Source organism: Providencia sp. PROV268 (assembly GCF_028477805.1).
GTDB lineage: Bacteria > Pseudomonadota > Gammaproteobacteria > Enterobacterales > Enterobacteriaceae > Providencia > Providencia stuartii.
This window is the reverse complement of sequence record NZ_JAMPLW010000019.1, coordinates 115,343-156,860: the sequence shown is the minus strand read 5'-3', so window position 1 is coordinate 156,860 and position 41,518 is coordinate 115,343. Positions and strand designations below refer to the sequence as shown.

33 protein-coding genes and 5 tRNA genes (1 of these 38 only partly in view) are annotated in these 41,518 nt (G+C 42.6%); 11 read left to right on the top strand and 27 right to left on the bottom strand.

Annotated elements, in window-relative coordinates; translation table 11 throughout:
- Nucleotides 1-48: 48 nt before the first annotated feature.
- The 3 genes from PR699_RS14995 to PR699_RS14985 form a co-directional block, all read right to left on the bottom strand.
- Nucleotides 49-124, bottom strand: a tRNA-Val gene (locus PR699_RS14995).
- 34 nt (nucleotides 125-158) lie between these two features.
- A tRNA-Val gene (locus PR699_RS14990) sits at nucleotides 159-234 on the bottom strand.
- A 37-nt stretch (nucleotides 235-271) separates the two neighbouring features.
- A tRNA-Val gene (locus PR699_RS14985) sits at nucleotides 272-347 on the bottom strand.
- A 444-nt stretch (nucleotides 348-791) separates the two neighbouring features.
- Here PR699_RS14985 and gltX point away from each other — a divergent pair.
- The 3 genes from gltX to PR699_RS14970 all read left to right on the top strand — a co-directional run bounded on the left by gltX (nucleotide 792) and on the right by PR699_RS14970 (nucleotide 2,607).
- Complete coding sequence (gene gltX, locus PR699_RS14980; RefSeq protein ID WP_004921297.1) at nucleotides 792-2,213, top strand: glutamate--tRNA ligase; 1,422 nt, start codon at nucleotides 792-794, stop codon at nucleotides 2,211-2,213.
- A gap of 204 nt (nucleotides 2,214-2,417) precedes the next feature.
- Nucleotides 2,418-2,493 (top strand) — tRNA-Ala (locus PR699_RS14975).
- 38 nt (nucleotides 2,494-2,531) lie between these two features.
- Nucleotides 2,532-2,607, top strand: a tRNA-Ala gene (locus tag PR699_RS14970).
- 203 nt (nucleotides 2,608-2,810) lie between these two features.
- On the opposite strand, the gene PR699_RS14965 is transcribed toward PR699_RS14970, so the two are convergent.
- Nucleotides 2,811-3,563 carry an SDR family NAD(P)-dependent oxidoreductase gene (locus tag PR699_RS14965; RefSeq protein WP_014656307.1) on the bottom strand — a complete coding sequence of 251 codons (753 nt, stop codon included), beginning with the start codon at nucleotides 3,561-3,563 and terminating at the stop codon, nucleotides 2,811-2,813.
- Nucleotides 3,564-3,695: 132 nt separating this feature from the next.
- Here PR699_RS14965 and PR699_RS14960 point away from each other — a divergent pair, with 132 nt between their 5' ends.
- Nucleotides 3,696-4,112: a MarR family winged helix-turn-helix transcriptional regulator gene (locus PR699_RS14960; protein ID WP_004921302.1), complete on the top strand. Its 417-nt coding sequence runs from the start codon at nucleotides 3,696-3,698 to the stop codon at nucleotides 4,110-4,112.
- A gap of 10 nt (nucleotides 4,113-4,122) precedes the next feature.
- Here the strand turns inward: PR699_RS14960 and PR699_RS14955 are convergent, their stop codons facing one another.
- The 4 genes from PR699_RS14955 to zipA all read right to left on the bottom strand — a co-directional run bounded on the left by PR699_RS14955 (nucleotide 4,123) and on the right by zipA (nucleotide 8,911).
- Nucleotides 4,123-4,338, bottom strand: a complete 216-nt coding sequence (locus PR699_RS14955; protein ID WP_004921304.1) for a DUF3820 family protein — start codon at nucleotides 4,336-4,338, stop codon at nucleotides 4,123-4,125.
- Nucleotides 4,339-4,408: 70 nt separating this feature from the next.
- A complete protein-coding gene (locus tag PR699_RS14950; protein WP_014656308.1) occupies nucleotides 4,409-5,593 on the bottom strand; it encodes a NupC/NupG family nucleoside CNT transporter in 1,185 nt (394 codons plus the stop codon).
- 231 nt (nucleotides 5,594-5,824) lie between these two features.
- Nucleotides 5,825-7,840 (bottom strand): NAD-dependent DNA ligase LigA, encoded by a 2,016-nt coding sequence (gene ligA / locus PR699_RS14945; RefSeq protein ID WP_004921309.1) that lies wholly within the window; start codon nucleotides 7,838-7,840, stop codon nucleotides 5,825-5,827.
- Nucleotides 7,841-7,897: 57 nt separating this feature from the next.
- On the bottom strand, nucleotides 7,898-8,911 hold the full coding sequence (gene zipA, locus PR699_RS14940; protein WP_151207855.1) for a cell division protein ZipA: 1,014 nt from the start codon (nucleotides 8,909-8,911) through the stop codon (nucleotides 7,898-7,900).
- A 348-nt stretch (nucleotides 8,912-9,259) separates the two neighbouring features.
- Here zipA and cysZ point away from each other — a divergent pair, with 348 nt between their 5' ends.
- The 5 genes from cysZ (at nucleotide 9,260) to crr (ending at nucleotide 14,296) form a co-directional block, all read left to right on the top strand.
- Nucleotides 9,260-10,024 (top strand): sulfate transporter CysZ, encoded by a 765-nt coding sequence (gene cysZ, locus PR699_RS14935; RefSeq protein ID WP_004921313.1) that lies wholly within the window; start codon nucleotides 9,260-9,262, stop codon nucleotides 10,022-10,024.
- Nucleotides 10,025-10,301: 277 nt separating this feature from the next.
- On the top strand, nucleotides 10,302-11,255 hold the full coding sequence (gene cysK, locus PR699_RS14930) for a cysteine synthase A (protein ID WP_004921315.1): 954 nt from the start codon (nucleotides 10,302-10,304) through the stop codon (nucleotides 11,253-11,255).
- A gap of 354 nt (nucleotides 11,256-11,609) precedes the next feature.
- Nucleotides 11,610-11,867 carry a phosphocarrier protein Hpr gene (gene ptsH / locus PR699_RS14925; protein ID WP_004921318.1) on the top strand — a complete coding sequence of 86 codons (258 nt, stop codon included), beginning with the start codon at nucleotides 11,610-11,612 and terminating at the stop codon, nucleotides 11,865-11,867.
- Nucleotides 11,868-12,009: 142 nt separating this feature from the next.
- Nucleotides 12,010-13,737, top strand: a complete 1,728-nt coding sequence (gene ptsI, locus PR699_RS14920) for a phosphoenolpyruvate-protein phosphotransferase PtsI (RefSeq protein ID WP_004921320.1) — start codon at nucleotides 12,010-12,012, stop codon at nucleotides 13,735-13,737.
- Between the two features lie 49 nt (nucleotides 13,738-13,786).
- Nucleotides 13,787-14,296 (top strand): PTS glucose transporter subunit IIA, encoded by a 510-nt coding sequence (gene crr / locus PR699_RS14915; RefSeq protein ID WP_004921322.1) that lies wholly within the window; start codon nucleotides 13,787-13,789, stop codon nucleotides 14,294-14,296.
- A 171-nt stretch (nucleotides 14,297-14,467) separates the two neighbouring features.
- Here the strand turns inward: crr and cysM are convergent, their stop codons facing one another.
- From cysM to PR699_RS14875, 8 genes are all read right to left on the bottom strand, one after another.
- On the bottom strand, nucleotides 14,468-15,352 hold the full coding sequence (cysM, locus tag PR699_RS14910) for a cysteine synthase CysM (protein ID WP_004921324.1): 885 nt from the start codon (nucleotides 15,350-15,352) through the stop codon (nucleotides 14,468-14,470).
- A gap of 298 nt (nucleotides 15,353-15,650) precedes the next feature.
- The gene (gene cysA, locus PR699_RS14905) at nucleotides 15,651-16,739 is read right to left on the bottom strand and encodes a sulfate/thiosulfate ABC transporter ATP-binding protein CysA (RefSeq protein ID WP_014656309.1); all 1,089 of its coding nucleotides are present in this window, start codon (nucleotides 16,737-16,739) and stop codon (nucleotides 15,651-15,653) included.
- Nucleotides 16,736-17,602, bottom strand: coding sequence for a sulfate/thiosulfate ABC transporter permease CysW (gene cysW / locus PR699_RS14900; protein ID WP_014656310.1), 867 nt, complete (start codon nucleotides 17,600-17,602; stop codon nucleotides 16,736-16,738). The genes cysA and cysW overlap by 4 nt, the downstream gene beginning before the upstream one ends.
- Nucleotides 17,602-18,432, bottom strand: coding sequence for a sulfate/thiosulfate ABC transporter permease CysT (gene cysT / locus PR699_RS14895; protein ID WP_004921329.1), 831 nt, complete (start codon nucleotides 18,430-18,432; stop codon nucleotides 17,602-17,604). The genes cysW and cysT overlap by 1 nt, the downstream gene beginning before the upstream one ends.
- On the bottom strand, nucleotides 18,432-19,454 hold the full coding sequence (locus tag PR699_RS14890; RefSeq protein ID WP_004921332.1) for a sulfate ABC transporter substrate-binding protein: 1,023 nt from the start codon (nucleotides 19,452-19,454) through the stop codon (nucleotides 18,432-18,434). The genes cysT and PR699_RS14890 overlap by 1 nt, the downstream gene beginning before the upstream one ends.
- Before the next feature lie 263 nt (nucleotides 19,455-19,717).
- Nucleotides 19,718-20,614: a Dyp-type peroxidase gene (locus PR699_RS14885; protein ID WP_014656313.1), complete on the bottom strand. Its 897-nt coding sequence runs from the start codon at nucleotides 20,612-20,614 to the stop codon at nucleotides 19,718-19,720.
- A gap of 278 nt (nucleotides 20,615-20,892) precedes the next feature.
- Nucleotides 20,893-21,489: an RpoE-regulated lipoprotein gene (locus tag PR699_RS14880; protein ID WP_004921336.1), complete on the bottom strand. Its 597-nt coding sequence runs from the start codon at nucleotides 21,487-21,489 to the stop codon at nucleotides 20,893-20,895.
- Nucleotides 21,490-21,582: 93 nt separating this feature from the next.
- Nucleotides 21,583-22,014, bottom strand: a complete 432-nt coding sequence (locus PR699_RS14875) for a GNAT family acetyltransferase (RefSeq protein WP_014656314.1) — start codon at nucleotides 22,012-22,014, stop codon at nucleotides 21,583-21,585.
- A gap of 136 nt (nucleotides 22,015-22,150) precedes the next feature.
- Here PR699_RS14875 and hemF point away from each other — a divergent pair, with 136 nt between their 5' ends.
- Together hemF and PR699_RS14865 are read left to right on the top strand one after the other, a co-directional pair.
- Nucleotides 22,151-23,068, top strand: a complete 918-nt coding sequence (gene hemF, locus PR699_RS14870; protein WP_004921339.1) for an oxygen-dependent coproporphyrinogen oxidase — start codon at nucleotides 22,151-22,153, stop codon at nucleotides 23,066-23,068.
- Between the two features lie 155 nt (nucleotides 23,069-23,223).
- Nucleotides 23,224-24,372, top strand: a complete 1,149-nt coding sequence (locus PR699_RS14865; RefSeq protein ID WP_014656315.1) for a M4 family metallopeptidase — start codon at nucleotides 23,224-23,226, stop codon at nucleotides 24,370-24,372.
- Nucleotides 24,373-24,451: 79 nt separating this feature from the next.
- Here the strand turns inward: PR699_RS14865 and rluF are convergent, their stop codons facing one another.
- The 11 genes from rluF to PR699_RS14810 form a co-directional block, all read right to left on the bottom strand.
- Nucleotides 24,452-25,327 carry a 23S rRNA pseudouridine(2604) synthase RluF gene (rluF, locus tag PR699_RS14860; protein WP_004921343.1) on the bottom strand — a complete coding sequence of 292 codons (876 nt, stop codon included), beginning with the start codon at nucleotides 25,325-25,327 and terminating at the stop codon, nucleotides 24,452-24,454.
- 148 nt (nucleotides 25,328-25,475) lie between these two features.
- The gene (gene der / locus PR699_RS14855) at nucleotides 25,476-26,948 is read right to left on the bottom strand and encodes a ribosome biogenesis GTPase Der (RefSeq protein ID WP_004921345.1); all 1,473 of its coding nucleotides are present in this window, start codon (nucleotides 26,946-26,948) and stop codon (nucleotides 25,476-25,478) included.
- Nucleotides 26,949-27,086: 138 nt separating this feature from the next.
- Nucleotides 27,087-28,259: an outer membrane protein assembly factor BamB gene (bamB, locus tag PR699_RS14850; RefSeq protein WP_004921347.1), complete on the bottom strand. Its 1,173-nt coding sequence runs from the start codon at nucleotides 28,257-28,259 to the stop codon at nucleotides 27,087-27,089.
- A gap of 142 nt (nucleotides 28,260-28,401) precedes the next feature.
- Entirely contained in the window at nucleotides 28,402-29,025 is a 624-nt protein-coding gene (locus tag PR699_RS14845) for a tetratricopeptide repeat protein (protein ID WP_004921349.1), read from the bottom strand.
- A 10-nt stretch (nucleotides 29,026-29,035) separates the two neighbouring features.
- Entirely contained in the window at nucleotides 29,036-30,328 is a 1,293-nt protein-coding gene (hisS, locus tag PR699_RS14840) for a histidine--tRNA ligase (protein WP_014656316.1), read from the bottom strand.
- Between the two features lie 215 nt (nucleotides 30,329-30,543).
- The gene (gene ispG / locus PR699_RS14835; protein ID WP_004921354.1) at nucleotides 30,544-31,665 is read right to left on the bottom strand and encodes a flavodoxin-dependent (E)-4-hydroxy-3-methylbut-2-enyl-diphosphate synthase; all 1,122 of its coding nucleotides are present in this window, start codon (nucleotides 31,663-31,665) and stop codon (nucleotides 30,544-30,546) included.
- 153 nt (nucleotides 31,666-31,818) lie between these two features.
- Nucleotides 31,819-32,763, bottom strand: coding sequence for a cytoskeleton protein RodZ (rodZ, locus tag PR699_RS14830; protein ID WP_004921357.1), 945 nt, complete (start codon nucleotides 32,761-32,763; stop codon nucleotides 31,819-31,821).
- Nucleotides 32,764-32,956: 193 nt separating this feature from the next.
- Nucleotides 32,957-34,138 carry a bifunctional tRNA (adenosine(37)-C2)-methyltransferase TrmG/ribosomal RNA large subunit methyltransferase RlmN gene (locus PR699_RS14825; protein WP_004921358.1) on the bottom strand — a complete coding sequence of 394 codons (1,182 nt, stop codon included), beginning with the start codon at nucleotides 34,136-34,138 and terminating at the stop codon, nucleotides 32,957-32,959.
- A 152-nt stretch (nucleotides 34,139-34,290) separates the two neighbouring features.
- The gene (ndk, locus tag PR699_RS14820; protein ID WP_004921360.1) at nucleotides 34,291-34,716 is read right to left on the bottom strand and encodes a nucleoside-diphosphate kinase; all 426 of its coding nucleotides are present in this window, start codon (nucleotides 34,714-34,716) and stop codon (nucleotides 34,291-34,293) included.
- Between the two features lie 243 nt (nucleotides 34,717-34,959).
- Nucleotides 34,960-37,281 carry a peptidoglycan glycosyltransferase PbpC gene (gene pbpC / locus PR699_RS14815; protein WP_014656317.1) on the bottom strand — a complete coding sequence of 774 codons (2,322 nt, stop codon included), beginning with the start codon at nucleotides 37,279-37,281 and terminating at the stop codon, nucleotides 34,960-34,962.
- 73 nt (nucleotides 37,282-37,354) lie between these two features.
- Nucleotides 37,355-41,518 carry the 3' portion of an alpha-2-macroglobulin gene (locus tag PR699_RS14810; RefSeq protein WP_014656318.1) on the bottom strand. 885 nt of this gene lie beyond the right edge of the window, so only the last 4,164 of its 5,049 coding nucleotides appear in the window; its start codon lies off the right edge, out of view; the stop codon is at nucleotides 37,355-37,357.

Below are 41,518 nucleotides of genomic sequence, written 5' to 3'. Positions count from 1 at the left end.
ATTAATTTTTATAACCAGTATTTATGAAAATGCGAGTAACTAATGAAGTGGTGGGCGATACCGGGCTCGAACCAGTGACCTCCTCCTTGTAAGGGAGATGCTCTACCAACTGAGCTAATCGCCCACTTCATGACAAGTTTCACATATTTGTAAATAAATGGTGGGCGATACCGGGCTCGAACCAGTGACCTCCTCCTTGTAAGGGAGATGCTCTACCAACTGAGCTAATCGCCCATTTATTTACTTCACTTACTTGTTTCATCGTCGACAGTGGTGGGCGATACCGGGCTCGAACCAGTGACCTCCTCCTTGTAAGGGAGATGCTCTACCAACTGAGCTAATCGCCCTGCCGTCGATGGAGGTGCATTATAGGGATCCCTCGTTCTGAGTCAACGGTTTTTGAATAGATTTTTTCTGTTCGTTGTAAAAATAAGCAAGATGTTCCAATATTCACCAGAAAAGAACCTTATTTAACCAATAATTAAGCTTTTGTATCACCCAACCAATACAATATTAGAACAAAAATATTTTTATGCTGAGAAATTGCCTATCCTTTTTCTTTTTTTACGGATTTTATTTGCATCAACATCGATAACTTGATTGAGGTATCACTTTAGAGTGATAGAATAGAACAACATTTTAGACATGCTGACGTGTTTCTCTGGTGACCGATAGCGAGAAGAAATCTTTCGCTCACACATCAATGATAGGCTGTTTATATTTAACGCTTCCCTATTATTTAGAGAACGTTGGCATGTTAGAAACCACGTATCGCAATTAAGGCAATCTCGATGAGTAAAATTAAAACCCGTTTTGCACCTAGTCCAACAGGGTATTTACATGTTGGTGGAGCGCGTACTGCGCTTTATTCCTGGTTATTCAGCCGCCATAATCAAGGCGAATTTGTTCTGCGTATCGAAGATACGGACTTAGAACGCTCAACTCAGGAAGCTATCGATGCCATTATGGATGGTATGAACTGGTTAAATTTGAATTGGGATGAAGGCCCTTATTATCAAACGAAACGCTTTGACCGTTATAACGATGTTATTGACCAAATGCTTGAAGCAGGTACCGCTTATCGTTGCTACTGCTCAAAAGAGCGCTTAGAGGCGCTGCGTGATCAACAGATGGCATCAGGTGAAAAGCCTCGCTATGATGGCTGCTGCCGTGATCACGCCCATAACCATACGCCTGACGAGCCGCATGTTGTTCGTTTCCGTAATCCACAAGAAGGCTCGGTTATTTTTGATGATAAAATCCGTGGCCCGATTGAGTTTAGTAATCAAGAGTTAGATGACCTCATTATTCGCCGCACCGATGGCTCACCAACTTATAACTTCTGTGTGGTTATTGATGACTGGGATATGGAAATTACTCACGTTATCCGCGGTGAAGATCATATCAACAATACCCCACGCCAAATTAATATCTTAAAAGCGCTAGGAGCACCTGTTCCTGAATATGCACACGTTTCAATGATTTTAGGCGATGACGGTAAAAAACTCTCCAAGCGTCACGGTGCTGTAAGCGTTATGCAATATCGCGACGAAGGGTATTTACCAGAAGCACTACTCAACTATTTAGTTCGTTTGGGCTGGTCACATGGCGACCAAGAGATTTTTTCTCGTGAAGAAATGATTGAATACTTTAGCTTAGATGCAATTAGCAAATCAGCGAGCGCATTCAATACCGATAAGTTGCTTTGGTTAAACCACCATTATATTAATCAATTGCCACCAGAAGAAGTTGCCGTTCACCTTGCATGGCATATTGAGCAACAAAACATCAACACTGAAAATGGCCCGCAATTAGCTGAGTTAGTTAAATTGCTCGGTGAACGCTGCAAAACATTGAAAGAGATCGCTGAATCCTGCCGCTACTTCTATGAAGAGTTTGATGAGTTCGATGCAGATGCCGCGAAAAAACACTTGCGCCCTGTTGCACGTCAACCATTAGAAACGGTGAAACAAAAACTGTCAGCAATTACCGATTGGACAGCAGAAAACGTTCATCAAGCTATCGAACAAACGGCCGCTGAATTAGACGTTGGTATGGGTAAGGTCGGCATGCCATTACGTGTCGCTGTAACTGGTGCGGGTCAATCCCCTGCGTTAGATGTTACCGTTCATGCGATTGGTCAAACACGTGCTATTGCACGCATTGATAAAGCGTTGTCGTTTATCGCCGAACGTGAAGCCTCAGCCCAGTAATTGATTTAATTAAGCCCCTGTGATGGTTAGCATCATAGGGGTTCACGCCTTATCAACCTTATAAGTACTCCTCTAATCTCTATACACCCCCTTATTCATTGACGAAATGCTCTATAATTCAGCAATTAAACTTAAAACCACATTATTTGATTGACACCCTGACATTGCTTGAATATTATGCCCTCCGTCCAAAAGATTTTGTTTGGGGCTATAGCTCAGCTGGGAGAGCGCTTGCATGGCATGCAAGAGGTCAGCGGTTCGATCCCGCTTAGCTCCACCATCTAATTCCCTGTTAGGTGGTATCAAAATCATTTTGTTGGGGCTATAGCTCAGCTGGGAGAGCGCTTGCATGGCATGCAAGAGGTCAGCGGTTCGATCCCGCTTAGCTCCACCACCTTATATCCTGTCAATAGTTAGTCAGCCTATCTCTTTTTTATCCCAATATAATAGATTGGTTCGAGATGTCATCCGGTTTTACTTCAGAAAAATAGCCGCTATTGAGATATAACACTTCCTCATACTATGGCTGTTTTTGATGCACTTCTTGTAAGAAGAAGTGGTTGCGGCTAGCCATGAATATCTATCACCACCGCATCCCTATTGTGCCGTATATCCCCCATCGACGGGTATAAATGCCCCTGTAATAAAACTGCTATCATCAGAAAGTAAAAATGCGACTGTTTTTGCGATCTCTTCACGCGTTGCCATGCGCCCCATTGGGTGAGTCGATGCCATCCATTCTTGAGTTTCAGTTGGTAAATTCATTATATTTGGCGTTGCGACATAACCAGGACCGATAGCATTAATCCTCACCCCTTTTTGAGCATACTCTAGTGCCGTTGCACGAGTTAGACCTAAAACAGCATGTTTTGCCGCTGTATAAGGTGAAATACCCGCAATACCAGTCACGCCATTACATGCAGATAAGTTCACGACGGCTCCGCCTCCCGCCCTGACGATTGCAGGTAATCCGTATTTTAATCCATAAAAAGTTCCACTCACATCAGTTGCGATAACGGCATCCCAATCCGCTAGTGGATAATCCTCAATAGTAACGCCATGAGGTCCTGTGATCCCTGCATTATTAACCAAATAGTGTAACGCCCCACACTGCTGCTCAATTTGTGTAATTGCTGCTTTAAATTGCTCGTGACTTGTCACATCCATCACTAAAGGAATAACACGTTCGCCACTTTGGTCTATCTTATTGGCTGCTGTTTGTAATGATATTTCGTTGCGTCCTGTTATAAACACCGTCGCACCACATTGGTATAAATGTAGTGCAATTTCTTCACCAACTCCTGTTGATGCGCCTGTCACTAAAGCGACTTTCTCTTGTAAATTTTGCATACTTCCTCTCAACATGATTAACTAAAGTTAATTAACTACACTGTATATGATTAACTTTAGTTAATCAATAGTCGATTTTATCGGATTGATAAGGCTATACTGTGTCAATAATCACTAACATGATGAAATAACATGGCAAATCAACTCGAAGATGCACTATCACTTTTGCAATGTACCTTGGTTGCGAGGCGTTTAAGCTTTACACCTGAACAGGTCACTTGGGGGCAATATGATGTATTAGAAATACTTCGGCTCAAAGGGGATCAAACACCAGGGCAATTAAGCCAACTGTTAGGCATATCTCGGCAGAATTTATCCAAGTTTCTTCGAGCACTAAAAGCACTTGGGTTCGTGAGCCAATACCAATCTGAACAAGATAAGCGAGAATTAATCACTCACTTAACCGATGAAGGTCGGGATTTTTTACAACGTGCAGCAACAGGCCGAAAAGAAAATGCCGCTAAAGTCAGTAGTGCTTTAACAGCGAATGAACAAGCTTTGTTTATCCAGCTTTCACAGAAAGTCACTGCGGCTTTAGGCCATGACTGACCCAATACAACTAAACTCGTTTTAAAGGCTTTACAAGGCCATCTAGCCCCTCTATTTTTAAGCCTAATGCCATTTCCATCAGTTGCCCTAATCGCCCCTGTGGAAATGCCCCTTTTTTGTAAAACCATAGCAGATATTCTTCAGGAAGATCGATCAATACACGACCTTGATATTTTCCAAATGGCATCCGCGTGTTTGCCATATCAATGAGATCTTGTTTTTCCATTTTTTCCTCCTAAAAGCAAAAACGGCATTCATAATGAACGCCGTTTTACACTTTACCACGCTTTTATGTTTTACAGAATTAAGCCAACAACAGCCGCTGATAGGAAGCTAACTAATGTTGAACCAAACAGCAGTTTCAAGCCAAAACGTGCAACCGTGTTACCCTGTTTCTCATTTAAGCCTTTGATTGCCCCTGCCACAATACCGATTGAGGAGAAGTTAGCAAAAGAGACTAAAAATACCGATAAAATACCGACTGAACGTGTTGATAACGTTGCTGCAACCTCTTTTAGGTCGCCCATTGCGACGAACTCGTTAGTGACCATTTTTACCGCCATGATCCCACCGACTTGCAATGCTTCTTCAGCAGGGATACCTAATATCCAAGCAAATGGGTAGAACACGTAGCCCAGCATGGTTTGGAACTTGATATCAAAAATCGCCATACAGATACCATTTACCATGGCAATCAAAGCGATAAAACCGATTAACATGGCTGATACGATAATCGCAACTTTAAAGCCGGCAAGGATATATTCACCCAACATTTCAAAGAAGCTTTGACCTTCATGAATATTGGTCATCTGTAACTCTTCTTCGGCTTCAGGTGGGTATGGGTTGATTAAGGAAAGGATCACGAAAGTACCAAACATGTTAAGTACCAATGCTGCAACCACAAAGCGCGGTTCTAGCATGGACATATATGCACCAACTATCGACATAGAAACCGTCGACATTGCCGTTGCAGCCATGGTGTACATTCTACGTTCAGACATTTTGCCTAGCTGATCTTTATAGGCAATAAAGTTTTCAGATTGGCCTAATAGCAGTGAGCTAACCGCGTTAAAAGACTCTAGCTTGCCCATACCATTGACTTTAGATAGAACCGTACCGATCACACGGATCACAAGAGGCAGCACCTTAATATGCTGTAAGATACCGATCAGTGCGGAAATAAAGATGATTGGGCAGAGGACTTGCAAGAAGAAAAACGCTAGATTGCCTTCGATCATGCCACCAAAAACGAACTTGGTCCCTTCGGCTGCATAACCTAATAAATGGGTGAAAACACTTGCAACGCCTAGTACGAATGAAGAACCGACATTAGAATTCAAGAAGAAGTATGCTAATGCGATTTGAATAACCAGTAGTTGAAAAACATAGCGTAGTCGTATCGCCTTACGGTTACTACTGGCTAAGACTGCAAGAGCGCCAATTACAACAAGGGATAGAACAAAATGCAGGATCGAGGTCATATGCGACTCCATACAAATTTAATAAAGCGGTTTATGTATCTATTCTATGTAATAGCCGACATTTAAATGAGACGGGAATCACATTAGTATGAAAACGACCCCAGTGTATTTTGCAAAAAATATATACCGATCACATTATTACAGTAAATTCTAATTCTTAGGTGGTAGATTGATACAGATCATATCATTACCCATTTTCTGGGTAATGATACTTCAAACTCTCGTTAATTATTAGGCTTCTAATAAGCGAATTAGCTCATTTTCGTCAATGACAGGTATACCTAGCTCATTTGCTTTTGCCAGTTTTGAACCTGCCGCCTCACCTGCAATGACTAAATGCGTCTTCTTAGAGACACTGCCAGAGACTTTAGCGCCGAGTGCCACTAATTTATCTTTTGCTTCATCCCGTGTCAGTTGGCTCAAAGAGCCCGTCAATACCACGGTTTTCCCTGCAAATGGACTATCTATCGTACTCACATCTACCGCAACAGCTTCTGGCCAATGAATATTCGCCTTATCTATTAACGCTTGAATGACAGTTTGATTATGCTCCTCGCGGAAAAAGTTAACGACATGCTTAGCCACCACATGACCAACATCTTGTACCGTTTTGAGTGACTCCTCATCTGCCGCCATTAGGGCTTCAAGGGTGCCATAATGCGCCGCTAAATTTGCCGCGGTAGCCTCACCGACCTCACGAATGCCTAACGCATAAATAAAACGAGCGAGAGTCGTTGATTTCGATTTATTTAGGGCTTCCACTAAATTTTGTGCCGACTTTGGCCCCATGCGATCTAAACCCGTCAATATCCCTGCACTTAATTGGTACAGATCAGCCGGATTTTTCACATATTCTTTTTCAACTAATTGGTCGATGATCTTATCGCCCATGCCATCCACATCCATCGCACGGCGTGAGACAAAATGTTTCAGTGCTTCTTTACGTTGTGCACCACAAATCAACCCACCAGTACAACGCGCAACGGCCTCACCTTCGACACGTTCCACATCAGAGCCACAGACTGGGCAGTGAGTTGGGAAAACAATTTCTCGGCTATCGGCTGGGCGTTCAGACTCAACAACACTCACAATTTGAGGTATCACATCGCCCGCACGACGGATCACAACAGTATCACCGATATGAACCCCTAAGCGCTCAATTTCATCAGCGTTGTGTAGCGTCGCATTACTGACTGTCACGCCGGCAACTTGAACTGGTTCCAAACGTGCAACAGGCGTAATTGCTCCGGTACGTCCAACTTGGAATTCAACATCTTTTAGCAATGTCATCTGCTCTTGAGCCGGGAACTTAAACGCCGTTGCCCAACGAGGTGCCCGAGACACAAAGCCTAACTCTTCTTGGGTTGCAATGTCGTTAATTTTAATGACGACCCCATCAATATCAAAGCCTAATGTTGGGCGAGCTTTTTCTATCTCATGATAAAAGTCCAATACCGCCTGAGCGCCTGTCCGTAATTGCACATACTCACTTACAGGTAACCCCCACTTCTTAAATTGCATCAGTCGCTCATAATGAGTATCTGGCAGTGTTTCGCCTTCCACCAGCCCCACGCCATAGCAGTAGAACGTTAAAGGCCTTTTCGCTGTAATACGTGGGTCTAATTGGCGTAATGACCCCGCTGCCGCGTTACGAGGGTTAGCGAAAACTTTTCCACCTGTACGGCGCGCTTCCTCATTCAATGCTTCAAAGCCTTTTTGTGGCATAAATACTTCACCACGAATTTCTACCCTAGCAGGAATATTTTCACCCGTTAAACGAAGTGGAATAGCACGAATTGTACGAACATTAGAGGTAATATTTTCCCCCACAGTTCCATCACCGCGAGTAGCGGCTTGGACGAGTTCGCCATTCTCATACAGTAAGCTCACCGCAAGGCCATCTAATTTTAATTCACAACAGAAGGTTTGTTCTTGCTGATCTTTTAATCGGTCTCTCACGCGTTTGTCGAAAGCAAGATAGCTTTCTTCATCAAATACGTTATCAAGCGATAACATCGGTATTTCATGACGTACGGTGTCAAACGCCGCTAATGGAGCCGCACCCACTCGCTGAGTCGGTGAGTCACTGGTGATCCATTCAGGATGTTCCGCTTCGATAGCCTTCAGCTCTTCCATGAGTTTGTCATATTCTGCATCTGGGATTTCAGGTGCATCTAATACATGATATTGATATTCATGATGACGTAATTGTTGTTTGAGTGTATCGAGATGTTGTTTTGTAGTCATGTTTCACCAGTAAAGATAAAAAACCCCCAGTTAAGGGGGTTTCGTTGATTCTGATATTTAATTCAGTGTGTTGCGGATCCGAGCATGGTACACCTCAATTTTCTGAGGTGTGAGCATTTTACGCTCATCATCAAGGACTACGCCCCCCACATCGGAAGCAATACGCTGTGCAGCTTGCAACATCAATTTGAAATTTTGCCCTGCTTCACCATACGATGGCACCATCATAAACATAGAGATACCCGGAGTGGTGAACTCTGACATCGTTTCTGGATCAAAAGACCCCGGTTTCACCATATTAGCAAGACTAAATAAAACCGGCCCTGTTCCCGATGGATGCACATGTCGATGGAAAATACGCATTTCACCGAACTGGAAGCCCGCTTGAAGAATGCTTTGCAACAGCGCTTCACCTTGTAGAACTTGCCCCTGAAGTGCAGCTACATGAAGAACCAGAACCGTCTCCTTGTTGTTCTCTGAAGATTGGTTTTGCGGTTGTTCAGTTTTCTTCTCAGTGTGCGCCTGTTCCTGTTCATGGTGTGTCGGCTGTGGCCCCTCTTGCTCTTCGTGAATGTCAAAATCAAATTCTGGTTGTTCAGGCGCATGCTGAGTGCGCCCATTCGCTGTAGAGACTGGTGTCGCTATTGGTTGAACCGTTGGTTCCACCTTCATCGCGGGTTGTTCATTTACAGCATTAACGCGCGAGTCAATATCAGATTCAACAGGCTCTGAACGCTCAGGCGTAATATTTAATACAGGCTCGGTATCACGAGTAGAAGATGTAATGGGTGGCAAATCAGGTTCGGCACGACGTTCTTCTTGAACCTGACGAGCAGGCTCAGAAACTACCGGTGAAGAGACGGGAGGCTCTACCTTTTGAGTTTCACTGAATAATGCAGAATCATCATCATAATCCGATGATTTATCCTGACTGTCATGTTTTCGGCGTTTTACGGGACGATCACGGAATAACTTAGAGCGCTCTTTACGGCTGGTCCATAAACCATGCAGTAATAACGCAATTATGGCTATCGCACCTACGACCACTAATATCAGACGCAAATCCTGCATCGCTGCTATCTCTAATTGTTGAATGATAATGCCACCACGGCAAAAAATAAGCCAAAATACTTTAAGTTGCAAGCCAAGGCGCACTCCCGCTCCCCTCGCCCCGCATTGCGGTATGATTTTGGGGATTTCAGCGGTAAAACGCCGTCAACCGAAAAACAACTTAAAAAATGACGGATATATCTTAAGATTATTTGTCAAACGTGCTAAGTGCAACCCCCTAAACGATTTTCTGATAAGAAAGAGACAATTCTGCTTTCGTTTGCTGCTTTTTTAAGCAAATACTGACTAGCCAGCCTAAAAACCTATCTATATGATACATAGTCAACCGCAAAGGAGAGAATAAGAAGTATGATACAATCGACAGATTCGCAACAAAAAAGCCATTCGGGTTTTTATTACTTCGTTCAAGGATGGCGTCTTGTTACACGTCCAGGTATTAAACGTTTTGTTATTCTACCACTTTTAGCCAATATCATCTTACTTGGTGGTGCATTTTGGTGGTTATATACCAAACTTGGTGGTTGGATTGACCAAGTCATGAGCTATATTCCTAGTTGGTTACAATGGCTTGATTATCTTATTTGGCCTATTTCCGTTATTTCGATTTTACTTATATTTACTTACTTTTTCAGTACGGTTGCCAACATTATCGCCGCACCGTTTAATGGTTGGTTATCCGAAAAGCTCGAATCAGAATTAACCGGTGTGCCCGCCCCTGATGGCGGTATTGTTGATATCGCAAAAGATGTTCCACGCATGGTTAAGCGTGAGTTTGTTAGGATCGGTTATTACCTTCCGCGCGCTATTGGCTTATTAATTTTGTTTTTTATTCCTGGTATTGGGCAAACTGTTGCTCCCATTCTTTGGTTCCTATTCGGTGCGTGGATGATGTCAATTCAGTATTGCGATTATCCATTTGATAATCACCGCGTTAGCTTTAGTGAAATGAAAAATGCTTTAGCCAAAGACCGCATGAATAATATTCAATTTGGTGGAGCAGTTAGTGTGTTAATGATGATACCTATCCTTAACTTGATTATTATGCCTGTTGCCGTTTGTGGCGCGACCTTAATGTGGGTTGACCAATACCGCGCTCGTCATGCACGCTATTAATTATTCACTGATTTGATCAAGAGTGCGGGGGGAATTTACACCTCGCACTTTTTCATCTTCAACCTCCCTCAGATCACAGACACAGCGCAACATATTTTATGATAGGTGCTTGTGTCACAACCTTTTACTTATAATTTTTCCACATAAGATAGAAATTCGTTATAAGCTTATACTTAATTTATATTTGCAATAATAGCGAGTTCACGTATGTTTGGAGTCAATCTTATCTATCATTCTCAGTTCTAAATAGGCAACTGCCTGATTATAAGGATATCCCATGAGTAAAATTTATGATGATAATTCGCTAACTATTGGCCATACCCCGTTAGTACGTTTAAAGCATTTCGGCAATGGCAATATCTTAGCGAAAGTTGAATCACGCAACCCAAGTTTCAGCGTTAAATGCCGTATTGGTGCGAATATGATTTGGGATGCTGAGAAAAAAGGACTTCTGACCAAAGAAAAAGAGCTGGTTGAACCTACTAGTGGTAATACAGGGATTGCTTTGGCGTATGTCGCCGCGGCTAGAGGCTACAAATTAACATTGACCATGCCTGAAACGATGAGCGTCGAACGCCGTAAACTGCTTAAAGCATTAGGGGCGAATCTTGTATTGACTGAAGGCGCTAAAGGGATGAAAGGCGCCATTGAGAAAGCCGAAGAAATCGTCAACAGCAATCCGCATAAGTATATTTTGCTGCAACAATTTAATAATCCAGCTAACCCTGAAATTCATGAAAAAACGACAGGACCTGAGATTTGGAGTGATACTGACGGTAAGGTTGATGTTGTTATCGCGGGTGTGGGAACCGGGGGTACTATCACCGGTATCGGTCGTTATTTGAAAAAAACCAAGGGCAAAAATGTCACTCTGGTTGCGGTAGAGCCTGAAACGTCCCCTGTTATTAGCCAAACGCTAGCAGGAGATGAAGTCAAGCCAGGCCCACATAAAATTCAAGGGATCGGGGCTGGTTTCATTCCTGGCAACCTAGATATCACGCTTATTGATAGAGTATTTAAAATCAGTGATGATGAAGCCATTCAAACTGCCCGCCAATTAATGGAAAAAGAAGGGATCCTAGCAGGGATTTCATCAGGTGCTGCTCTTGCAGCCGCAGTAAAACTCGCAGCTGAACCTGAATTTAAAGATAAAAATATTGTTGTTATCTTACCTTCATCAGGCGAGCGCTATTTATCAACGGTTCTATTTTCCGATCTATCCGCCGAGTAATTTTAAAAACCGTTAATTAATCGTTAAAAAAGCACCTATTTGGTGCTTTTTTTGTGGAATGGATCAAACTTTAGCACGTATTGAGATGATTTCTGACCTAGGGTTTAGTATTAAACATAGTAATTATTTTGAGCCACGAAATTAATCAACTTTAAGTCAAAGATTTGTTCAATTACTCATATTCTTTGCGATTTAAATTGACATTATTTAGGCCAATAAACTGAAAAAGTGTTGATACGCAACAAAGTAGGAAACCTTTTTAACAGTTAATAATCTAACAATACGCAAACCTAAGTTTATTCAACTACACTAGCTTAGGTCATTATAAAAAACTAAAGTTATTGAGGAAATAATATGTTCCAGCAAGAAGTCACTATTACAGCACCTAACGGCTTACATACTCGCCCTGCCGCTCAATTTGTGAAAGAAGCCAAAGCATTCTCTTCTGATATTACTTTGACTTCTGGTGGCAAATCAGCAAGCGCAAAAAGCCTATTTAAGTTACAAACTCTAGGCTTAACTCAAGGTACTGTTGTGACAATTTCTGCCGAAGGCGAAGATGAAAAACAAGCAGTTGAGCATTTAGTTAAACTGATGGGTGAGTTGGAATAACCGCACAAGCAAGAGAGCCTGTGTCACCGCATTAATCTTCATCCCTGAATGGCATCATTCAGGGATATCAGTTTACACACAGATAAGCTTACTGTTGTCTTTTCAACATCAGAACACCTACCCGCAGTAGTAAGGTAATATTATGATTTCAGGAATTTTAGTATCCCCAGGTTTTGCTTTTGGTCAGGCTTTAATCCTCAAAGAAGATCCTATCACTGTCAGCACAAAAAAAATTACTGACGACCAGATAGAAACCGAGATCCAACACTTTATTGAAGGACGTAACAAATCAGCCGAACAGCTCAGCTTCATTAAAGAGCGAGCCGAAAAAAATCTTGGTGCAGAAAAAGCTGAGATCTTTGAAGGCCATATTATGCTGCTGGAAGATGAAGAGCTTGAACAAGAAATTGTCTCTCTAATCAAAAGTGATAAAAAAACAGCTGATGCCGCGGTTTACTCCGTTATTGAGGATCAAGCCCAAGCGCTCGAAGCACTTGATGATGAATATTTGAAGGAGCGTGCTGCCGACGTACGCGATATTGGTAAACGCCTATTAAAAAATATCCTCGGTATGCCTATCGTCGATTTGAGTGCCATCGACAAAGAGGTTATTTTGGTTGCAGCTGACCTAACACCGTCAGAGACGGCACAATTAAACCTTGATAAAGTATTAGGTTTCATCACCGATTTAGGTGGTCGTACATCACATACCTCAATCATGGCTCGTTCACTGGAGTTGCCTGCCATTGTCGGCACCTCAGATGCCACCGCGAAAATCAAAAATGGTGACTACCTCATTCTAGATGGTGTCAACAACCACATCTATCTGAACCCGTCAGATCAAGAAATTGATAAGCTGAAAAAATTCAATGAAGAATATCAGCAAGAAAAAAATGAACTGGCAAAATTAAAAGATTTACCTGCAATCACACTGGATGGCCATCAAGTCGAAGTGTGTGCAAACATTGGTACTGTACGCGATGTCGCGGGTGCTGAGCGTAACGGTGCTGAAGGGGTTGGTTTATACCGCACTGAGTTCCTGTTTATGGATAGAGACTCACTGCCAACTGAAGAAGAACAGTTCCAAGCATACAAAGCTGTTGCCGAAGCAATGGGAAGCCAAGCTGTTATTGTGCGTACCATGGATATCGGCGGTGATAAAGACCTGCCATACATGAATTTGCCAAAAGAAGAGAACCCATTCTTAGGCTGGCGGGCAATTCGTATTTGCCTTGATCGCAAAGAAATTCTACATTCTCAGTTAAGAGCTATTTTAAGAGCCTCAAGTTTTGGTAAACTGCGTATTATGTTCCCGATGATTATTTCCGTTGAGGAAGTTCGCGAACTAAAAGCAGAACTTGAGATGCTAAAAGGTCAATTACGTGAAGAAGGCAAAGCCTTTGATGAATCAATCGAAGTTGGTGTCATGGTGGAAACCCCTGCCGCAGCGGTTATTGCTCATCATTTAGCAAAAGAAGTTGACTTTTTCAGTATTGGGACGAACGATCTCACTCAATATACTCTAGCTGTTGACCGTGGTAATGAGCTGATTTCTCACCTCTACAATCCAATGTCGCCTGCTGTATTGAACTTGATTAAGCAAGTCATCGATGCATCACATGCAGAAGGCAAATGGACAGGAATGTGTGGTGAATTAGCAGGTGATGAACGTGCAACCTTGTTGCTGCTTGGTATGGGGTTAGATGAATTTAGTATGAGTGCAATTTCAATTCCTCGTATTAAAAAATTAATTCGTAATGCAAACTTTGCAGATACTAAAGCACTGGCTGAGCAAGCCCTTGCCCAACCAACCGCAGACGAATTGATGAAACTTGTTGATACCTTTATCCAAGAAAAAACGTTATGCTAGGAGCAGCACATTAGTTCGGTCCCATATAAAAACGATTAGGAGAAGGTCCATGGGTCTGTTTGACAAACTGAAATCACTGGTTTCGGATGATAAAAATAGCAGTGGCAGTATTGAAATTATCGCACCTCTATCGGGTGAAATTGTCAATATTGAAGATGTTCCCGATGTTGTTTTCGCTGAAAAAATTGTTGGTGATGGTATCGCCATCAAACCAGCAGGGAACAAAATTGTCGCTCCTGTAGATGGGACTATTGGTAAGATATTTGAAACCAATCATGCGTTTTCTATTGAATCTGATGATGGTATTGAACTATTTGTTCACTTCGGTATTGATACAGTCGAACTGAAAGGTGAAGGCTTTAAACGTATCGCTGAAGAAGGGCAATCCGTTAAAAAAGGTGATTTGGTTATCGAGTTTGACCTTGCATTGCTGGAAGAAAAAGCAAAATCAGTTCTAACGCCGGTTGTGATTTCTAATATGGATGAAATTAAAGAGCTGACTAAGCTTAGCGGTAGCGTTACCGTGGGTGAAACAGTTATTATGCGCGTTAAAAAATAACGGCAATCCCTTTTAAGCTTTTCAAATAAAACCACCAGATAGCGTTGTATGACCTCTGGTGGTTTTTTTATGGCAGGATAAAATCCATCGCCATCATATCTGTTGCAATCAACGACTCACCTATATTCGAGCACATTGATGCTTTTGTCAGTGTCTAGATGGCGATGCTAATTAATCGTCAAACACGCCCGTAGAAAGATAGCGATCGCCTCGGTCACAAATAATGGCAACGATCACCGCTCCCGGATTCATTTTAGCCACTCTCAAAGCGCCTGCAACCGCACCTCCTGAACTAACACCACAAAAGATACCTTCTTGTTTAGCGAGGGCTCTCATCGTCTCCTCAGCCTCTTCCTGATTAATATCTAAAACGGTATCAACGAATTCCTGATTGAAGATCCCCGGAAGATAGCCTGGCGACCAACGGCGGATCCCCGGAATTTGGCTTTTTTCCGCTGGTTGTAAGCCCACAATCTGAATATGTGATGATTGTGATTTTAAATAACGACTGACACCCGTGATAGTTCCTGTCGTTCCCATACTTGAAACAAAGTGAGTCATGCGCCCATCGGTTTGCTGCCATATCTCAGGGCCTGTGGTCTTAAAATGGGCTAATGGATTATCGGGGTTATTAAATTGGTCAAGAACCTTCCCTTCCCCCTTCGCTTCCATTTCTTGAGCTAAATCGCGAGCGCCCTCCATGCCAACTGAAGTACTGACTAAAATGAGTTCAGCACCATAAGCCTTCATTGAGGCTTGGCGCTCTTTACTCATATTTTCGGGCATCAATAGTTTGAGTTTATAACCTTTGACTGCGGCGATCATTGCCAAAGCAATCCCGGTATTGCCACTCGTCGCTTCAATCAATGTATCACCAGGTTTTATTTCACCACGTTTTTCCGCTTCTGTGATCATTGAATACGCAGCTCTATCTTTGACGGAGCCAGCCGGATTATTACCTTCTAGTTTGACCCAAATTTCAGCGTCCATCCCCTGTGTCAAACGCTGAAGTTTAACTAGCGGCGTATTACCTATAAATTGTTCCAGAGTTGCCACTGTCTATTCCTTATTCTATTTATCTATAATCACCATTTCGAATGATATAGATAGTATCCTAACACCTACAAATTAGCAGCATGAAAAAAATTCACTTATATATCAGTAATTAATAATTCTGGTCGATGTTATTACTAATATCGATAATATGATATGTTTACAGGGAATTTGACTGAAAATAGTCTCAAAAAAATGCCATTGGTCAGATCAAAAATGGTCAGGCAGGCATAAATTACGTTTTAATATCGAGGGATATTGCGTTGATGAAATAACAACATCAACGCAATATTAGGAATGGTTAGGCACTTTTAGCTAACTGGGGAAATAAGAGCTCATTTTCACCTTGGTAAATTTTAGCCTGTTGACTACCAAGGAAATAGTGCTCACCACGCACAGGCGTTACATGAGACGATTGCCAAACTACAGAGAGAGGTTCATGCCCCCAACCTATAGGCTGTACCGTTAACTGCCAGAAATGCCCTCTCGGCCCTGATTCAATCACACGAACCGGTAATCGGTGCTGTTCATCAACGTCTTTCTTCAATGTTATATCCCATGGACGTAAAAACACATCCACCTCGCCTTGTTGGGCACTTGCATGATGTAGAGGGAATTCATAACCATCAATATGTAACTGAGAACCTTTAATTTGCCCATGGAGTTGATTCACTTCCCCCATAAACTCCAACACAAAACGCGTTTCAGGACGTTGCCAGATATCATCAGGAGTGCCAACTTGCTCAATATGCCCCTGACTCATCACCACTATCCTATCGGCAACCTCCATGGCCTCTTCCTGATCATGGGTGACAAATACACTGGTAAACTTCAATTCATCATGTAATTGACGTAACCAGCGGCGCAATTCAATACGTACCTGAGCATCCAACGCACCGAAAGGCTCATCTAGCAATAAAATTTGTGGCTCTACAGCCAAGGCACGGGCCAGCGCAACACGCTGTTTTTGCCCTCCTGAAAGCTGAGAAGGATAACGAGAGGCCAAATGCGCCAACTGAACCATATCAAGTAATTGCATGACTTTCTGCTTGATAGCTTGCGATGATGGGCGTTGTTTTCTTGGCATAACGGTGAGACCAAACGCGACATTGTCAAACACCGTCATATGACGAAACAGGGCATAATGTTGAAATACAAAGCCAACATGCCTATCTTTAGCATGAATACGGCTAACATCTTGACCATGGAAGCGTAGTAAGCCATGGCTATGCTGTTCTAACCCTGCAATAATCCGTAACAGTGTCGTCTTACCTGAACCGGATGGGCCGAGCAGTGCCACCATTTCACCAGATGCAATATCTAATGAAATATCTTTCAACACTTGCGTCCTACCAAACAATTTCCCAATTTTTTCAATTTGAATACTCATGGTAAATGAACTCCTGATTCGGATTGCTGCCGGCTCAAATGCCATTGCAATGCACTTTTAATAATTAAAGTGATAATCGCCATTACAGCTAGGATCGCAGCAGCAGTAAATGCGCCTACGGTGTTATAGTCTTGATGCAATAATTCTACTTGTAACGGTAGCGTATAGGTTTCCCCGCGTATGGCACCAGAAACAACGGACACGGCACCAAATTCACCTATTGCTCGAGCATTAGTCAGAACAACACCATACAATAGTGCCCAACGGATATTTGGTAAGGTAACTCTCCAAAACATTTTCCAACCTGAAGCGCCCAGTAAGACTGCCGCTTCATCTTCGTGACTACCTTGGCTTAACATCAGTGGAACTAATTCCCTAACCACAAAAGGACAGGTCACAAAAATGGTCACTAATGCCATACCGGGCCACGAGAACATTAATTGGATATCATAACTTTCTAGCCAGCCCCCAAACCAACTGTTGGAGCCATAAAACAGTAGATAAAGTAACCCCGCGACCACTGGCGATACCGCAAAAGGAATATCGACTAGGGTTAATAACAGTTGCCTACCAGGGAACTGAAATCGAGTAACTAACCACGCGAGCATGGTGCCAAAGATCAAGTTGACAGGCACCGTTATCAGTGCAATAAGGACCGTCAGTCCAATAGCATGCAACATGTCCGCGTCATTCAAATTCATTAAAACCGCATCAATACCTTTGGAAAAAGCGGTCAAAAATATCCAAATAATTGGCACCACCAGCAATATGACTGAAAACAATATGCCAGTGATAATCAAAGACCATTTAGCCCAATTAATCGGTTGACGAGAAGCCCCCGTGACAGGTGTAACCTGAGCCATTACTTTCCTCCCAACCTTTTGCCAAAGCGGCTTTGTACGACATTGACGCTAAATAGCAGTAATAATGAAACCGCTAAAATAACAGAAGCAATCGCACTCGCTGCTGGGTAATCAAACTGTTGTAACTGACTAAAAATCATCAAAGATACGACTTCAGTTTGCCAAGCAATATTTCCTGCAATAAAGATAATGGCACCAAACTCCCCCAAACTTCGGGTAAAAGACAATACTGTTCCTGCAATTAATGCGGGAGAAACTTCAGGCAATACCACCCGTCGAAATGTTTGCCAACGGCTTGCACCCAATGTTTGTGCCGCCTCTTCATATTCAGGCCCAAGCTCTTCTAACACAGGCTGTACCGTTCGTACAACGAACGGAATACTGGTAAAAGCCATTGCGACAGCAATGCCGAGCCAAGTATTTACTACTTTAATATCAAAGTGATGCAGAAACTGCCCGTACCAGCCAGACGCTGCAAATAACGTAGCTAATGTTAAACCTGCCACCGCGGTAGGTAAGGCGAAAGGCAAGTCAACAAGACCGTCTAAAAAAGTGCGGCCAGGAAAACGATACCGAGTCAAAATCCAAGCGAGCAGCATGCCAAAAACCGCATTAAATAAACTCGCAACCAGTGCAGCCAGTAAGGTGACTTTATAAGCGGCAACGACTTGCGGATAGCTGATCACATCCCAATATTGTTGCCACGTCATTTCAGATAACTGAACGACTAACGCACTCAAAGGTAGCAGCAGGATCAAACAGGTATAAAATAGGCTGCTACCTAGTGTGAGGCCAAATCCTGGCAAAAAGCGTTTCCCTGACTTACGCATTAACGGCGCCCTTCTGCCATCAATTTGTCAAACTCTCCGTTCGTCGCAAAATGGGTCTCCATCACCGCAGGCCAACTCTTAAACTGTGATTCGACCGTAAATAAGCGGGTTTCAGGGAACTTATCTTTATTTGCCGCCATGACTGCCTGATCGTTCACCCGATAGTTAAATTTAGTGATAATTTCTTGAGCTTTTGGACTATATAGGTAATTAAGATAGGCTTTCGCCACCTCTTCCGTACCATTTTTCTGAACGTTTTTGTCAACCCAAGCAACTGGGAACTCCGCCAGAATATCGACAGGAGGAACGATAACTTCATAGTCCGTTTCACCATACTGCTGACGAATATTGTTCACTTCTGATTCAAAGCTAATCAATACATCCCCAAGGCCTCTTTCAATAAAGGAAGTTGTGGCACCACGCCCCCCTGTATCGAACACTTCTACATTTTTCAAAAACTGCTTCATCTGCTCGCGGGTTTTCTTTTCATCACCTTTATTTTCTTGCGCATAGGCTCCCCATGCCGCTAAATAAGTGTAACGACCATTACCCGATGTTTTTGGATTTGGAAAAATCAGCTTCACATCTTCACGCGCTAAATCATCCCACGTTTTAATGCCCTTTGGATTACCTTTACGCACTAAAAACGCCATCGTAGAGTAATATGGTGAGCTATTATTCGGTAATCTTGCTTGCCAATTTTCAGGGATCAACTTGCCTTTATCATGCAAGATTTGTACATCTGTCACTTGGTTATAAGTCACCACATCAGCCTTTAAACCTTGCAAAATAGCTAAGGCTTGTTTCGATGAGCCTGCATGTGATTGCTTGATCGTTAATTTGTCATCAGGGTGCTGTTCATTCCACTGCTTTTCAAATTCAGGGTTTAGTGCAACAAATAGCTCTCGGGCGATATCATAAGAGCTATTGAGCAGTTCAGCCGCTACCAACGGCGCGCTCCCCATCAATGAAAATGTTGCGAGACTCGCTAAGGCTGTTTTCTTTAAAATCGCTTTTTGCATTAGGCACCTACTTATGACTAAACCAAAACTACGCTAATGAGGTTACTTTATCTGCTTTGTTTATAACTGTGTAGCTATCAATTGCCTTTTAATATATCAAATTGGTATATTCAAGAAATTATGGCAATAAGCAAATAAATTATATTAGTTATCATAAAGTTGACTGCGTGAAAGGCCTTCATGAAGGCGCTAAGCAATAGAAGGGAAAAGTAGGATATTGACGCAAAAGTAAATTGCCGCCAGATGGCGGCAATAAGAATAATTTATAACGACAATAAAGTGTCAATTGAAGGGGCAAAATAGTAGCTTCCTGATACTGCTTTGGTCATGCGTAACAGGTCATCATATTTACCATCTTTTTCACCAAACATACTCAAAAGCTGCTGTTCAATATTATGGAGGCGCGCGCAATACGCAACGAAGAATAAACCATGTTTGCCGCTTGCCGTACCATATGGCAAGCTATGACGCATAATCGATAGCTCTTCCCCATCTTCTTCAACCACCACGCGAGAAACATGTGAAGTCACATTACGTTCGCTTTCATCCAGCTCCACACTGTCTTTTTTGGTGCGACCAATCATTTTCTCTTGTTCTTTTTCAGAGAAACGGTCCCATTTATTGAGGCTGTGCTCATAACGCTGAACAAGAATATAGCTGCCTCCCATATCAATGCCATCAGCAATTAATGCAACTTCAGCAATTTCTTCACCTTGTGGGTTTTCGGTTCCATCAATAAAGCCACTTAAGTCGCGCTCCTCAACCCAACGGAAGCCGTGGATCTCTTCTTCGACTTTAATTGCTGAGCCGAATGCTTTTAGTGCCGCCTGTGCCAATGAAAAGTTAATATCATGGCGTTGAGATTGGATATGAATAAAAATATCACGCTGTGTTGCTGGCGCTAACCCTTTACCTAATGGATGAAATGGTTTTAACTCAGGCGCGCTTTCCGGTGTTGATAGCTGTTTCCAGATATCAGAGCCGAAGGCCACTACAGCCCCTAATCTATCTGTTGGATACTGCTCTTGTAATTGAGTCAGTGTTTCAACAAAACGCTGACAACCTGTTTTTATATCAGCCAGAGACCCTTGCACCATTGCTTCAATGAAAATACCGAAACGGCTATGATCTTTCAAAATACCGCTCTGAGAATGAGACATGCTAATCAACCTCTTTTAAATAATTTATTATTTATGTCTAGCGATATAGTATCTCATCGATGACGATTTTCACCTGTTTTAACGCAAATATTGGCTAACATTTAGAAAAATGCACAATTTATTCTTAATAAGATAAGTGGGTTAAGAGGGGATCGTATATTTAGGAGGGAATAACAACGTATTTTACCTTAATAAAACACGTTGTTATATCAATTAAATGTTTAGAACATAATCCAAGCTATCGACCAATAGCTCTCTATCATCACGCTAAATCACCATTATTTTTTCCAAATAATTTGTGATACCGTCCAGCTCTTTAATTCATCATCCGGTGGCATTAAACCTTCTGGCCCTTGCCATTTACCATTAAATCGATAAATGATATGGGATGTTTGCGGGGCTACACATTCAACAGTCGGTTGATTATTAATTGGCTCAGCCATTTTACATGCGCCAAAAGCTTTTTCATAAATACCGCTAAATGATGAACCAATTTTCGTTCCCCATTCAGTTTTAATGTCAGGGTCATCCACAATAATACGTGAAACATAACCTTTTTCAGGGCCGATCACTTCAATTTTAACCGTCTCATCATCGATACCTTGAAACACGGTCACAATTTCACCTTGCTCAGTTTGCATCCCACTTCGTATCGTGTAACGGTTATCTAATCGCTCCTTGATGATGTCAGCTTGCATTGGTGTGAACCCAGTGATCTCCCCCACACCCGCTGCCTTCGCAGTAATAGGGCTACTAAACCAGTTCATTGGTGAAAGTGAAGACCAAAACCCCCCTGAGCCTGCACAACCCGATAGCAAAAACACACCACTTAGCGCGACTATCTGAGAAAGCTTCACAATTACACTTTTGGGCATAACATCCTCTATTTATTGGCTGACTGACTGCTTACTGTGACAACCTTTTTCTGAAAACATTCCAGTTTATAACGAAATAAACACACAACAGCATTAAAAATCCAAATCACGATCCAGTGTTTTTGTATAGATAAGCCTTGCTGGCTGCTCTTCTTCATATAACATTTTTTCGAACATACAGATAGCAGCGTCAGACTCCTCATTCACAAGGAACTCAATTCTGCCGCACCCTCTTGCTCGCAATTTTTTCTCTAAGCGACTAATCAGAGCATTGGCAATACCTCGACCACGAAACTCTGGATGAACCGCAAGATAGCATGCCGTTCCCCTTATTCCGTCATATCCTCCCATCACAGTGCCAACAACCTCACCTGTCACTTCCGCAACAAGAAAAAGATCTGCACCACACTGGAGTTTTCGTTCAATATCAAGTTCAGGATCATCCCCAAACTCATTTAAATCACAGCGTTCCCACAATGTGATGACTTCTTCAAAATCGCTTTGGCGAAAGATGCGTATTTCCATGTTCATGACCCGTTTTAACTGAGTTTTCTGCCATTATCACCGCTTTTTGCGCACAATCAATATTCAATATGCCTTTTTTAACTCAAAAGGGTATACTTTACTCACTTTTTTTTACCAACCGTTCTATTGGAAAACAATGAATTACCCTGATATTTTTCAAGTAAAAACATTTTTGCTTGAACTACAAGAAACCATTTGCCAAAAAATTACTGAACTGGATGGTAAGGAAACCTTCCTAGAACAAACATGGGAACGCGCAGAAGGTGGCGGAGGCCGCAGCCGTGTGTTAACTCAAGGTGCTATTTTTGAACAGGCAGGCGTTAACTTTTCCCATATTCAAGGAACAAAACTCCCGAGTTCAGCAACCGCTCACCGCCCTGAATTAGCAGGTCGTAGCTATCAAGCTATGGGAGTCTCTTTGGTGATCCACCCTCTAAATCCCTATATTCCAACCACTCATGCAAATGTCCGTTTTTTTATTGCAGAAAAAGAGGGTCAAGATCCCGTTTGGTGGTTTGGTGGTGGTTTCGATTTAACCCCTTACTATGGTTTTGAAGACGATGTGATCCACTGGCACACCATTGCACACGACCTCTGCGCACCTTTTGGTTCAGAAACTTACCGCAAATATAAAGCGTGGTGTGATGACTATTTCTTTTTGAAACATCGCAATGAGCCACGAGGCGTTGGTGGGCTATTTTATGATGACCTAAACCAACCTGATTTCGAGACTTGTTTCGACTTCACACAAGCTGTTGGTCATGGTTTTTTAGATGCCTATGTACCTATCGTAGAAAAACGTCGCCACCATCAGTGGGGAGAAAGAGAGCGTCAATTTCAACTGTATCGACGTGGTCGTTATGTTGAATTCAACCTCGTGTGGGATCGCGGTACACTATTTGGTTTACAAAGTGGAGGACGTACAGAATCCATTTTAATGTCAATGCCTCCTTTAGTCCGTTGGGAATATGACTATCACCCTGAGCCCAATACCCCCGAAGCCAAACTGTATAGTGACTTTTTAGTCTCTAAAAAAGATTGGCTGGCGAAATAAGCGTAAAAATCATTTTTTATAAAGTCGCCAAAGCACTTGGCGGCTTTAGTAACAAAAAATAGCAAAAATTATCAAATATAATTAATTATCAACTAGTTACACTCATCCCCTTGTAGCTTATGATTCCATTTCTACCCACAAAATGGAGTCTATTTATGAATCATATTCTTGGTCGTTCCTATCTTCCCCCATACCTTGTTGATCACTTATATAAAGAATCTCAATGCCAAAAGCTTAAATCCACACTACTTCATATCAATGAATTAATGAGCAGAGGCTATTCGACGGAAGATAAAGAACACCTAAAACAGTTATTTACTTGTTCAGCCCGCCCAGGTACAAACTACGAACGCATCATCCGCGATGCACAGGAAAAAGCATTTTTACCTAACCATACCCATTCTAACCTACCTATCTGCTCTCGTTCTGACCTTTCACTGGAGCCTACCTATCCGAGTCCTGATGAACTTCATATGCCCCATGAAGACTATCTTATTGTTATGAAAGAAGGTGATCCTGCACAACCATACACACCCGTACAGATTGTTTATGATTCTATTGGCTATGTTAGGCAGTTTTATAAAGAGAAGCTCAACATTGATAAGATCTTTGGTTGTGATTCGCAAATCAATGCGGTAGTTCATTTCGACAAAAATTATCCAAACGCATTCTGGAATTCACAAGCTATCTATTTCGGTGATGGTGATAGTATCTATTTTGGCCCGTTTTATAATGATATTGATATTATTGCACACGAATTAACCCATGGGTTTATTACCTTTACGACTGATTTTGATTATATTTTCCAGTCAGGCGCCTTGAATGAATCCGTTGCCGACGTTGTCGGTATTATGGTTAAACAGTATGTAGCAAATGAAACAGCAGCTGAGTCCAATTGGCTGCTCGGTGAAAACCTTTTTATCAATAAAGCCAAAGCTCCTGCTTTACGTTCTATGGCCGCACCGGGAACCGCCTATCGCCTTTCGGAAACAAACAGAGACCCACAAGTCGGTCATATGAGAGATTACAAAAATCTATCTATTTTCCAAGACAATGGTGGTGTGCATATTAATTCAGGTATACCTAATAAAGCATTTTACCTGCTGGCGACAACGTTAGGTGGTTACTCATGGGAGGTAGCGGGACAGATTTGGATCCGCACTATGTTTGATAAGACACTTAGCACGCGAGCAACATTTGACGATTTCGCCAAAGCAACCATTAGAACAGCGACAGAAAAATTTGACCATCATGTCGTTAATCTTACTCGCAAAAGCTGGGAAAATGTCGGTATCTACGTTTAAGTTTGCAAATAAAATGCCCTGTCACTAACAGACAGAGCTTGTCAGCCATAAAATACGGCTGACATTTTAAAACATAAGGTTAGCGTCTTTTCTTTTTACGGCCTGGTTGAGTGAAACGTTTACGAGACGCAGTATCAGCCATTCCTTTAGGCTTGCTACCTGCATTTGGCTTGCTACCCGTTTTCCCTGCCGTTGATGTTTTCGGTTTAGCAGACTTTTTCGGCTTAGCCTCTGATTCTGATTTTTCAATCATCTCAAATAGCTTAATTAGCTCATCATCTGTTAAGTCACGCCATTCACCTAATGGGATCCCAGAAAGATTCACGTTCATAATACGCACGCGTTCTAACTTAGTGACCTCAAAACCAAAATATTCGCACATGCGACGAATCTGACGATTTAACCCTTGAACTAACGTGATCCGAAATACAAAAGGAGCTTCTTTCTTTACTTTACACTTTTTAGTTACCGTGCCTAGGATAGGTACGCCAGCTCCCATACCACGAATAAAATCATCAGTAATAGGCTTGTTAACCGTGACTAAATACTCTTTTTCATGCTCATTACCCGCACGCAAGATCTTATTCACTAAATCGCCATGGTTTGTGAGAAAAATTAGCCCTTGAGAATCTTTATCTAAGCGACCAATAGGGAAAACACGTTTACTGTGATTAACATAATCAACGATATTATCTCTTTCCCCACTTTCCGTCGTACTCACAATACCAACTGGCTTATTCAGCGCAATTAACACTAAGTCTTCTTCATTCCTAGGTTCAATAAGTTGTCCATTTACTTTGACAACGTCACCACTAAAAACTTGATCGCCGATAGCCGCACGTTTGCCATTAATAAAGACATTTCCTTGCTCGATATAACGATCCGCATCACGCCTTGAACAAATTCCACTCTCGCTAATGTACTTATTAAGACGTGTCGAAGATTTAATTTGCATGGTTACCCTCTGTAATCTGCATAGATAGGGAGCCAAACGGTTGAACCTAGCTCACTTTAAATAATAACGGATAGTTATTAAAAAGCCGTAACAGAATAATTTGTTACGGCTTTTTCAGAAGCTTCACGTTGACGTGCGACTTCTTCGCTTAGCGTTTTTTCAAATGTTGCATTAAACGCTTACGTTTACGCAATTGAGTTGCTGTTAGCTGATTTTTCTTATTCGCATAAGGGTTTTCACCTTCTTTGAATTGAATACGAATTGGTGTACCCATCACTTGCAATGAACGGCGAAAATAATTCATCAGGTAACGTTTATAGCTATCAGGCAAATCAGAAACTTGATTACCATGAATAACAACAATTGGCGGATTATGACCCCCCGCATGCGCATATTTCATTTTCACACGACGACCACGGATAAGTGGAGGTTGATGCTCCTCTTCCGCCATCTTCATAATACGTGTTAACAATGCAGTACCAACACGGCGTGTCGCAGACTCATAGGCCTCTTCAACGGATTCAAACAGGTTACCTACACCACTACCATGCAGCGCTGAAATAAAGTGAATACGGGCAAAATCCACAAAGCCGAGACGTAGCTCTAACATGTCTTTCACATGTTCACGATCTTCAGGCTTCATTCCATCCCATTTATTAACCGCAATCACTAATGAACGACCAGCATTAAGAATAAAACCAAGTAGTGACAGGTCTTGATCGGAAATACCTTCCCGCGCATCAATGACCAACAACACCACATTCGCATCTTCAATCGCTTGCAGCGTTTTGATTACCGAAAATTTTTCGACCGTCTCGGTGATCTTACCGCGTTTACGGACACCCGCTGTATCAATTAAAACGTATTCACGCCCGTCACGCTCCATTGGAATATAGATACTGTCACGAGTTGTGCCTGGCATATCAAACACCACAACACGCTCTTCTCCAAGGATACGGTTAGTCAATGTTGATTTACCCACATTTGGGCGCCCAACGATCGCTAATTTAATTGGTAACGTTGTTGGATCAAACTCCTCGTCTTCTTCATCAAACTCAGCTTCAGCCTCTTGCGCTGCCCAATACGCCGCGTTTTCTTCTTCCTCGGTTAGCTCGACTTCTTCTTCTATTTCAATGAAAGGTTTTAGCGATTTTTCGATTAGCTGGGTCACGCCGCGACCATGTGACGCTGCAATAGGGTGGATTTCACCTAAACCAAGTGAATAAAAGTCTCCAATTACACTGTCAGCATCAATACCATCCGTCTTATTGGCGACCAGATATGTTTTTTTCTTACGGCTACGCAGGTGTTTTGCGATACCTTCATCAGCAGGCATTAACCCTGCACGTGCATCGACCATAAATAGAACCACATCAGCTTCTTCAATCGCTTGTAAGGATTGTGCTGCCATGTGGGTTTCGACGCCTTCCTCAGTACCATCGATACCACCCGTGTCAATAATAATGAACTCATGCCCTTCCACTTCGGCACGACCATATTTGCGATCACGAGTCAGACCAGGAAAATCCGCTACCAGTGCATCACGGGTACGGGTTAATCGATTAAATAACGTGGATTTTCCTACGTTTGGACGCCCAACCAGCGCTACGACGGGTATCATTATTTGATGCCTCACTACTCTAATTAACTAAAAGAATCCCGGTTCTTAAACAAAACCCAACCAGAAAACAAAAAACGAAACGGTTCCTACCACTAGGAACCGTTGATTTTAGCGAGAAATTGACAGCTTGTCAGAAAATTAACGAGTTAACAGATAAACTGTTCCGTTTCTTGCCTGAACCATTAGCTTATCACTGGCAACAACTGGGCGGCTATGCAGACCTGAACTGTTAATTTTGTTTTGTGCTACAAAACCACCAGTGCTCATGTCTAACCAATGGAGGTAGCCTTCTTTATCACCAACCACAAGGTAGCCATTGTACATTTCTGGTGCACTTAACCCACGATTAAGCAGATCTTCTTGTGTCCACAGTGTTACGCCATCGCTCTTACGCACAGACAATACACGATCATTTTGGTCGACCAGATAAAGGTTTTCACCTGAAAGCACCATGTTATTGACAGAGCCGAGATCGCGTTTCCATTTTATTTGTCCTGAACGCATATCAAGTGCTGCGAGTGTACCGTTATACGCAATTGCATAGATAGTACCATCATCAATAATTGGCGTCATATCAACATCATCTAAGCGACCAATTTCTGTAGAGCTAGTCACTTGAGAGATACGTTGTTGCCAAATAAGTTGACCTTGGGATAAAAGTACAGCACTAACGCGGCCATTATCACCACCAACAATAGCGGCACCATAGGCAATACTTGGCGCTGATTCGCCACGTAAAGACAATGATGGTGTATCCATATTCACTGTCCACTTGATTTCACCACTGTTCTCATCAAGTGCTTGCAACATGCCATTACTAGTATGAACAATAACTAAGCCATCATTGGCTACTGGGCGAGAGAGGGCTTCACCCGCTACTTCGACATCCCATACCACCGAGCCATCTTCTTTATTCAATGCAATGACTGTTCCGCGTTCAGTACCAATATAAATATGGTTACCCGAAACCGTTAACCCACCCGAAAGCAGTGCGGATAAGTTAGCAGAAAGAAAACCTGTGCGCTTAGAAAGGTCTACTGACCAAATTTCTTTACCGCTCTCCAGTTCTAATGCTTTCACTATTCCTTTACGATCGGCAGCATAAACAGCACTACCATCCCATACTGGCGATAGATCAGAATAAAACTGCTCTACACCATTACCGACTGATTTATCCCAAACGATCGTTGGAGTAAATTGGTTTTCAACCTGAGGAAGTGGTGCCATAACGATAGAATCAGTTTCGCTGGAACAACCGGCAAGTAAAGCTGAAGCGACTAAGCCAATCAAAAGTGTTTTCCGCAACTGCATAATAATCGTTTCCTTTCTTCTTATAAATTATACTCATCCAATTTCAAGCCGTATCCTGTTGATATCCATTGATTTCCCCCTATCGCGTATGTCTATCGCTCTAAGGGGGATTGGCCTATCGATTAGATACGACCCTAATAATTTAGAGTACAGATACGTTGTTCAGTTTAAGGGTAAGAAGTTCTTTAAGCGTCTGTGAGCCTTCACTATCTAGCCCTTGAGTATATGCAGCTTTTGCGCCTGCATTGTCGCCTTTATGAAGTAATGCATCTCCACGAACATCTTGTGCAGCAGCCTGCCATGCCTTTCCTTTGATGTTACCAACAGAAGCTAATGCTGCATCAGCATTCCCTTGTGCAAGCTGCACTCTTGCTAAGCGGAAATTAATTAAATCAAGCATATCATCGGTTTTTGCTTTAGTTAAAGCAGCAGACAATGATTTTTCAGCCAACGCTAAATCGCCTTTATCGACAGCCACTTGAGCCAACTCTAATCCGATCATCGCGCTGTATACATCTGTTGTATCCGCAGCGAATTTTTGCGCAGCTTCAATACCTTGAGTAGAGCCTGAATGCAGTTCTTCGCTCGCTTTTGCAAACTGTTGAGCGCTTTCTTGCAGCATATTTGTTTTATGTGACTGCCAGTAATTCCATCCCCAAACAGCCCCAACCCCTAAAACAAGCCCGACCACCAATGCCACGCCATTATTAGCAAAAAAGCGTTTAATCGCATCAACTTGTTCATTTTCGTTTGTATAAACTTCCACGTGCCTCTCCTTAACCTAACAGTTCAGCTAAACGCTGTGCCAATTGCTGCTGCGATACTGTTTCTTGCTCACCTGTTCGTAGATCTTTTACCCCGACTTGGTGATTAGCGATTTCCTCTTCGCCTAAAATCAACGCAACTTTAGCGCCCTGTTTATCTGCACGCGCTAATTGCTTTTTAAAGTTACCGCCGCCATGGTTGGTCATCACACGTAAGTTTGGTAGAGCATCACGTACTTGCTCTGCTAATAACAGCGCCGATTTTTGGCTATTTTCACCAAATGAGGCTAAATAAACATCCGTGACAGATTCATCAGCAATAAAGCCAGGATTTAGGCTTTCAACTAATAGAACCATACGTTCCATGCCCATAGCAAAACCGACAGCTGGGGTTGGTTTACCGCCCAATTGACCGACTAAACCATCATAACGGCCACCAGCACATACTGTACCTTGCGAGCCTAGCGCTGTTGTCACCCATTCAAAAACGGTGCGGTTGTAATAATCCAGACCACGTACTAAACGTTGATTAACACGATACTGAATACCCGCTGCATCTAACAATTTGCATAAACCATCAAAATGCTCACGAGATTCATCATCTAAATAATCAAACAGCTCAGGAGCATCATTTAATAACGCCTGTACATCTTGATTTTTTGAATCAAGCACACGCAATGGATTCGTGTACATACGGCGTTTGCAATCTTCATCGAGTTTTTCTTTATGCTGCTCAAGGAAGGCCACTAATGCTTCACGATAATTTGCACGAGCGTCTAAAGAGCCGATTGAGTTTAACTCTAACGTCACATGTTCGCTGATACCTAATGCGCGCCACCAGCGTGCTGTCATCATTATCAGTTCAGCATCAATGTCTGGCCCCGCAAGACCGAAAACTTCGGCGCCAAGTTGGTGAAATTGACGATAGCGGCCTTTTTGTGGGCGTTCATGACGAAACATGGGCCCTAGATACCATAAGCGCTGTTCCTGATTGTACAGCAAACCATGCTCAATACCTGCACGGACGCAACCGGCAGTATTTTCAGGGCGTAAAGTGAGACTTACCTCTGCTTTATCTGTGTCGTGACGGTCGATAAAGGTATACATCTCTTTTTCGACAACATCGGTCACTTCACCAATCGCTCTGCTAAATAGCGGGGTGTGCTCTACAATCGGGGTACGGATTTCACTAAAGCTGTAACCCTGCAAAATATTTTTAAGTACTGCTTCAATTTTCTGCCAGACTCGAGTGTCTGCCGGCAGATAGTCATTCATGCCACGAACGGCCTGGATATTTTTTGCCACGTTATGTCTCTATTTTTTCGGAATCGAATAGACTCGATTATAAAAGCGAAATGTCATTGGGTTCAATCGACAAACCACAATATTCCGCTTCAATCGGGAATATTCTGCTCTTTTTGGGTTTGTCCGTTTAATTTTTACATCAAGCTATGCGCTGAACCCCCGTCAAAAAGTCATAAAAACAAAAACTGGCCCTCAATGAGCCAGTTGTTTGACAATTATTTTTCGACTTGGTTTATCTTTATACGGTTATTTTCATCAAGCATTGCTGCTTTTGCGCGAATTTTCGCCTCAAGCTGATCAATAATATTGTCATTATCAAAACGCTCTTTTTGGCGAACGCCATCTTCATAGAAACCACTTTTGGTTTTCGCGCCAGCCACACCTAAAGTAGAAACTTCGGCTTCACCCGGGCCATTCACTACACAACCAATAATAGAGACATCCATCGGCGTGATAATGTCTTCGAGGCGCTGCTCCAAAGCATTTACCGTACCAATCACATCAAATTCTTGGCGTGAACAGGTTGGGCAAGCAATAAAGTTGATGCCACGTGAGCGGATCCGTAACGATTTTAGAATATCAAAACCGACTTTCACTTCCTCAACAGGATCCGCCGCGAGTGAGATACGTAACGTATCGCCGATACCTTCAGCCAACAACATACCAAGACCAATTGCTGATTTCACTGAACCAGAACGAGCCCCACCCGCTTCTGTAATGCCGAGGTGAAGTGGTTGATCAATTTTTTGCGCCAATAAACGATAAGAGCCGACGGCAAGAAAGACATCCGACGCTTTAACACTGACCTTGAACTGATCGAAATTCAGCCTGTCCAAGATATCAACATGTCGCATTGCTGATTCAACCAATGCTTCAGGTGTTGGCTCACCGTATTTTTCTTGGATATCTTTTTCCAGTGACCCGCCATTGACCCCTATACGGATAGGAATGTTGTGATGACGAGCACTATCAACGACTTGGCGAATACGCTCTTCACTGCCGATATTACCTGGGTTAATTCGTAGGCAGTCAACACCATATTCAGCCACTTTCATCGCGATACGGTAGTCAAAGTGAATATCCGCAACCAATGGCACATTCACGCGCTGCTTAATTAATTTAAAGGCTTCTGCTGCATCCATCGTAGGAACAGACACGCGGACGATATCAACACCTACACGCTCAAGTGATTGGATTTGCCGCACAGTGGCTTCAACATCCGTCGTGCGCGTATTCGTCATAGATTGGACAGCAATGGGAGCACCATCGCCAATAGGCACGTTACCTACATAAATTCGGGTGGATTTACGTCTTTTTATCGGTGATTCATTATGCATTTTAATTTTACTCTCTGGACATCCATGTGCTCTTAAACACTGTTGTATAGTTGATAATCATTGCTTCGATGACCACTATACACAAAAACGCAAACTGCAAACTATCACAATTCTAGTTTTAGGATACAGTTTGCGTCTTCTTAATTTGTGACTTTATGCTTCAGGTATTTTTAATTTAGCAGAACGATTCGCTTTAATAAAACGGCTTAAGTCAACCACATTACCATTGAATTTGATATCAACGTTTGCGGGCGCACCAATATTCAAGCGGTAAGGCAATTTACCTTGTAAATCCAAGGTGTCGCCGCTGTTCTTAATACCACTATACAAGACTTTATTATTCGCATCGCGAACTTCCAGCCAACATGAACCTTTAAAGCTCATGGTGAGCGCATCTTGAACGACAGGAGTAGCTACAGGCTCTTCCGTTGATTGAGTGCGATCAACGCTCACGGTTGTATTAGGTGAATTCGGTAACGGAACGGTTTTTACTGGCAAAGATTCAATTGGCTGATTCTCTGTCGCTTGAGCGGCGTTTAAGTCGACAAGGGTACCTTCACCTGTCTCAGATGTATTTGTTGGCGTCTCTGTTGACCCATTGGAAAGCTCAACTGGATTTCCACTTTCATTTTGCTGAGATATAAGCAAATCATTTTGATTTGCCATCGTAACAAATTCATTTTGTTGTTTTTGATGATCTTGCCACCACCAAATACCAACCATAGCAATCAAAACAATGACAATTAGCCAGGTTAGTTTCATTAACCAACCTTCACGCTTCTTACGCTTTTTACCTAAAGAGTAACTCTGCATTGATGAGACTGTTGATGCCGCAATCGGCTCATCATTTTTAAGTAACGCATTCAATTCACTTTCAGGCACATTAACCATACGCGCATATAAGCGCATATAACCGCGTAAAAACGTAGGTTCAACGCCAGCAGGTTTCACATCCTCATCGATTTCCCTTACCGTACTAACTTTAAGACACAGACGCTCCGCGACTGACTCTTGTGTTAATCCCATACGTTCACGCGCTTGAGACAATAATTTTCCTACAGTGATTGGGGTTTGTTCGGTATTGTTATCGATAGTCATTTGCTGGCAACACTGTTTCCGAGTGAATGAAATATAAAGCTATTTTTCCTTAGCTTTACTCGTAATAATCCTAATGTGATAATTATATTAATATCATCACCTACAAAACATTGTAGGTGATGAGGGCCATTTTGCCTATCCATAAATGACCCAAATGATAATTAGACCAAATATTTAGACTTTATCTATAACTTCAGACTGCTTTCACCTTAATAGGTTCCCCAGCCATACGTTTTTTCAAGGTCCGTTTTGTTCGGTCAATCACTTCTCCCGCCAACTGACCACAGGCGGCATCAATATCATCACCACGTGTTTTACGCACAATCGTTGTAAAGCCATATTCCATTAATACTTTTGAAAAACGATCAATACGACTATTCGAACTACGACCATACGGCGCCCCAGGGAACGGGTTCCAAGGTATCAAATTAATTTTACTTGGCGTATCTTTTAAACATTCCGCTAATTGGTGAGCCTGTTCAATACTGTCATTAATGTGGTCAAGCATGACATACTCTACCGTGACACGACCACCATTCGCATTGGATTTGGATAAATAACGTCTTACACTGCTCAGGAATGTTTCTATATTGTATTTTTTATTGATAGGTACAATATCATCACGGATATCATCAGTCGGTGCATGTAATGAAATCGCCAAAGCGACATCAATCATATCCCCTAATTTATCCAGCGCAGGAACAACACCCGAAGTTGACAGTGTGACTCGGCGTTTAGATAAACCAAAACCAAAGTCATCCATCATGATTTCCATCGCGGGAACCACATTATTCAAGTTCAGTAATGGCTCCCCCATTCCCATCATAACCACGTTGGTAATAGGACGACGACCACTGGATTTTAATGAACCAATAATTTTTGCTGCGCGCCAAACCTGCCCGATAATTTCAGAAACCCGTAAGTTACGGTTAAATCCTTGTTGAGCGGTAGAACAAAATTTACATTCCAACGCGCAACCTACCTGTGAGGAGACGCACAAGGTTGCACGATCATCTTCTGGAATATAAACCGTTTCGACTTGCTGGTCACCTACCGTTATCGCCCATTTAATGGTGCCATCTGCTGAGCGTTGTTCTTCAGCAACTTCAGGAGCACGAATTTCAGCGACTTCCTTTAGTTTTGCTCTTAACGCTTTATTAATATCTGTCATTTGATCAAAATCGTCATAACAGTAGTGATAAATCCATTTCATGACTTGATCGGCACGGAATGGTTTTTCACCCATTTGCGCAAAAAACTCACGCATCTGCTTGCGATTCAAATCCAGCAGGTTAATTTTTTGTGTGTTGTTTTCTGGTGTGACAGAAATAGCGGAGGAAGTTGCACATTGTGCACTGGTTGTCATATCGGACATGTTAAGTTGCCTCGTTGTTACACTTTCGGCGAGTGCTACTTTGGTAGCACAACGTTCATAATAAAATCGCCCTGTTAACAATTATATTAACAGGGCGTCGCATTGTACAAACTTTATAAAAATAATGCTAATGCATTACACTAGTTTACCAATTAGCGTGGGCAGATTTCGTCTTCAGTGAAGAAATACGCGATTTCGCGGTTTGCTGATTCAACAGAATCTGAACCGTGAACCGCATTCTCAGTGAAGCTGTCTGCATAGTCAGCACGTAGAGTACCTGCCAGTGCATTATCTGGATTAGTTGCACCCATTAGGTCACGGTGACGTTGAACTGCGTTCTCGCCTTCTAGTACTTGCAGCATAATTGGACCAGAAGTCATGAATTCAACCAGACCTTCAAAGAAAGGGCGGCCTTTGTGCTCTGCGTAGAAACCTTCTGCTTGCTCACGAGTCAAATGCAACATTTTGGCGGCAACGATTGAAAAACCAGCGCTTTCAAAACGATTATAGATTGCACCAATAGCATTTTTCTTCACTGCGTTTGGTTTAATAATAGAAAATGTACGTTGAACCGTCATAAATAACCTCTTAGCGATATCGTGACTTTTACTTTTGTATTCTTAACTTTCATGTTAATCAAAACACAAAGTAGATGTCAGTTGTAGTTTTTTATATTGTTTATCTTCTGATGACGAGCAGCAGAAATTAAGGCGTTGATTATAGGGGCTACGATTACAATTTCCTACAGTCACATCAACATTTTGTTAAACTTTTTATAGCAAAAAACACTATTTTTTTGACTCAGTCACACTTTTTATTTGTTACTTGACTTTAAAATTAACTGACGTGACTTGCCCACCAAGATCTAATACCGAAATTTGATAGTTTCCTGCCTTATCGAAGGTCAGTAAAACGCTACCATTGTGCTCAGTCTCTTGGATCTGTTCACCATTTAAAAACCACCATTGCTGCCCTTGCCCACCTTGTGTCATTAGACGCACATCCAAACTCGTTTTTCCTGGTAGCCGTTGCAGAATTTCCCCATCACGGATGCCCGAAATAAACAAAGGTGGTGTTTCCGTACGCAATGGAGGACAGGACGAGTCGATTGGCGGTAAACGATTTATCCGTTTTTCACTCTGTGGTAACCAAGACTCTAAGGTAATCGGCCACAAATAAACCTCTTTTTCCACTGCATTAGAGCAATCAGGAGCAACCTGCAACCCTTGTTCATTTACCCATATTTTCTGACGTAACCCCAATAATGATTCTTGATCTTTCGCCATTAATGTTGGCGGGATCGTATTATCTAAAATCCAACTTAAACGGCGTTGCCGACAATTACTATCCCCTTCTGGTAATACAGTGCCGCTAGGCCAACAGATCATCGCTTGACTGACCGTTGATGGCTTGGTGTCTTTTGGCATCAATTGATTCGATTGATACAAACGCCCTAACAATAAATTATTCACTTGATTCATAATGGGGATCGCGGTCGCATAACCTAATTGCCCGGCAACAGGAGTACCATCGGGCCGCCCCACCCACACTCCTATTGTGTAGCGTGGATTTACCCCGATAGCCCAAGCATCTCGATAACCATAGCTAGTACCTGTTTTCCACGCTAAATTAACTTGCGCGGTCAAACTACTATCAGGAACAGGGCGCGCTTCACCACCCATAATACGCCGAATAATCCATGCCGCACCCGCTGACATTAATTGGCGATCACGTATTGTGTCTGTTGGACGATAGCGCAATGGCGACACTTTCCCTTGGCGAGCAAAAGCACTATAAGCCGCAACTAACTCATCCATACGAGCGGCAGTGCCTCCTAAAATTAACGACAAATTAGGTTCGCTAGCTAAAGGAAAACGTAATTCTGTTCCCACATTACGTAATTTCGCCGTAAAACGCTTACTTCCGTAAACGTCAAGCACTTGTACTACGGGTAAATTCAGTGAACGGACTAATGCGTCACTCACACTCACAGGCCCATTAAAACCGCTATCAAAGTTCCCCGGTCGATAATCATCGAAGCGTCGAGGCACATCTTGCAGTAAAGATTCAGCGTGGATCAAGCCATCATCCATCGCTAAAGCATATAAAAAGGGTTTCAATGTTGACCCCGGTGAGCGCCAAGCCGTGATCATATCGACATGACCAAAACGGCTATTATCTTGAAAATCGATTGACCCAATATAAGCTTTCACACTCATATCAGTATGATCAACTACCAATATTCCTAGCGATGTCTGCTTAGGAAGCTGGTTTTTCCAGTTAATTGCCATCTCTTCCAATTGGCGCTGCAACCCTGCATCAATGGTGGTTTCAATGACCGTTTCTTGTGCATCCTTGACAACTCGGCGCGCCAACAAAGGCGCAGAATTCGGATTTTTGCGTGGCGCTAACCAAATCTGTTCTTGTTTAATATCTTCAATTTTATCTGCTGGCCACACCTGATATTCCGCGAGTCTATCGAGCACTTTATCGCGTGCAGCTTGCGCTCTTTCGGGGTAACGGTCTGGCCTTAGTCGACTAGGTGCTTGTGGCAACACCGCAAACAATGCCGCTTCACCCGAGGTTAATTTATCAGGTGCTTTGTTTAAATAGACCCAACTGGCCGCACCGATACCTTCAATCGTCCCTCCATAGGGAGCTCGGTTAAGATACATTTCCAGTATTTCATCTTTTGAATAGTGATATTCAAGTTGTGCAGTACGCCATAACTGTTTCAATTTCCCTGTTATGGTGCGGTCATGGGGATCGACTAACCGAGCAACTTGCATTGAGATCGTACTTCCACCAGAGACAATGCGCCCTGAACTGACGTCTTGCCACAATGCTCTCAGTAATGAAAATGGGTTAACACCGGGATGTTGATAAAAATGACGATCTTCGTAGGTCAATAATGCTTCGATAAACTCAGGGGAAACTTGATCCAGTTTTACGGGGTAACGCCATATTCCTTCTTTATCCGCAAAACGCCAAAGTGGTGTACCATCCTGGGCAACGACCGTGCGCGCCATCTCAACTTGTTTTATCGGCAATGGCCAAATCTTATCTGCCAGCAAAAATAAAAGAGGCAAAAAAATCACCAAGCAGAGCAAAACCAACCCAGCGCGTCGTAATCTTTTTTTCATAGATGGATATACCGCAAACAAATAGCCCTTATACCGAAATCATCACGCATCCAGTATAAGGGCTGATTAAAGATTAACGAACGACTTCTAATTGGCCGTTAGCTTTACCTACCGCACGCCATTCAGGAACATACATCGATTCCACTTGTGGAGCCGGGATAGAATATACCCCCGGTGTCACGGCACGCGCCAAATAGACTAATGTTGTCGGTCTATATTGCTCAACCTCAACGGCTGCCACAAAGCGATCATCCCGATATTCCATATGGTTGACTTGTGATTGTTGCATATCATCAATCACTTCCTGCAAGTTTGGCGCAGTTTCACTCAGATTAGCACTACTATTTGCTAAGTTCTGGTTTTCAAGCTCTAAGCCAGCAGGCAATAAATCAACCACTAAAGCATCAGGTACTCTTTGTGAAGCATTAACTTCTAATTTCACCACGACCATTTCACCTGTTCTTAAACGATCGAGTGAAATTGGACGACCTTGCAGATCTAAATAGGTTCGTTTCACATTCAACACATTCGAACTTGGTGTTGGCGTATACAATGGATAACCCACTACGTTCAATTGGCCATACAACGTGTTCGTTCCTGTATTTTCGATACTATAACCTGTTTTTAGCTGCTCTTTAGTTAAAAACTCATTGATAGGCTTATCTGAGGTCATCGGTGGTTGTTGACCATTAATGACCGCTTTCCATGGGGTTTCTGTATTATTCACATAATAACGTCCCGCCAAGTACAGCGCATTGCTCTCTTGAGTTGAGAAGTACTGTTGAGATACCAAGTTGTTTGAAAGCATTTGCAGTTTTTGATCACGTGCTTTTGTCATCAATTGGTATTCATTCAGTAACGCAACGATCATCGCATCATCACGAATGATTGAGCCATAATCCCCACTGTAGCTGTAACGAGCTCGCTGCTTTTTCAACCCATCAGCAATTACATTATCACCCCGTGTTTTATCGCCCATCAAATTTAAAGCGATACCCAACTGTACTAGTGGCAACCCACTATTGGCTTCCTGACTTCTTGAGTAGAGTTGTCGTAATGCTCCGAGAGGCGCCTTTTGCTGTGTTGCAAGTACTAAGCCCGCATAGGCTTGGGCTGCAAAACGTGCGGCTGATTGATCATCTACATAGGGGTAATTAATTTGATTACCATCTTGTAAATAGCTCAATAAACGACTATTAGCATTGGTTAATGCCTCTTTCGGCACCGTATAACCACGCTGATTTGCTCGGTTAAGGAAATCCGCAGCATATGCCGTTAGCCAGTACTCTTCTCTACCGTTACGATCCCATAACGAGAAACCACCATCAGGACGTTGCATGCTTAATAAATGAGGGATCCCCAATTCAATGGCTTTGCGACGGTCATCATCTGTCTGCGATTTTATACCTAACTTATTCAGCTCTGCTTGTGAAGAGTATAACGATGGATACAAGCCACTGATTGTCTGCTCAAGACAGCCATATGGATAAGCAAATAGCTCACGAATATAGCGGGCAATCTGCAATGGTGGACGGCTAGTTAGTAAAACTTGACCTTCGAGCGTATTAGGGGAGAGACCTTGTAAATTCTCGGTTGGTAATGACCATTGCTCACCCGGCTCAATAGCAACAGCATAAGAGACCGTTTCCGCAGGCTGTGCAGGGCGAACCCCAACTTTCCAACTATTGCTATACGCTTTCAATGATTCATCTGGCAAATCAATACCATTGATTGTCATTGAAACCTCACCCTGACCATAACCATAATCCGCGCGAACTGGCAACGTTACCGTTGTACGTTTACCTTTCACTAAGGCTAGCTCTTTCGTGGCGGTTCCTTCTAATTTCACCATTCCAGAGGCTTTAAAAGTCACTGTCACATTTTGTGTATTGTCCGTCGTGTTAGTGAGATCTAATGAGAAGTAAGATTTATCACCACCAGCCATAAAACGTGGCATCGACATTTGAGTGATAAGCGGCGCCGCTACCACGACTTTACTATCAGCATGACCAAAATCCTTCTCATTCCATGCTTGAGCCATTACGCGCAACTCACCATTAAAATCAGGGATCGGTAAGCTAATTTCACCTTCACCATTTTTATCTAATGTGACAGGTGCCGCCTGTTCCGCAATGATTTGCACTTCTGTAAGTGGCTTCATTCCACCACGATCTAATGAAGTATCTTCACCATCACCACCAAAACGTAAATTTGCTAACTTACCTTGGCCTTCAATGAGGTGACCGTACACATCGTACTGATCGACACTGTAACGTTTACGACCAAAGAAGGCGTCATACGGATCGGGCGTTTTAAAATCAGTAATGTTCAACACGCCAGTATCCACAGCAGATAGCAATACATTGACTTTTTCAGGTAATGGCTTGCCATCTTGTGCCGTCGCTTTCACTTTAACGATAAGGTCTTGGTTTGGACGCATTTGGGTTGGTGCTGAGAGCGCTAATCCAATCTTGCGATTTTCATCCGCTAACGGAAGATGAAGTACCCCAATCGCTCGCTTAACCGTTGCCTCTTTCGAGTCATCTCCTGGACGAACAACGACCGCAGTAATGTATAGGTCATGGCGAGCCCACTCTTTATTCACTGGTACCTCAATTTCCATTCCTTTTTCAGGAACATCAATTTCTTGCCACCACAGTGGACCATTACTTGATTCAAGTAAAATATAACCTTTACCCGCTTTTGGTGATTCCACACGAACTTTTGCTTTTTCACCCGGTAAATAAGCCGGTTTATTTAAACTCAGCTTAACTTGATCAGGGCGCACAGCCCCATTACCGCCCGTATTGTCTTGCCATGAATAACCGGCCCAAAACGGTAGACTGGTGACTAATTGGTTATTTTCATTGATAACCTCAAGACGGAAGGCACCCCAATCAACAGGAAATGAGACTTTTGTTGTCTGACCTTGACTAATCTTGATGTTTTCATTGGCCATCACTAAATCTTTTTGATCATAGTTTGATGTCCAACCACCACTTTCAGACCAATTCCAATAATAATCACGACGCTCATAAATTAGGCGTGCAGTTAAATTGTTGGCCTCTAATTTATTTCCGGCAGCATCAGCAAAGACAAGCTCAAACTCCGCTAAAGAATTTTCATCAACATTATAGCGTTGGGCATAGCGGTCAGTTCGATAATCATAAATTTCCTTTTTATTGAATAATGGGCGAATACCCACCATCTCCCTTGCTGGCCATACGGCTTGCTCAGCACGACGGGTCACCGGACGCCCGCCCGCCTCCAATAGACTAACTTGCGCAATAACTTTTATTGGGGAGCGTAAAGATTCCCAATTACTTTGTGGCACACTAATGGCGGTTTCACCCGTATCATCTAGCGTTAAATCGAATTCATCAAGCTTACGTTGCAACCCTTCTTCGCTCGCAAAACCAAATTCAAATCCAGGTAATTTAGCTACGGCTTCACGATCAGGACGAATAAATATTTGCCCTTGAAGTTCATTACCCGCGGCGGGTGCACCATATAAATAGCGGCCTTGAATATCAAACTCAACAGGCTGATTATTCAAAATAGGTTTATCTTTTGTAGTGACATCTAATGCCATGCGTTCAGGCATAAAGTCTTCAACATTGAATTTATAGTAACGTAGTGGTGACCCGTCACCTAAATCAAAGCGTAATGACCAGCCCCCCGTTTCCGCTGATTGAGGAATTTCATACTGGTATTGATACAAACCATCATGGTCTTTCTCAGGTTGCCACACAAAACTTCTAACAACCTGTCCATCCGTTTTTAAAACATCCACTTTAACAGGTTGCGCTTTAAGTGGATTTCCATCACCGTCGCGTAATAACCCATTAACCAATAACAGTTCACCTGGGCGATATAAGTCACGTGGCCCAAACACAAAAAATTGTTTTGCGTATCCAGTAGGGCCTGAAATATCAAATTCAGACAGGTCTAAAGCAGGTTGAGTGAGGTCAATCATGCTCGTTTGCCCATCAAGGGTCGCTAGCAATAATTTTCCACCCGCCAATTTATCTAATTTGGCATGCCCCTCGCTATCAGTAGTCGCTTGGTTAACCAATTGACCTTTTTCATCAAGGATACGCAGCTCAACGCCTTTAAGGGCTGAACCTTTTGCGAGTGATTGCGTAAAAACATCAACCTGATCTTGATAGCTATGCAGTGAGACCCCTATGTCACTCAGGGTGAATACTGTTGCAGGGAACTGATAACTGTAGCTACC

What these genes read in the sequence shown, in the direction of transcription:
- gltX (WP_004921297.1), top strand. Translation starts at nt 792, where the DNA reads ATGAGTAAAATTAAAACCCGTTTTGCACCTAGTCCAACAGGGTATTTA.
- PR699_RS14965 (WP_014656307.1), bottom strand. Translation starts at nt 3,563, where the DNA reads ATGCAAAATTTACAAGAGAAAGTCGCTTTAGTGACAGGCGCATCAACA.
- PR699_RS14960 (WP_004921302.1), top strand. Translation starts at nt 3,696, where the DNA reads ATGGCAAATCAACTCGAAGATGCACTATCACTTTTGCAATGTACCTTG.
- PR699_RS14955 (WP_004921304.1), bottom strand. Translation starts at nt 4,338, where the DNA reads ATGGAAAAACAAGATCTCATTGATATGGCAAACACGCGGATGCCATTT.
- PR699_RS14950 (WP_014656308.1), bottom strand. Translation starts at nt 5,593, where the DNA reads ATGACCTCGATCCTGCATTTTGTTCTATCCCTTGTTGTAATTGGCGCT.
- ligA (WP_004921309.1), bottom strand. Translation starts at nt 7,840, where the DNA reads ATGACTACAAAACAACATCTCGATACACTCAAACAACAATTACGTCAT.
- zipA (WP_151207855.1), bottom strand. Translation starts at nt 8,911, where the DNA reads ATGCAGGATTTGCGTCTGATATTAGTGGTCGTAGGTGCGATAGCCATA.
- cysZ (WP_004921313.1), top strand. Translation starts at nt 9,260, where the DNA reads ATGATACAATCGACAGATTCGCAACAAAAAAGCCATTCGGGTTTTTAT.
- cysK (WP_004921315.1), top strand. Translation starts at nt 10,302, where the DNA reads ATGAGTAAAATTTATGATGATAATTCGCTAACTATTGGCCATACCCCG.
- ptsH (WP_004921318.1), top strand. Translation starts at nt 11,610, where the DNA reads ATGTTCCAGCAAGAAGTCACTATTACAGCACCTAACGGCTTACATACT.
- ptsI (WP_004921320.1), top strand. Translation starts at nt 12,010, where the DNA reads ATGATTTCAGGAATTTTAGTATCCCCAGGTTTTGCTTTTGGTCAGGCT.
- crr (WP_004921322.1), top strand. Translation starts at nt 13,787, where the DNA reads ATGGGTCTGTTTGACAAACTGAAATCACTGGTTTCGGATGATAAAAAT.
- cysA (WP_014656309.1), bottom strand. Translation starts at nt 16,739, where the DNA reads ATGAGTATTCAAATTGAAAAAATTGGGAAATTGTTTGGTAGGACGCAA.
- cysW (WP_014656310.1), bottom strand. Translation starts at nt 17,602, where the DNA reads ATGGCTCAGGTTACACCTGTCACGGGGGCTTCTCGTCAACCGATTAAT.
- cysT (WP_004921329.1), bottom strand. Translation starts at nt 18,432, where the DNA reads ATGCGTAAGTCAGGGAAACGCTTTTTGCCAGGATTTGGCCTCACACTA.
- PR699_RS14890 (WP_004921332.1), bottom strand. Translation starts at nt 19,454, where the DNA reads ATGCAAAAAGCGATTTTAAAGAAAACAGCCTTAGCGAGTCTCGCAACA.
- PR699_RS14885 (WP_014656313.1), bottom strand. Translation starts at nt 20,614, where the DNA reads ATGTCTCATTCTCAGAGCGGTATTTTGAAAGATCATAGCCGTTTCGGT.
- PR699_RS14880 (WP_004921336.1), bottom strand. Translation starts at nt 21,489, where the DNA reads ATGCCCAAAAGTGTAATTGTGAAGCTTTCTCAGATAGTCGCGCTAAGT.
- PR699_RS14875 (WP_014656314.1), bottom strand. Translation starts at nt 22,014, where the DNA reads ATGGAAATACGCATCTTTCGCCAAAGCGATTTTGAAGAAGTCATCACA.
- hemF (WP_004921339.1), top strand. Translation starts at nt 22,151, where the DNA reads ATGAATTACCCTGATATTTTTCAAGTAAAAACATTTTTGCTTGAACTA.
- PR699_RS14865 (WP_014656315.1), top strand. Translation starts at nt 23,224, where the DNA reads ATGAATCATATTCTTGGTCGTTCCTATCTTCCCCCATACCTTGTTGAT.
- rluF (WP_004921343.1), bottom strand. Translation starts at nt 25,327, where the DNA reads ATGCAAATTAAATCTTCGACACGTCTTAATAAGTACATTAGCGAGAGT.
- der (WP_004921345.1), bottom strand. Translation starts at nt 26,948, where the DNA reads ATGATACCCGTCGTAGCGCTGGTTGGGCGTCCAAACGTAGGAAAATCC.
- bamB (WP_004921347.1), bottom strand. Translation starts at nt 28,259, where the DNA reads ATGCAGTTGCGGAAAACACTTTTGATTGGCTTAGTCGCTTCAGCTTTA.
- ispG (WP_004921354.1), bottom strand. Translation starts at nt 31,665, where the DNA reads ATGCATAATGAATCACCGATAAAAAGACGTAAATCCACCCGAATTTAT.
- rodZ (WP_004921357.1), bottom strand. Translation starts at nt 32,763, where the DNA reads ATGACTATCGATAACAATACCGAACAAACCCCAATCACTGTAGGAAAA.
- PR699_RS14825 (WP_004921358.1), bottom strand. Translation starts at nt 34,138, where the DNA reads ATGTCCGATATGACAACCAGTGCACAATGTGCAACTTCCTCCGCTATT.
- ndk (WP_004921360.1), bottom strand. Translation starts at nt 34,716, where the DNA reads ATGACGGTTCAACGTACATTTTCTATTATTAAACCAAACGCAGTGAAG.
- pbpC (WP_014656317.1), bottom strand. Translation starts at nt 37,281, where the DNA reads ATGAAAAAAAGATTACGACGCGCTGGGTTGGTTTTGCTCTGCTTGGTG.